The organism is uncultured Thermosynechococcus sp. (assembly GCF_938074695.1).
Lineage (GTDB): Bacteria > Cyanobacteriota > Cyanobacteriia > Thermosynechococcales > Thermosynechococcaceae > Thermosynechococcus.
The window spans coordinates 1-57,671 of record NZ_CALJEM010000007.1; the positions used below are offsets into that span (position 1 = coordinate 1).

Below are 57,671 nucleotides of genomic sequence, written 5' to 3' on the forward strand. Positions count from 1 at the left end.
GGATGTCTGGTTTGTGGTGGGCCTGCCGGTCTATCTCCAAAGTGTCCTCAACTGGTCATTTTATGAAGTGGGGGGCTTTCTCGCCCTGTGGGTCATTGGCTATGGCGGTGTGCAGTCTGCGGCACCGGTCCTGTTGAAATACCTCAACCGCGGTCGGCCTCCCCAAGCAGCCACTATCCAATTTTGGACATTTACGCTGACGATTGTCCCAGCCGTCATTGCCTTGGGCTTGATGAGTGATTGGAATCCCAATGCCGTCATTATTGGCGGTTTGCTCCTGTTTGGGTTGATTTTTGCCATCAATTCGGCAGTGCACTCCTACTTGGTACTGGCCTACACCGACGATGAAAAAGTGGCCTTGAATGTTGGCTTTTACTACATGGCCAACTCCGGCGGGCGACTGGCGGGAACCGTACTCTCCGGCCTCATCTATCAGATTTGGGGCATTGTTGGCTGCCTATGGGCCTCGGTGGTTTTTGTTCTCTGCGCGGGAATTATTTCCCTAAAACTAGAGGATCCGAAACGGCAGCACCCCTACCCCTCCCTTGCTGTGGGGGATGGTGAATAAATGCAACATTTCCGCACCTGAGTGAGAAGGCAATAAAATTAAAGTACAGCCCTTTAAGGGCAAGGAGGGTCAAACATTTTCTTGCTTGCGCAGAGGGCTGTAGGAGAGGTTCCCCAAGGAAGTGCCATTATGATGCTCCCCCAAGAAATCATCGGCCAAAAAGTCTGGTTAGAAGTGGAACCCGAAGAGGCCTACTATCCAGGTGAGAAAATTCGCGTACAGGCAGAAATTAGCCAGCCCACTGCTCCCCCCTGGTATTATGCTCGCTACATTAATCCGCCGCGCTGGTTCCGTACCCCAGGCCAGTGGCTGACCCACCATGAGGCGGAGATGGCCGTGCTCTTGAATCCCGTCCTAGAGGATTTGGAGCTGGAGGAAGAGAACTACGACGGTGATGAGTTGACGAATGGGGATGTGAGCGATCGCTAGGAAAAGCGAGGTGGCGATCGCCCACGGTTAGCTGTTATACTAGTCTTCATCAAGAGTGGTGTAGTGACAGCACCCATGAACCTTCCACGGGGAAGGGTTCAGAATTCTCCTTCCGTTAGGAAGGGGGGAGTGTCCTTTGTTCAGACTGTTTGGGTGTGGTGGGCAATGTCCCGCCTTTTTTATTTCCTATGCAGATACAAATGCTTTTGCCGGTCGTGCAAACTCTGGCGCAGCAGGTTGCCGATCAAGAACGCCTCAACCTAGTTAGTGTGCAGTGGCTGACCCATCAATCGCCACCCATTTTGCGGGTGGAGGTGCGCCATCCTGAGCAGGACACCAGCCTAGAGGATTGTGAACGACTGAGTCGGGCACTGGAGATGGCCTTGGATGGGCTGCCGGAGTTGGAGTTTGCCTACGTTCTGGAGGTGTCGAGTCCGGGTCTATCGGATTACCTGAGTAGCGATCGCGACTTTGATGCCTTTCGCGGGTTTCCGGTGCGCGTCACCACCACTGCCCCCCATCGGGGCAAAACCCTTTGGGAGGGGAACCTGATTTGCCGCGACGCAGAGAATGTCTATCTCAATCGGCGGGGGCGATCGCTGGCAATTCCCCGCTCCCTCATTGCCAGTGTCCAGCTATATAGCCCCGGCGGTGAACCCTAGCCCAGATTGATTTCTATTTCATCTAGTTAGATCGAGGTTGTAACGGACGATGACTCTCTATCGCTTACCCGGCCTACGCGCCATGATCAATGAAATTAGCCAAGAGCGAAACTTACCCAAGCACGCAGTGCATCAAGCTCTCAAAGAAGCCCTACTCAAAGGATACGAACGCTATCGTCGCAGTCTGCGTCCCGATCATGGCCACTTTGAGGAAGATCACTTTGCCAACTTTGAAGTGGAACTCGACACCGAGCAAGAGGGCTTCCGCGTGTTGGCCACCAAAACAATCACAGAAACGGTACAGAACCCAGATCGCGAGATTGCCCTTGCCGATGTGATTCAGGTGGTGCAGGACGCCCGTGTCGGCGATACGGTGCTGTTGGATGTGACCCCTGACCATCAGGAATTTGGCCGCATGGCCGCCATGCAAACCAAGCAAGTGCTGGCGCAGAAACTGCGAGATCAACAGCGTCGCCTTATCCAGGAGGAATTTAAGGACCTCGAAGGTACGGTACTGGTGGGGCGCGTTCTGCGCTTTGAGCGGCGATCGGTGATTATGGCCGTGCGCAGCGACGCCAGCCAGCCAGAAGTGGAGGCCGAACTGCCACAACGGGAACAACTTCCCAACGATAACTACCGCGCCAACTCCACCTTCAAGGTGTATCTCAAGCGCGTCAAAGAGGGGTCGCAACGGGGACCCCAATTGGAGGTTTCCCGCGCCGATGCCGGCTTGGTGGTCTATCTCTTTGCGAATGAAGTGCCCGAAATTGAAGATGAGGTGGTGCGAATTGTTGCCATTGCCCGCGAAGCCAATCCCCCGAATCACAAAGTCGGCCCCCGCACCAAAATTGCCGTGGATACATTAGAGCGGGATGTGGATCCTGTGGGCGCCTGTATTGGGGCACGGGGATCGCGCATTCAAGCGGTGGTGAATGAACTGCGGGGCGAAAAAATAGATGTCATTCGCTGGTCGCCGGATCCCGCCACCTACATTGCCAATTCCCTCAGTCCCGCACCGGTGGAAGAGGTGCGGCTCATTAACCCCGAAGCGCGTATTGCCCATGTCCTTGTGGCACCGGATAAGGTCTCCCAAGCCATTGGCAAAGAAGGCCAAAATGTGCGCTTGGCAACTCGCCTCACGGGTTGGAAAATCGAGGTGCGCGACAGCTCCCAATACAACTACGAAGAGGAGGATCGCTTGGCCATGGCCGCCCTCGAAGAACAGATTGCGAGTTAGTCAAGATGGCTAATCCCCAACGCCGCTGCGTGGCCTGTGGTCGCTTGGCCGATCGCTCGGAGTTCTGGCGCGTGGTGCGCTGCTGGCCAGATCAAAAGGTGCAGTTGGATCAGGGAATGGGGCGATCGGCCTACCTATGTCGTACGGCGGACTGTCTCAAGGTGGCCAAACAAAAAAAGCGCTTGGCGCGATCGCTCCGCTGTCCCATTCCTGAGGAGATTTTTACCACCCTTGCTGCTCGCTTAAATGCCCATCCTGACCATGACTGACTCCCCCATTTGGCAACCCTTTACGCAAATGAAAACGGCGGATGCGCCCCTGAAGGTGGTGCGTGCCCAAGGAGCCATGCTTGAACTCAGTGATGGTCGGCGGATTATTGATGCCATTTCCAGCTGGTGGGTCACGCTCCACGGCCATAGCCATCCTGTTCTGGCGCAAGCCATCTCCGAGCAGGCGCAAACCCTTGAGCATGTCATTTTTGCCGGCTTTACCCATGAGCCGGCGGAGCAGCTCGCCCACCTCTTGTGCGCCCACACCCCCGCGGGGTTGCAACGGGTCTTCTTCTCCGACAATGGCTCCACCGCCGTGGAAGTGGCTCTAAAAATGGCCTACCAGTATTGGCAGCGGCGGGGTCAACCCCAGCGATCGCGCTTTATTGGCTTTGTCGGCGGCTACCATGGCGATACCCTAGGAGCCATGACTGTGGGCCAAAGTTCCCCGTGGTGGCAACCCTTCCAACCCCTGCTTCCCCCCCTAACCCTGTTGCCCTACCCCGCCACCTATCCAGGGGATCCAGAGGCAGCAACCAAGGAGGCACAGGCGATCGCTCAACTGGAGGACACCCTCAAGGCAGACCCAGAGACCTACGCGGCCCTCTTTATTGAACCCTTGGTGCAGGGAGCTGCGGGCATGCGCATGTGCCGTCCCACCTTTTTGCAAGCAATTTCTGAGATCGCCAAGGCCTACGGAGTGTTAGTGGTCTATGACGAGGTGATGACGGGATTTGGTCGTACCGGTGCCCTTTTTGCCTGTGAGAAAGCCGGCACGCAACCGGATCTCCTGTGTTTGTCCAAAGGTTTATCGGGAGGCTGCTTGCCCATTGCCGTGACCTTGGCCACGGAGGAAATTTACCAAGCCTTTTATGATGACGACCCAACGCGCGCCTTTTACCATAGTCATTCCTACACGGGCAACCCCTTGGCCTGTGCAGCAAGTGTGGCTTCGTTCCGGTTGTTGCTTTCAGAGCCAGAGCGCTACCAAAGTTTAGAAACACGCCATTGGCAGTGTCAGCGGCAGTATCTGGCCGATGTCAGCAATCTCAAGCACTTTCGTACCTGTGGCACAATTGCAGCCATGGAATTAGAAACCGAGGCCTCCTACTTTAGTGACCTTGTGCCCCGACTGCGCCGCCGCTTCATTGAATTGGGAGTCCTTCTGCGACCTCTGGGGAATACGCTGTATATTTTGCCCCCCTACTGCATTACCGATGCGGAATTAGCCACGGTCTATCAAGCCATCCGCCAAGTGGCGATCGAGGTGGCTCAGGGGTGCTTTGCCCCTGTCTCGGCTTGAGTGGCCAGGTAGCTCAACAGCCAATTGACAGCAGTGGCACGGCGGGTACGGCGGGGGGTCAGTTCTTTAATTTCATAGCCAGGAAAGCCCAACTGTTCCTTGAGCAGTTGTTTGTGGGCAGGGGGAATCGAGCGCGTCAGTTTGACAATGGCGGGGCGGCTACCCATGAAGTCCGGCGGTTGGGGATAATCTTGCTGCCATTCTGGGGGCACGCGATCGCTCTGCCAAGTTTGAGTGTTGGCGTCATAGCGATAACCCAAGCAGTGCCACAGGAGCTGATTTACCGTGGCATCCTCCAGTTCATCATTAAGAATTTGCCACAGCGTGGTTTCTGTGAGAGGGGGGAGTTGCACATCAGAACTGCTCATTGCCTCGCTTCATCGCTAGCTTTGCTGTTCTCGCGATAACGATTTAATCGTATTGGAATCTTAGTCATCGCTCCATTGCACTGAGTCATTTTTCATTTTTGATCGGAATAGCTGTAAGGGCGAGGCTCCGCTTTCGCCTGATCAGAGGGCATGATCCGCCTCCAGTGGCGACTTAAAGGAGGGGAAACAAGAGTGCGCAGGAGTAACCATAGAGTTTGCAATTCATTGGGGGCTTTCTGCCACTGCCACCGGTTGGGTTCACAAAAAAGTAAGGCGACCAATTGGCGGTATTGAGCGCAGGTTAGGGGATCGAAATAAATCTGTAGGGTCGTTTGATTGGGCATATCCACAATTTGGCCGCTGAGGTCAATGCCTGCCTCCAACAGCCGACAGGTAAGGGAGACACCCATCGCGGAGGGGGGGAGGGGTTGGTGCAGATGAATGATAGCCCCCCCTTCAGAAAGGCGAATGGTCTTGCCCCAAAGGGCAGTGGTTTTGTCCCAAGCAAGATGGAGTTCAACCGTTTGCTGCACATTGAGCCAATCGTAGGGATCGGAACGGGGGCGATCGATGAGGCTATAAAGCGCAAGGGCAAGAATCATGAGATTGTAGAGATTCCAGACCCATGCCAGGAGTAGCCCCTTGGTGTGTAATGCCTGCCAATTCAAGACGGCGGCAACAGCAGAGAGCACAAACAGCACCAAAAGGGGGGCAGCAAGATGCCACTGAACTCGGTAGCGATCGCGATAACTCCCCTTGGGGGTCACCCAGAAGCCCTGACCAAAGGGGCGCCATAACGTGTCAATTACCGTCAAGGTCAAGGGCACACACTGAATCACCGCATAGATATCCGACACCAAGGCAGAGCGACTTTGGCCATTGAGCCAGCGGAACGTACTCACCAGGAGCCAATAATAGGGTACAAAATAGTAGAGCCACTGCCGCAGGGTGGTTTCCAGGGGTACCACCCCCCAAAAAGCGGCAATCAGGGGCAACAGCAGCAACAGTAACCGCAGGGGACTGTGGAACCATTGGGTGATTCCCTCTAGGTGGGCAAGGCGCTGCAGCCAACTGAGATTGGGCACCCGCAGTGGACTTGCTGCAATGAACAATCCTTGGAGGGTACCCCGTGCCCAGCGTTGACGTTGACGAATATGCGCCGCCATTTCCTCCGCACACAGCCCCGCACTGAGACTTTCGTTCAGATAAATGAGCCGATGACCTGCTGCCGTCAATTGAATTCCTGTGTAGTAGTCCTCACTAAGGGATTCGGTGACAAAGCCGCCAATGGCCTCTAGAGCCGATCGCCGCACCACAAAAGAACTGCCGTAGCACAGCGCTGTTTCAATGCCATCCCGCAGGACTTGATAATGGCGGGAGAAGATCTCCACCTCTTGAGGCAGGTAATCCTCGAGGCCAAGGTTGCGGGCAATAGGGTCGGGATTATAAAAGCTCTGGTAGGTTTGTACAAGACCAATGTCAGGCCTTTGGAAAAAGCCCACCGTGCGGGTGAGAAAGTTGCGCGTGGGAACAAAATCAGCATCAAAGATTGCAATCAGTTCACCTTGGGTATGGCCAAGGGCATGGTTGAGGTTGCCCGCTTTGGCGTGGCGATTGTCTGGCCGGCTGAGGTACTCACAGCCTAATTCCAAGGTCAATTCCCGGAGAGCAGGGCGACGGGTATCGTCAAGAACATAAATCCGCTTGTGGGGATAGTCAAGGGCTTGGCAGCCGACAATTGTGCGTCGCAAAATTGTCAGGGGTTCATTGTAGGTGGGAATCAAGATATCCACCCAAGGTTGATAGTGGCCACTTTTGACTGCAAGGGCAGCGGCATCGGCTTCGGGACGACGATTCTTAATGTGCAAAAGCAGGTATAGTTGCAAGCCATAGCCCGCCATCATAAAACTTTCAATGCCCAGCAGGAGTAAACTGAGGGCCGCTTCTAGGGGGGTGCGCAGATTGAGGGTGGCGAGAGACCGCCACAGCAGATAATGCAGCATCAGGGCTATTAAACTGCCCACCACAAGGACACGCGCCCACAGCTGCTGCACCTTCCCCCAGCGCAAAACGACACTGCTGAGGATCACCATCAAGCACAGAGGCCAAAAAATCCACGGTTTGTCTAACTGTTCCACCGCAAGCCAAGGCACGAGGATGGCCATCGCTGAAGCCTCAATCAAGAGTTTAAGAAGATACCGGGCGGCATCCCCCGCCGCTATCAAGATAATGTAACGAAATATAAACTAAGCTTTAGACAAGCACAGGACTTTCAGGGGTTCCTGCCGTAGCGATCGCCCCCAGCGGTATGTCAGGATGAAAATCACCAAATTTTGATGAGCTGATGGAATGCTATGACCGCTTCCCCAGATGGCACAAACTTGCCGCCCTTTGTTTTTCACAACCAATTTCAAGGTTGGATGGAAGTTTATGCACCGGTGCAGCGCTACGAAACTTACCTCAACAATCACCAAGAATGGTTTCATCGCTGTGCCCATCCCATGAAAGCAGAACCGGTGGGTCAGCACGGCTACATTCTCACCATTGGTCGCTACGGTTCCCATGGCTATGAGGTGGAACCCAAGATTGGCCTACACCTGCTGCCCCAAGAGCAAGGAGTCTATCGCATTGAAACGATTCCTGTCCCAGAGCAGCCCTTTTTGAACTATGAGGTGAATTTTCAAGCGGCCATGGCCCTAGTACCGATGCGCGCCAATCCAGACACGGATGAGGAGCTATTGCACCTGAATGTGGTTGACTACACCCGCGTGAATTGGGAGCTGGATTTGCGGGTAACAATGTACTTTCCTCGATTTATCTATCGGCTACCCCACGGTCTAGTGCAAGGCACAGGCAATCGGGTCTTGGCTCAGATTGTCCGTCACGTCTCCTACCGCCTAACGGCAAAGGTTCAAGACGATTTCCACAAAACGATTGGCCTCAATTTGGGCAAACGCTGGCGACGCAAACGATTCCATGCTGAGCGGGTGCGCGTCCTCACCCCAACCCCCGATACGCTTGACGAGCCTGCGCCACCTGCTGCTTGAGCATGATCACATCGCTGCTGAGTTGACTCCCCATCCCAATGGCGATCGCCCCTGCCCTCCAGAGGGGTACCACATCCTCCCAGCCAATACCCCCACAGGGGATGAGGGGAATCTCAGCAAACAGGGGTCGCACTGCCCGCAGATAGCTTGCCCCCCCCACCGCCATAATGGGAAACACCTTGACCGCCACTGCCCCTGCTTGCCACGCGCGGAGAATTTCCGTTGGCGTCAAGGCACCCAAAATAAGCGGACAATTGGCCTCCTGGGCAAGGGGCACCACCTCTGTCGCGGTGTGGGGAGTCACAAGAAATTGCGCCCCCGCGGCGATCGCTTCCTCAGCCATCGCTGGCGTTTTGAGACTAGCAGCTCCTATCGTGCAGTGGGGAGAGTCTCGACGGAGTTGGTGCAACACCCCAGCAGCGTCAGGAGTAGTCCATGTCACCTCTAGGCAGGTGAAGCCCGCTTGGATACACACCTGAGCCTGGGCGATCGCTTGCGCAGGATCGGCCGCCCGCACCACGGCAATCAAGGGCAGACCTTGCAAAAACTCTAACTGCTGCGGCTTGGGCATGGCGTCATAACCATTGGAGGTGGAAGGGCAGTGATAAGATGAAAAGTTTCCCTACCCCTAAACTACGGTATATTGGCAATACCCTTGCGAGTCTCAAATGGGTGATAGCGTCAAAATCCTGAGTGAAAATCGCCAAGCGCGCTTTCAATACGAAATTCTAGAAACCTATGAGTGTGGGCTAGTGCTGCTCGGCACGGAGGTCAAGTCTATCCGTGCTGGCAAGGTGAATTTACGGGATGGTTTTGCCCGCATCCGCAATGGCGAAGCGTGGTTAATGAATGTCCACATTTCGCCCCACGAGAGTACCAACCAATCCTATAACCACGATCCCCTGCGCGATCGCAAGCTTCTTCTCCACAAGCAAGAAATCCGCAAGCTGGTGGGCAAAGTGGAACAAAAGGGACTGACCCTTGTGCCCCTGAAGCTTTACCTCAAAAACGGTCGAGTCAAGGTCTCCATAGGGCTGGCTCGCGGTAAGAAACTCCACGACAAACGCCAAGCCCTCAAGCAGCGGCAAGACAAACGGGAAATGGAGCGGGCAATGAAGCAGCGCTAAGTTTAGCTTTGCGGTTTTGGAAGCGGGCTGGCTTCTGTACTGACGGGCAAGATGGGTGCAGGAGTAGGGCTTGGTGCACCTGCCGTTGCCGCCTCCCAAGAGTCATTGGTGAAATACACATGGCCAAGCACGTTGCCTTCATAGGTGCGCCGCGTTAGCCGCCATGTGGGTTCCAGATGGAACTTGAGGAACTGTCCCTCCTGGAGACCATGGGTACGACCAATAATCATCCGCGGGCCACCGCGATTGCTGCTGCCGACAAGGAGTAGCTCGCCATCTCCTCTTTCAATGCGCAGATTGTACTGCAACCCTAAATCCTGTTGAGCCACCCGAATCGAGTAACCGTTGCTATCGGTGGCACGACCACAAATGCCCGTGAAGTCAAACGTAGTCAACAGCGGATCGATCACCACCGGGTTACTGCCCGATTCGCTCCAGCAGGGACGCGTATCCTTAATTTGCTCTACCACCAGTAGGCGATACCCACCGCGGGCAAGGGGCACAGCCATTACGGCATAGCGGCTTTGATCCACTTCTGTTTGGGTAAACATATTGGCTTGGGCAGGTCGAGGGGCCATTGCTCCCAAACAGGCCACAGTCAGTAGGCTCAGACCGAGTTTTTGCCAGGATTTCATAGGGACACTCCTCAACAGAACTTGGAGGTTTTGACAGCTAAAGGTATGCTACTGTTCCACTACGATCCACGCCGAGGAACTATCAAAATTCTGGGAATTATTTTTCAAATTTTCAAACCTCAGCGGTGAGCAGTTAGATCTAGGCCAATCACTTGGGTATGTTGTCCCCGTGCTTGGGTGACCCCAATGGTATGCTCAGCCGCCTCAATCATGGGTCGCCGCAGACTGACAACGAGAAACTGTGCTTCTTGGCTCTGCTGCTGAATCATTTTGGCCAGGCGCTCAACATTGGCGCCATCGAGAAACATATCCACCTCATCAAAGGCATAGAAAGGGGAGGGGCGATAGCGTTGGAGGGCAAAGATAAAACTTAGCGCTGTTAGGGATTTTTCGCCCCCCGACATTGAGGCCAAGCGTTGCACGGGTTTCCCCTTGGGGTGTGCCACTAGATTCAGACCCCCTGCAAAGGGATCCTCAGGCGTTTCCAGTTGTAAATATCCATCGCCATCGGAAAGGGTGGCAAAAATGGTTTGGAAGTTGGCATTGACGGCCTCAAAAGCTTCACGGAAGGATTGGTGACGAAGAGTTGTGAAGTTCTCAATCCGCAGTAAGATCTCCGTGCGCTCGGCTTCTAGAACGGCAAGCTTCGCCTGGAGTTCCCTAAGCCGCCCTTGGGTCTCCTCAAATTCCTGAATTGCCAGCATATTGACAGGTTCCATGGCCTGGAGCTGTTTTTCTAGGGCTTGGCACTGCTGTTGAATATCGCTGAGGGAAAGGTCAGGAGGCACGTCGGGTAATGGCTGCGGTAAGGGGGGTACCTCAATGGTGCTCAATTCCTGAAGGTGTGCTTGCAGCGTGGTGAGGGTATCGCTGGCTTTTTGGTATTCCCACTCCAGCTGTTGAGAGTCCTTTTGAGACTGCCGCAGTTGGTAGTCTTGGCGATCGCGATCGCTTTTAAGGTGACCGAGACGAGCGTCCAACTCCCTCAGGGCAGTTTGGGTTCTTTGAATTTGTGTGGCCAAGTCCCCCAGGGTTTGCTCGAGGGTCTGCTGCTGGCACAGTGTCTCCTGTTGGGCTTGGCGCAGTTGCCGTATCTCCTGCTCCGTTTGGCGTTGGGCTTGCTTCAGTTGCTCGAGTTGGCGCTGGCGATCGCCCAAGGCTTGATCCACCGCTTGTAGGGCGGCCAGATGGTCAGCGTGGATTTTCTCCTGGGCTTGAATTTGTTCCTGAAGCTGCTGCCACTGCTGATGGCAAGGATTGGCTTCAAGGGCATTCAGGGCAAGGCGTTCTGCGGCAAGTTCTGCTTCCAGTTGAGGAAGACGAGTCTCTAGGTGCGCAAGTTCAGTTTCTGCGGTGGTTAACTCTTGGCTGAGGTGCTGCTGTTGCCGCTTTAGGTCTGCCTGTTGGGCAGTGAGGCGCTGCTGTTGCTGTTGGAGTTGCTCCCATTGCCGCTGGCGATCGCGATGGCTTTGACGGGCCTCGCTCAGGGCTTGGCTCAGTTCATTGACTAGGCGCTGTTTTTGACCACGCTCTTGTAAGAGGCGATCCAGTAAGCGCTCCAACTCCCCAAGGCGATCGCGCAACCGTTCAGCTTCTGCCGACTCTTGGGGGGTAACCCCCTGACCAAAATGCAGCATGGGGGTGCGACTGTGGCTCCCCCCCGTCATTGCCCCTGAAGGTTCCAGTAAGTCCCCGTCTAGGGTTACCATCCGATACTGCCCCAGGTATTGTCGCGCTGCCTCAAGGGTCTCGAACACCAGCGTACTGCCAAACACATAGGCAAAAATTGGCGCATATTGCGGTTCAAAGGTAACGAGATTCAAAGCATAGTCAACACAGCCCGCTAAGGCAATGGGAGGGAGGGGCTTGGGACGTGCCATCTGATTCAGGGGCAAAAATGTTGCTCTGCCGGCCCGTTCCCGTTTGAGGAGGGCGATCGCCGCCGCTGCCACACGGTCATCTACGACAACGATATTCCCTAGGCGTGCGCCAGCTGCAATTTCTAACGCCAGTTGATAGCGGGGTTCCACCTGTCCCAGCTGCGCCACCAATCCCAGCACACCCGGTATCTCAGCACTTAAAACCAGCCGAGCCGCAGAGCTTCCTTGGGTTTCTTGGACGGCCTGTTGCCGCGCTTCCAGTTGATCCAGTTCCCGCTGCTTTTGTCGCTGTTCTCGCTCAAGGCGTTGATAGGTTTCTTCACTTAAGCGCAATTGTTGCTGTGCCCTTGCTAAGTCTTGGGCAAGGGTTTGCACTTGCTGCTCCTGCTGGCGAACTGCTGTCTTGGCTTGAGCAAGGGCATCTTCCAATTCCAGTTGTTGGGTGTTGAGGGCAGTGAGCGCTTGATTGAGTTCCCCCTGGCGCTGGCGCAACTGTTGCGATCGCTCCTGAAGGCGAGAAAGCTCACTACGACTCGGTTCCAGTTCGTGGATCAGGGCATCAATCCGCTGTCGCCGCCGACTGTGCTCCTGAAACCAAGTTTGGGCGGCTGCACTTAACTCCTGAGCTTGCTGCCGCAGGGCGTCGAGGGTGGCTTGGCTGGTGGCAACTGCTTGGACTAGGGGGAGGCGATCGCCCCCTTGCTGTTCTAACTCTGCAGCGAGTTGCTGTTGCTGCAACCGTTGACTGTGGTACTGGGCTTGTCGTTGCCGTAGTTGTTCCCCCAACTGTTCCTGCTGCTGCTGGTAAGCGGTTTGCTGGCGTTGATACTGGCGCTGTTGGGCATAGAGATCGGCTAGCGCTGCTTGCAGGCGGAGGTACTCTTCTTCGCCGAGGACTTTCACCTGCTGATTGAGGTGTTCTAGCCTGACGGCTGCCGCTTCAATCTCTTGAGCCTTTTGCTGTAGTTGTGCTCGGCGTTGGTCTTGTTCTTTTTGCAGCCCTTGAATCTCGGCTTGCAGCCGTGTTTTTTTCTGTTCACGGGCTTGCCATTGGCGCACCAGCCGCCATTGCTCTCGCTCTTGCAGTTCCAATCGTAGAGCTTGATATTTTTCCGCTTGCAGGCGTTCCTTTTGCAGGCGATCGCGCTGTCGAATCAATTCCTGCTCAACAATGCGCAAGCGTTCTTCACGCTCCTTGACCGTATCTAACTTTTCGCGAGCTTGGGCAATCTTGCGGTCAAAATCCGCCACCCCCGCCAACTCGTCAATAATTTCCCGCCGTGCCTTGGCATTCATCGAAATGATATTGGTGACATCCCCCTGCAAAACCACGTTATAGCCTTGGGGATAGATACAAAACGCCTGTAATTGATCGTGCAATTCATTCAGCGTGCAGGGTTGATCATTCACCGCGTAGGTCGAGGTATAGGTGCCCTGCTGGGTTACCCGCAGTCGCCGCGTCACCCGCCATTCCGTTTCGGCATCCAGTGCAAAGGTCACCGTGACTCGTGTTTCGACAACACCATGGCCGCGTCGTGTTTGGCTGTGGTTCACCAAATCGGGCAAGCGTTCGGCTCGCATCCCCTTAGACCCTGCAAGGCCGAGGGCAAAGAGCAACGCATCCAAAAGATTCGACTTCCCTGAGCCATTGGGACCTGAAATGACCGTAAACCCCGGCAGCAGCGGAATTACCGTTGTGCCGCCAAAGGACTTAAAATTTGTGAGTTCTAACTGCTTGATGTACACAATTCAGGACGCTGCTCAACGATATACATCCTAGCTGCAAAGCATAGCTAGGTAATTGCTGAGTACATTGCACATGAACGGTTTGGCCGGCCCTATTTCTCAGGCAGTTATTCCCAGTACCAGTACAGGGATGTCAATATCCGCAACGCCACGATGCTCTAAACTCCAAACACTTGGGAAGACTCCTTCCATTCTTCAGGAATTTGGGAGACTTTCTCCTTTCCTGTAGGCTGATAGATCGGTTTGCCTAGGGGACGATAACGGAGAGTACCATCGTAATATGCCTGAATGCGTTGACGGGCTATCTCCACATAGGTTATTGCTCTTTCGCAACCCATTGCCCGCCGATCATGCATGAGCGCAGCAATCAATGCAGAACCAACCCCCATATAGGGATCGAAGACCCAATCCTCTCTATTGGTCAGTGCCAGAATACAACGTTCAACCAGCTCAATGGGAAACTGGCAAGGGTGGATCGTTTTCTCTGGATGGTTAGACTTGACGTTAGGAATCTCCCAGACCAGCTCTTCCCAGTCTTGGACTAAGATTTCCCATACATCAGAGGGATTTTTTCCCAGCGGGTTTCCCGATGGCTTTCCCTTATTGGGACCTTTGAAATGACGTTTGCCAGGGTATTTGGCTGGAACTCGAACTGCGTCAAGGTTGAAGATGTAATTATCGGATTTCGTGAACCATAAAATAGTCTCGTAACGCCCTGAAAAGCGCCTAGAGGCATGTAATCCATGCCCAAATTTCCAAACAATGCGATTACGCAATTTCATGCCCAGCTCTTTGAAGATCGGATAGTAGAGAATATCAAGGGGGTAAACTTCTCCATCTTCAATAAAATTACCGACTTGCCAGCAAATACTGCCATCCTCTCTCAAGATACGGTGAAGTTGAGCAATCAATTGAGATTGAATTTTTAGATATTGGTCAACTGAAAGCCGATTCTCATAGTCTTTTCCTAGGTTATAGGGGGGCGAAGTTACAACTAGGGTAACCGAATTATCGGGAATCTGTTGCACAAAATCATTAACATCACCACAAAAAATAGTAATACGAGCATCCGGTTTGAAATTTGTTTCGATGGGTGCGATAGATTTGACATTAGATAACAATGGAATTTGATTCAAATTCTACTCCTGCCCTCTATTAGGCCTAGGGATTGATCTCACCTTTGATTTCGCTATGCCCATTATGCCCAAAGGCGATTCCCTTGTTTGCCACGGCAAATCGGTTTAGAATTAAATAAATCATAGTCGTTTCGAGTTTATTTTAGCTATGACACCGCCACGGATTGAAAATGTTGTCATTATTGGGTCTGGCCCGGCGGGCTACACCGCAGCTATCTATGCCGCTCGCGCTAACCTCAAGCCCTTTATGTTTGAAGGCTATCAAATTGGGGGGGTGCCGGGGGGACAACTCATGACCACCACCGAAGTGGAAAACTTTCCCGGCTTTCCTGAAGGCATTCAAGGGCCACAACTGATGGCACGGATGAAGGCGCAAGCAGAGCGCTGGGGCACAGAGATGGTTACCGAAGATGTGATTCAAGTGGACTTTAGTCAACGCCCGTTTCTTGTTCGCTCAGCGGAGCGGCAGGTGTATGCCCACAGCGTGATTATCTGTACTGGGGCAACGGCCAAACGGCTCCATCTTCCCGGCGAGGAGCAGTATTGGACAAAGGGGGTGTCCGCCTGTGCCATTTGTGATGGGGCAATGCCCATTTTCAAAGATGTTGAACTAGCGGTGATTGGCGGTGGTGATACTGCGGCGGAGGAAGCAATCTATCTCACCAAATACGGCTCCCACGTTCATCTCCTTGTTCGCGGTGACAAGATGCGGGCCAGTAAGGCAATGCAGGATCGCGTGTTTGCCAATCCCAAAATTACAGTACACTGGCAAACCGAAGCACGGGAAATCCTGGGCGATGGCAACTTAATGACAGGTCTGCGGATTATCAATAAAGCCACAGAGGAAGAATCCATCCTGCCGGTGCGCGGTCTATTTTACGCCATTGGTCACACACCCAATACCCAACTTTTCAAGGATTTTCTGGAATTGGATAGCGTCGGCTATATTGTCACCCACCACGGGACACAAACGAATGTGGAAGGGGTCTTTGCGGCAGGGGATGTTCAAGATCACGAATATCGGCAGGCGGTCACCGCCGCGGGCAGTGGCTGTATGGCGGCACTAGAGGCCGAGCGTTGGCTTTCGGCGCAGGGTCTAATTCAGGAGTTTCGCCAAGCAGTAACCGAGACCAACCCCCCAGAAACAGCGAAACCCACTGCATCCTCCGAGCAGGCGTTTGATCCCCATGCCATTAAGCATCGGGGTAGCTATGCGTTGCGCAAACTCTTCCACGAGAGCGATCGCCTGCTGTTGGTGAAATATGTCTCCCCCACCTGTGCCCCCTGCCATACCCTCAAGCCCATTTTGGATCGGTTGGTGGAGGAGTTTGACGGCAAGGTGCAATTGATTGAAATTGACATCACTGAAGATAGCGCGATCGCCGAGCAAGCGGGAGTTACCAGTACACCTACAGTTCAGCTCTTCAAAAATAAAGAACTCCTAGAGGAGATTGTCGGGATGAAACCCAAAAGCCACTACCGCGAAACCCTCCAACGCTATCTTGCCTAGGCTCGAGCCACTGAGGGGCATGCTCAGTGAGATCGGACTGCTCACCCTAGCGGGTCTGGCGGCAGGTGTGGTCAATGCCCTTGCCGGTGGGGGAACCCTGCTGAGTTTTCCGGCCTTGGTGGCGATCGGCCTGCCGCCGCTGGTTGCCAATCTCACCAGCACGGTTGCCTTAGTTCCCGGTTACTTGGGAGCTACGGTGGCACAGCGCGAGGAGCTGCGGGGTCAACCATGGCGCCTAGGTTGGCTCTTTATCAGCGCTGTGGCAGGGGGGATGACAGGGGCAATGTTGCTGCTGCACACCAAGGAGGCGGTGTTTAATGCCTTGATTCCCTACTTGCTTTTGCTAGCTGCTGTCCTCTTGGGAGTTCAAGAACAGGTGCGAGCTTGGCTAGGCCGGCGGGTGAATGCCCCTGCGATTTCTGAGGCGGGGGCGATTCCTCTTGTCTTTCTGGCGGCGGTCTATGGCGGCTACTTTGGGGCAGGTGTGAGTGTGATTCTGCTGGCAGTGTTGGGAATTGCCTTCGGCGACAATTTGACCCGCCTCAATGGCTTGAAGCAAGTTTTGGCCTTTGGTGCCAATGCTGCCGCCGCTGCCTTTTTTGTCCTGTCGGGGGAGGTGGTGTGGCCTGTTGCTGTGGGGATGGCGATCGCCACCATTGTTGGCGGTTTTTTGGGGGGGCAATTTGCCCGCGCGGTTAACCCCGTGCTCTTACGCCGCATTGTGGTTCTTTTGGCGGTCGTACTGGCAATCGTTTACTGGTTGCAACAGCGATAAATACCCCGCCGCAGATTGTGAATTCCACAGAGTTGGCTAACAAAGCCCGTGACGAGGATTGAACTCGTGGCCTCACCCTTACCAAGGGTGTGCTCTACCACTGAGCTACACGGGCGAGAATTCCCAGAGCTTTATCATAGCCCATTAAGGGGAGAATTGTACCACTGAGCTGCAAGTTTTTCTTAAAAGTTTCGCCGAGAGAAAATTAAGGTGGCGATCGCCAGGAGCGCCACTGTATAAATTACCCCATAAAAGGCATTGACCCCCAGTTCCAAGGGGGAGGGCAGGATTCCATAGACCGCCGTATTCTTAAAGTCTAGGCGAGATAAATCAGGAAAGATCAGATAGAGCAGCTGCAAGAGTTGGCGCACTCCCTCACTCTCGATTTTTTGACCCAGACGAACTAAATTTTGGCTAAAGTGCCCCATAAAGTAGAGGGCGACTGTTAACAGCGTTGCAATCAGGGAACTGGTAAAACTCCCAAAGAGCAGCGCTGCCGCCGTGAGCAGCGATAGCTGAAGCACAATATAGAAGGAGGTAACGATCAGAGGCCCCGCGGGATAGGCAAACTGATTTAGGCTCATCAAAATAAACAGAATCAGCGTCATCAGTGCCACCAGCACCAGCAGAACCGCCGAGAGACCTAAATGCTTGCCAATAATAAATTCTGCGCGGCTGATGGGCTTGGCCAACATCACTAGGATGGTGCGTTTTTCCACTTCTTTATTGAGGAGACCACCCCCCACAAAGGCGGCAATCATTAGGCCAAAGAGAGAAATTCCCCCCATTCCCACATCGAGGCTGATTTTGTCTTGGGTTCCCGCTGATACCTGCCCCAAAATGAGAATTGCTACGGCAAAGCTGAGGGCAAAGAGCGCCGTGACATAGAGAACCCGTTCCCGCAGGATTTCATTAAAGACATTGCGGCTAATTGTCCAGAGGCGACTCAGCGTTAAGGGCAACATCTCCTGTCCTTCTTGAATTCTTGAATTTACTTTTCTCTCAAAGAATACCCAATTTTGTTGTTGCCCTAGCCTCTTGCTTAGACATTCCTGGTCAGACTTTAGACGGTAGTGGTCAAGCTTTCCCCCAATTCTAGGGCTTCTGGCGCCCACAGGAGGCCCTTAAGCAGCGGTCAAGGACACCGGCGATCCGTATTGCCAAGAAACTCCTAGAGAACCAGAAGGGGAGTAAAATACCTTGGATACTTTTAAGAAATCACCAAGCAATCGCCAAGAACTCGCGATGCTCGTCTTTAGGTCAGCCACTGCCATCCCACTTCCAGAGGACAGTTCTCTCCTCCTTTTTCCCCAGAACTTCAAAGCCAGTGTGTCACAATAGGCGGTGGGGACGCAGTTAGGGAAGTTCAACATTGATCTTTTTGGAGAGGGTGCACCGTGTCCATAAGTTCAAGGGTTGATTCCCACACCGCTGAGTTGGCCATCCTGCGGGTGAGTGGCTTGCGCTGTGCCGGCTGTGTGCGATCGCTAGAAAATCAGTTGAAAGAACAGCCAGGCGTAGATGCTGCGGCAGTGAATCTAGTGACGGGAACCGCCGTTGTCACCTATTCCCCCACCCAGACAACCCCCCTTGCCATTGTTGAGAGCCTAAACAAAGGGCGGTTTCAAGCTACCCTTGCCGAAGCCAATGCCCCCTTAGAACTGCCTGCTTCTCCGGAGGAAGCCTCTTTGCCAAGGCTGGGGATTGCCCTTGTGCTCCTCATTCTCTCCAGTGCCGCCCATGGGATTGATCTGCTGCCGGGTCACTGGCCCATGTTAGAAGCCATGATCTGGCATTGGGGGTTGGCCACCGTTGCCCTTCTCCTGCCGGGGTGGGAGATTCTGCGGGAAGGGATAATAGGCCTGATCCAACGTTGCCCCAATATGAATACGCTGGTGGCGCTGGGGGCTTTGGGGGCTTACCTCACCAGTACGGTGGCGTGGCTGTGGCCGGCCTTGGGCTGGGAGTGTTTCTTTGATGAACCGGTGATGATCCTTGGCTTGATTTTGCTGGGACGCAGTCTTGAGCAGCGGGTTCGTCAACAGGCACAAAAGGACTTGCGATCGCTCCTTGCCCTTCAACCCCCACGGGCACTGTGGCAGCCCAGTTTAGAAAGCACAGACCGCTGGCCCATTCCCGTGCAACAAATTCAGGTGGGAGACTGGCTGTGGGTGGCGGCCGGGGAACCCTTTCCCGCCGATGGCACGATTGTAACGGGAGAAACTTGGGTGGATGAATCCCTTCTTACGGGGGAATCCCTGCCCGTCGCCAAAGGGGTGGGGGACTCTGTCCTTGCAGGCAGTCGCAATGTGGGAGCGGCAGTTACCCTCAGGGTAGAACGCTGTGGCCGTGCCTCATTTTTAGGCCAGATTTTAGACTTGGTGGTGCAGGCGCAAAACCGCAAAGCACCCGTGCAGCAGATGGTGGATGTGGTGGCCGGCTATTTTTGCTATGGGGTGCTGGGGCTGGCAGGAGTAACGCTTGTCTTTTGGGGGGCGATCGCCCCCCATCTCTTTCCGGCACTGACCTATAATACGCCCCTGTTGTCCCTCAAGCTCTCCTTAAGTGTTTTGGTGATTGCCTGCCCCTGTGCCCTTGGCCTTGCCACCCCCATTGCCCTACTGGTGGGCACCAGTCGCGCTGCTGCCAAAGGTTTAATTATTCGCGGTGGCGATGTTCTCGAGCGCGTTCAACAGGTGGACACAATTATTTTTGATAAGACAGGCACGCTGACAACGGGCGAACTGGCAGTGGCCGAGATGAACCTGTACGGCCATGACTCCCCAGAGGAGGTGCTGTATCTACTGGCCAGCCTAGAGCACAAGAGTCACCATCCCCTTGCTGTGGCAATTCAAAAGGCATGGGCGGCCACGGGGCAAAACCGAGAACTCGCAACGGTGACAGAGAGTGAAACCACCCTAGGACTGGGGATCAGCGGTTACATTGAGGGGCAGTACTATCGGGCTGGGCGCCTCGATTGGCTACGCACCCAGGGCGTGGATTGTCCTTCCCTAGAGCTAGAAACCCATGTCGCCCTAGCCTGCGATCGCCGGCTGATGGCGGTAGTGACTTTTCGCGATCGCCTCCGTCCAGAGGCAGTGAGCACCGTCCAAGCTCTGAAAGCCCAGGGCTACGAGATTCACGTACTCACGGGAGACACCGCCAGGGCGACGCAGCAACTCCTAGGCCCTCTTGGCCTACCGCCAACGCACCTCCACACCGACCTGCAGCCGCACCAAAAGCTCGCCCTCATTGAAGGGTGGCAGACCCAGGGCAAAGCCGTGGCCATGGTGGGGGATGGCATGAACGATGCCCCTGCCCTAACGGCCGCCCAAGTGGGAATTAGCCTAGGCACCGGTACCGAGGTGGCCATGGAAGCAGCGGATATTATCCTTACTCGCAATCACCTAGAGGATGTGCTCACCGTGTTGGCCCTCAGCCGTGCCACCTTCCGCAAAATTCAGCAAAATCTTCTCTGGGCCGTCGCCTATAACATCGTTGGTTTACCCCTTGCCGCCGGTGTGGGGTTACCCCTATGGGGACTCAGTCTCACGCCCGGCATTGCTGCAGCTTGTATGGCCACCAGTTCAATTGCCGTTGTCCTCAACTCCCTCAGTCTCCGTCGAGCAAACTAACTCACGAATCTGCTGGGCGTTGGCGGGGGTGAGTCGTTTTTTATGGGGCAGGACAACAACTGCCGGCCCGCGTTTGCATTCTCCCATACAGCCAGTCGCTTTCAGGACAATGGGGAGCCTTTGGGCTGCTAGTTCTTGCCACAATTCCTTGGCGCCCCGGCGACAGCAGGAAGATTTTTGGCAAATGAGTACCCTACAGTTTGACAAATGAGTACCCTACAGAGCCGAGCACTCTTTGCTACTGAGGCTGGGGCTGTTGCTAAAAACTCTAAATGGCTGGCTTTATACTGCTTGCTCTAAATGGCTGGCTTTATACTGCTTGACCCAGCCATCGTACTTATCGCTGATCGTTCCCTCTAGGCGCAAGCGATCGCCCACCTTGGGAGGTTGTGCCAACTCACGCCGCAGCGACTTTTCCAACTTAATCCAGACTCTACCCGTTGCTGTTTTCAGAATCACAACCTTAGGTAGTCCCTTTTTATAGAAGACCTCTTCGACGGTACCCTCAAGGCTAAATACTGGCAACTCCTTAGCGCCCCGACCCATAAACGTAGCACCTTGTTAGCAATATTTCTCAATAGATTAAGGATAGCAGACAAGGGTGGAGCCGGGGGGTCTAAAGCGTGGTCGGCGCCCGCTGCGGCAATAATCCAATAATCAGGTCAACCGGAGAGAATCCGCTCCCACTCGGCCAGTAGATTGTCAATACTCAAGTCCGGCGGGCTAGTGGAGGTGCCATCAGGAGGGCTGCCCACCTCCTCGACACTATTGGGAAAGAGTTCTTCGAGAGTAGGCTGAGTAGCAGAGGGTTCCCCTGAATTGAGATCGGCCACTAAGTAAATTTGGCGAATGTCTGGCGGCAGATACTCCACGATGCGCGCTAACCCCTCTTCTAGTTGTCGGTTGAGTTCCTCAAGGCTGTAGGTTTCCCCTTGCACTTCTAAGTAGGCGCGTACACGTTCAAGACTCCAATGGAATGTCTGCGTCGTCACCAGCACCAAGCGACTCAGGGGACTGAGGTAGGCAAGGCTGGCTTCCAGGTAGCACCAAAGGGGGGGTGGAGCAGCTTGAAGAACATAGGTAATCTGTTCGATGCCGGGGAGTTCCTCTTGGATCAGGGTGGCGGTGCGATTGACAATCCAATTGCGTAGGGAGTGAGCTTCCTCATCACCCACTTTCACCCCCTCAGGGGTAAACTCCACCAGGTCAAGGCTGAAAAATAACCCATGCCACACCTTGGCAAAAAGATAGTCCACCTGCACCGGCGATCGCCCGTGGTGCTGTAGCACACTGTAAACAAGAGGGCCGTAGCGACAGTAGAGGGCAACAAAGTAGCAGCCACGATCGCGCTCCTTTTGAAAGTGTTGCACCAACTCCTCATCGGACCAAGTGAGTAACGGCTGAATCAGGGGATGTTGCCGCTCCGGGATCCTAGGAAAGGAGAGAACCTTGACCATACTCCCTGCCACTGAATTAGACACACTGTCCTACGCCTTCGTCAATTGGCCTATGCAGAATTCATCCTCAGTTCAGCCTTGGGTGCGATCGCGAAACAAAGGCAGGTAGTCGCGGCTCTCTGTCCCCAGCCAGCGGTCCCAAAAGGTGAAATAGAGGCCATAGTTACAGCGAAACTGGCTGTGGTGCAAACTGTGGTGCGTTGCGCCAATTAGCCACTGCCCCAGCCAATGCTCAGCAAAGCCACGGGGATAAATCTCTAAGTTCAAATGGTTAATCACACTGGAGACCGTCATGAGGCTCAATTGAATGACAATCGCATAGGGATGCAGCGGCACAAGTACAATAATCAGTGGCAGAAAAATTGCCTGTAGGAAGGCCTCCCAGGGGTGAAACGAAAAGGCAGTCCAAGGGGAAGGGACAATGCTGTGGTGATGCACGCGATGGATACGACGGTAAATTTTGGGGTGGTGCATCCAGCGATGGAGCCAGTAATAGTAGGTTTCGTGGAGCAGCAGCACAAGACCAATGCTCAAGGGAAAGTAGAGATAGTCCCAGAGGGAATTCAACTCCAGATAAACCGCCGTCCAGCCCCGCTGCCACATCACTGCGGCGATCGCCCCCGCCAGGGCAAAAATAGCCGCTGTCAGCAACGACCAGCCAAACTCCTGCCAAAACTGTCCCCGCTGGTAGGGGCGCAAATTGACCCGCCGCTTCTTGAGAGGCGTCCAGCGTGCCACTGCATATAGGAGCGAAAAAAAGCCCGCCACCAACACAAGGCGGCTAACCACCATTAAAAACATGACCCCAACCATAATGGTAAAGAGGCGGGGGTCACTGAGGTTGTAGGGAATCATGCGAGAAAGTGCTAAGTGCGCCTTCTAAACCCAGCCCAACCAGTGGAGCAAGCCCTCCCCTGTCCAATATTCCCACAGCAAAAGAATTACCAAGCCAACCATTGCAGCACGACCGTTGATCCGCTCCGCAAACGTATTAAAGCCGTACTTGGGGGTTTCCAGTTTTGGGGTGCGGCTTGGCTCTGTGGGCGTAGCCATAGATTACTCCTGTTCCTCTTCGTTCTCTTCTTCGGCTTCAGGGAAGTAGAAGCCGCGGGCACGTTCCGTCAAAATAGACTTGCCAATCGAGAGGGCGCGTTGAGCTTGGAGGGCAGCTTGGCGCTTCCAGACCGCACGGCGCATACTGCGCTTAGACTTCGAGGTTTTCTTCTTGGGGCAGGCCATGGTAATCCCTAGGACTAACTTTCGCAACCTATCAGTGTATCCCAAACTCTCCTCTAGGGCAACTGCTGATTTCCTCTGGGGACGGCAATGTTCCTCTTTTTGCACAAAAACTATCACAGAGGGACACCACCCTTGTAATATCAGTTAAGGGAATACTGAACCACCCCATTAGGGGATGTCCACTTCTACGAGCAAAGGGAATCGTCAGCTATGAGCAGGAAGCCAGACCGTGTGGTTCTCATCGGCGTTGCTGGAGACTCCGGCTGTGGTAAATCAACGTTTTTGCGCCGACTGGCCGATCTGTTTGGCGAAGAATTTATGACTGTGATTTGTTTGGATGACTATCACAGTCTGGATCGCAAGCAGCGGAAAGAAATGGGGATTACGGCTCTTGATCCCCGCGCCAACAACTTTGATTTGATGTATGAGCAGATCAAGGCTCTTAAAAATGGCGAATCAATCATGAAACCCATCTATAACCACGAAACGGGGACAATTGATCCGCCAGAGAAAGTTGATCCCAACCATCTGATTGTGATTGAAGGGCTGCATCCCCTCTATGATGAGCGGGTGCGATCGCTCATTGACTTCAGTGTGTATCTCGACATCAGTGATGATGTAAAAATTGCTTGGAAAATCAAGCGAGACATGGCCGAGCGGGGTCATAGTTACGAAGATGTGATTGCCTCTATCAATGCCCGCCGCCCCGACTTCATCGCCTATGTCGATCCCCAAAAGCAGTACGCCGACATTGTGCTGCAAATTCTGCCGACCCAGTTGGTCAAAGAGGAGAAGGTCGGCAACATCCTACGGGTACGAATGCTGCAGCGGGAAGGCGTCCCCGGCTTTGAGCCGGTCTATCTCTTTGATGAAGGCTCGACAATTACTTGGATTCCCTGCGGTCGTAAGCTCACCTGCTCATACCCAGGCATTCGCCTCAGCTACGGACCTGATGAATACTATGGCCATCCTGTTTCGGTGTTAGAAGTGGACGGTCGCTTTGAAAAACTCGATGAACTGATCTATATCGAGAGTCACCTCAGCAACACCTCCACCAAGCACTATGGCGAAGTGACAGAACTGTTGCTGAAGCACCGTGATTATCCGGGTTCTGATAATGGTTCGGGGCTGTTCCAAGTGCTGACAGGGCTGAAAATGCGCGCCATCTATGAGCGCTTGACCTCGCGGGATGCGGCCACGGTCACCAACCGCTAGTTTGGCTTGCCACATTGAGGGCACTGATGCAACTGCACCGGCGATCGCTATGGTCATTGTTTTTGGTCTTCATCCTCTGCTGGTTGGTTCTAACCTGTGGCCAGCCTGCCTTTGCTGCCGATAGCGATGACCTGATCTTTGTCCCCCGCCAAGCCCAGAGTGTCCTCAAGCTCAATCAACGTCCCGGTAGCGATCTCCTGCGTTTTTTTTGGGAGCGTTTTTGGACATCGCAACTTGCTCATTGGGGCTGGTCGTGGTCTGAAATAAACGCCTGGGTGGGAGAGGGAGTGACTGTTGCTCAGTTGCCCTGCCCTGAGGTCTGCCAAACTCCCCGACAGTTGTGGATTCTGCCCCTGAAGCGTCCCGAAGCAGCAACGGCTTTTTTGGAAACCTACTGGCAGGCATATCCCTTTGAGGCGCAAGTCTATCAAAATATTTCCCTCCAAGTGGGCAAGGACTTAGTAACAGCACGGCTAGGCGATCGCCTGCTCCTCGCTTCGGATGTGGAGACCATGATCGCGAGCTTAGGGTCGGCTGTGACCGAAGATGGCAATCTGGCGGGTTTGGCCTTTTATCAACAGGCTCGCCCTCAACTAGAGGCTCAATCTACGGCTCTCTACTACGCCAACCTGCAATCCCTAAGTCTTGAGAATCGGGACTTGGCACCCACCTATGATCGCCTGCTGGTTGCCATGAAGGCACAAAACAAGGAGCTGCATTTGCAAGCACTTTTGCACCGCATCGGTGACCCGACACTGATCTCTGCTCCCCTTGACCTCGAGTTCCTGCGTGCCCAAGAACCGATGCCGACGCTGGTGATTGCGGGTTCCCACTTGCCAGAGGGCTATAGCCAACTCACCGAGGCTTTGGCGGATTACCGCTTTGGCAAAACTCCCCAAGGGGATGATATTGCGAGCCGGCTGCTGCGGGATTTAACAGCAGATATACCAGTGGATTTGACGACACAAATCTTCCCTTTGGCTAGGGATCGCTTTAGTCTTACCCTTTGGCACCAAGCTGATGAGCAGTGGCAATGGGCGTGGCAGACGCGCAATACCCCAGAAACGCCAACCCTGCTGCGGCAACTGGAGGATCTTGCCCGTGCCAATGGCTATGAGGTCAACCGCTTGGTGTTGAATCAAGAAGCCGTAACCGCTTGGGTGAAATTAGTGCTTGCCCCCCAGACAAGTGAAGGCGTGGTGTCCGACGTGGCAGCGGCCTATAAGCAACAGGGCGATCGCCTACTCCTTGCCTCCTCTCTCTCGGTCTTGTCCCCTGGCCGGAATAAAAATAAAAAGGGGGCTTGGCTACCGCAAAGTCTCCTGAGACAGCAGCAAGGGGTTCATGGGCTGGTCTATGCCCATTGGCCACAGCTATTTGCCCCCCTGAGCCAACGCTGGCCTTTACTACAGTACCTCAATGGCGTCAGTGGGGGCGGGTTGGAACGTCTGCAAAGTATTACCTTAGTGAACTATGGGGTTCGCGATCGCCTGCAACACCTGGAACTGATTCTGAGTAGCAAAAAAGACTAGAAATACATTACAAACATTAACGAATCCTTAACAACGCTGTTATCAATTGTTGTATTTTGCTGCATCAGGATTCGGTAAAGTAGGGAGTATTATGCTTGCAGACTGGGGTAGATATGACATCAGTCCTCGATGTGACCAATCGCGATCGCTTGATTGAAAGTGAAAGCTTAGCAGCCCGTACCTTACAAGAACGTTTGCGACTGGTGGAAGAGGTCTTGGTGGATGTCTTAACAGCAGAATCCGGTCAAGAATTAGTTGATCTATTGCGGCGCTTGGGTGCCCTTTCTTCACCCGAAGGCCATGCCCTCCATCCTCCAGAGGGAGAACTGTTGAAGGTCATTGAATCCCTCGAGCTAAATCAAGCAATTCGTGCTGCCCGTGCTTTTAACCTCTACTTTCAAATTATCAACATTGTTGAGCAGCACTACGAACAACAATACAATCGCGAACGGGCGGCGCAAGAGCGACGACGACCCCGCAGTGTCATGAGCGAACCCATTTCCGGTGTAAGTGGTGAAGGATTTCCCTTGTCCTATACGGCTGCTAATGCAACGGGTGTGCGCAGTGGTCTGAGTGAGCGCCTAGAGCATAGTCTCTATGAAGCCATTCCCGCCACCCAGCAGTATGGTTCTTTTGCGTGGCTCTTCCCTCGGCTGCACATGCTGAATGTGCCACCGCGCCATATTCAACAACTGCTGGATCAACTGGACATTAAGCTGGTTTTCACGGCGCACCCGACGGAGATTGTGCGGCAAACGATTCGCGATAAACAGCGCCGGGTTGCCCGCCTATTGGAGCAACTCGATGTGCTCGAGGGGGCTTCTCCTCACCTGACGGACTGGAACGCCCAAACCCTGCGGGCACAACTAATGGAAGAAATTCGCCTCTGGTGGCGCACCGATGAACTGCATCAATTTAAGCCCGAGGTGCTCGATGAGGTGGAATACACCCTTCACTACTTCAAAGAGGTGATTTTTGCTGTTATTCCCAAGCTCTATCGCCGCCTTGAGCAATCGCTGCATGAAACATTTCCTTACTTGCAGCCACCCCGTCACAATTTCTGTCGCTTTGGCTCTTGGGTGGGGGGCGATCGCGATGGCAATCCCTATGTCAAACCAGAAGTTACGTGGCAAACGGCCTGCTATCAGCGCAATTTAGTTCTAGAGGAGTACATTAAGTCCGTTGAGCGGTTAATCAACCTGCTGAGCTTGTCCCTGCACTGGTGCGATGTGCTCCCGGATTTGCTGGATTCCCTTGAGCAGGATCAACGGCAACTGCCCAGCATCTATGATCAGTATGCGGTGCGCTATCGGCAGGAACCCTATCGCCTCAAACTTACCTATGTGCTCAAACGACTGCAAAATACCCGCGATCGCAACCGGGCACTGCAAACCTACTGCATTCGCCGCAATGAGGCGGAAGAGCTAAACAATGGGCAGTTTTACCGCCATGGTCAGGAATTCTTGGCAGAACTTCTGCTCATTCAGCGGAACCTGAAAGAAACAGGACTCACCTGCCGTGAACTGGATGATTTGATTTGCCAAGTGGAGGTCTTTGGCTTTAATTTGGCTGCCCTCGATATTCGGCAGGAAAGCACCTGTCACGCTGAAGCTCTCAATGAAATTACCGCCTATTTGGGGATTCTCCCCTGTCCCTATACGGAACTCTCGGAAACCGAGCGCACGCGCTGGCTCCTCAGTGAACTTTCGACCCGTCGCCCCTTGATTCCGGGGGAACTCCCCTTTAGCGATCGCACCAATGAAATCATTGAAACATTCCGCATGGTGCGGCAACTGCAACAGGAATTTGGCACGGATCTGTGCAATACCTATATCATCAGCATGAGCCATGAGGTCAGTGATCTGTTGGAAGTGCTCCTGTTTGCCAAGGAGGCCGGGCTTTTTGATCCCGCCACAGGGACCAGTACCCTGCAGGCAATTCCCCTCTTTGAAACGGTGGAGGATCTCAAGCATGCCCCAGCGGTGCTGACGCAACTCTTTTCTCTGCCCTTTTGCCGCAGCTACTTGGGCAGCCACAGCACCCCCTTTCTCCAAGAGGTGATGTTGGGGTATTCCGATAGCAATAAGGATTCGGGCTTCCTGAGTAGCAACTGGGAAATTTATAAGGCACAACAACGGCTGCAAAAAATTGCCGAAAGTTTTGGCTTCCAACTGCGGATTTTTCACGGTCGAGGGGGGTCGGTAGGACGTGGCGGTGGCCCTGCCTACGAGGCAATTTTGGCGCAGCCAGAGCAAACGATTAAAGGACGCATCAAGATTACGGAACAGGGAGAGGTGCTGGCCTCTAAATACTCGTTGCCGGAATTGGCCCTCTTTAACTTAGAAACGGTGGCCACAGCGGTGATTCAAGCCAGTTTGCTGCGCAGTAGCATTGACGAAATTGAGCCTTGGCACGAGATTATGGAGGAACTGGCTACGCGATCGCGCCGGTGCTATCGCCATCTCATCTATGAGCAGCCAGAATTCATTGAATTCTTTAACGAAGTCACCCCAATCCAAGAAATTAGCCAACTGCAAATTAGCTCACGGCCAACGCGGCGGGAGGGCAAGAAAACCCTTGAGAGTCTGCGGGCAATTCCTTGGGTCTTTAGCTGGACGCAAACTCGCTTTCTGCTGCCGGCTTGGTACGGGGTGGGCACTGCTCTGAAGGAATTTCTTGAGGAAAAACCCGCTGAGCATCTATCTTTGTTGCGCTACTTCTACTACAAGTGGCCCTTCTTTCGCATGGTGATCTCCAAGGTTGAGATGACCCTCGCCAAGGTGGATCTGGAAATTGCTCGCTACTACGTCCAGGAACTCAGCCAACCCCAAAACCGTGAAGCCTTCTTTCGTCTTTATGACCAGATTGCTCAAGAATATCGCCTGACAACAGAGCTAGTACTTACAATTACCGGACATCAACGGCTATTGGACGGCGATCCAGCACTTCAGCGATCGGTGCAACTGCGCAACCGCACTATTGTTCCCTTGGGTTTCCTGCAGGTCTCTCTCCTGAAACGGCTGCGTCAGCACAACAGCCAAACCACCTCTGGCGCAATTCTCCGCTCCCGCTATGGTCGGGGTGAGTTGCTGCGGGGCGCCCTTTTAACCATCAACGGGATAGCAGCCGGCATGCGCAACACGGGCTAGGAATTCCTAGGCAAGGGGGTTCTTGCTTACTCCCCATGTATTCTGTAGGTCGGCCGGTATCCCCATCAATCACAAGGCTGCCCACATAGTCGGCATTGCTATAGGCCTTGGCAATTTGCTCGGTGATCTGCCGCATATCCGCAGCAGAGACAACGCCATTGTCGGTGGCCTTGTAAAATTGCACGGTGACCCGAATGGGGAAGCGGGGATCCCGCTCGATGGGCAGACCGTCAATCTCGGTAAAGGGGCCTTCCACCTCGCCATGGCTAATCACCGCAGCCTCCACATTAGAGCGAGCGGCGGTGGACATCCCTTCCATCAATTTTGATTCTGGTACCGAGAAAATTGGCATTGGCAGGCGTGGCCGGGGTGCTTGCTTTAGGGGCACTTGAATGAGCATTACCATATTCATCCCTGCGGCTTCCGCTTGGGCGGAGGTCATTTCACCTTGGCCGCTGCTGACGCCAAAGTCGCGGGCACGCTGTCCCACGAGGCTCGCCCGTTCGCCATTTTTGTTGAAAAACAGTCGCTGCCCCCATGTTTGCCCCGCTTCAAAGGCATCCCGCTGGTTGTCAATGACGGTGGCACTGGTGCCTTGGCGGGTGACGAGAATCGCCAACACCGCTGGATTTTTTGCGTAGCTCTGGTAGTTAAAAAGGACGGGGTTGAAGGTGGCCTGCCCTTGGGGCGGAATGGGTAGAAAACAGGCTTGGGCACTCACGAGGACATGGCTATCGCGATCGGCCAAAAGGGAGCGACGATTCCCTGCCCAGGATCGCGGGTTGTGGAGATAGTTGCGAAAGTTGCCGAGAAATTCCCTAAGGTTCACCCGTTGCAGGGGTTTCCCCTTTTCATTCCCCACAAGGATAAAGAAGCGCTCAAGGGGAATATCCGCTGTGCGATCCGTAAAGTTCGGAAAGCGAATTACCGGCATCAGACTCAGTTCATACCCCTTGGTGCGTGGGTTGTACTGCTGGATTTGAATGGTCATGTCACTGATATTGGGGCCTACGGCAGAATTGTGGTAACGGGCGGTGTCTTCCCATGTAATGTCAAGGATATTTAAGCCATACTGTTGAGCCAGTCGCTGTGCCTCCGGATTGTGGATCATACTGCGGGTGCGCTCAATCACTTGGCGATAGCGATCGTAGTCGGCCACAGAAACGCGCGATGGGGGTTCGGGTTTACGGGGTGGCATGGGAGTTGATTCAATCCCCCAAGTGGGTTGACCTTGGGCAGAGGACATAAAACTTTCTCCTAGGGAGAGCACCTTCCCCGCTAAAACGGTACCGAGAGCCAGTAAACCGATGAGGCCAAGGGAGAGCTGGAGGGGCACAGCCATAGAATCGTTCTGAATTCTACCCTCTAGCCTAGTCAAGGGGACTGCAAATCCGGCCACGGTTTCACTTTTTGCAACAGAGTTTTAGGATCAAAAAGCATCCTTACCCGCAAGTTGCCTGTGTTATCCGCTGCTGAAATTCGCGATCGCGCCACCCACCTCAAATCAACGCTGCCTCCCCATGTCCGCCTGATTGCTGTGAGCAAGTTTGTGCCGGCGGCTGCCATCCGTGCTGCCTACGAAGCGGGCCTTCGGGATTTTGGGGAAAGCCGCGTACAGGAAGCTGCCAAGAAACGGGCTGAATTGGCAGACCTGCCAGACATCACGTGGCATCTGATTGGCCACCTGCAAACGAATAAAGTACGGCAGGCGCTGCAACTTTTTGACTGGATTCACTCCGTTGATCGCTGGCAATTAGCGGAGCGCATAAACGCCGTTCTCAGGGAAACGGGTACCCCCAGTCCTCGCTGTCTGTTGCAAGTAAAACTTCGCCCCGATCCCCAAAAGTACGGCTGGGAAAAATCAGAACTCGAAGCTGCTCTGCCCCAACTGGATGCCCTCTCCCATCTGCGCTGCTATGGTCTGATGACGATTTTGCCCCTAGGGCTGTCCCCTAACGAACAATTGCAGGTGTTTCAAGAATTGCGAGCTTGGGGAGAAACCCTCAGTACCCAACCATGGCAACATCTCCGGTGGCAGGAGTATTCCATGGGCATGACCCAAGACTATCCCCTTGCGGTGCAGGCCGGAGCAACGATGGTACGCATTGGCACCGCTATTTTTGGCGATCGCTTGCCGCCATTTCCTTCAACTCAGCCGAATTCTCCAGAGGAGAGTAGGGTTACCCTTCGTTGAGCAGCGGCAATACCCTTGGGGCTGTCACCTGTGGGGGGCTAGGAGGCCGGCCGCTCCTGCTGGCGTTGCAGAACCTCACTGAGCGCTAGCCAATCCTCTAAGCTCAGGGCTTCGGCACGGCTATTGGCATCCCGCCCCAACTGGAGAAGCGCTTGGCGCACCTGCTGCGGTGGCACCAGAGACTGCAGGGCATTGGCAAGCATCTTGCGGCGGGTGGCAAAGCCCTGTTTAAGAAGAATTTCCAGCCACTGGGGCGATCGCACCCTTGGGAGTACGGCGCGGGGCCACAAACGGATAACTGCCGACTCCACCTTGGGGGGCGGCTGAAAGGCGCGGGGGGGTACCGCACACACCTTCTCGCAAGTGGCCAAAAATTGCACCCGTACCGAGAGGGCGCCGTAGGCTTTGCTACCGGGAGCCGCCATCAGGCGATCGCCAATCTCTTTTTGCACGAGTAGAATTAACCGCTCAAAGGGGGGGCGTCGCGGTTGGGCAATACTGCCGAGCAGATGCCCCAGCAATGGCCCTGTGATGTTGTAGGGGATATTGGCCACCACTTTGTTACATCCCAAGGGCGTTAAGTCCAGCCGCAGAATATCCCCCTCAATCAACTGAAACCGCTCACCCCTAAACTGCTGCCGCAGCCGTGGGCAGAGATCCCGATCCAGTTCGACGGCAACCACTTCAGCCCCGCTGGCGAGGAGGGGACGAGTGAGGGCGCCCCGACCCGGACCAATTTCAAGCACGCGATCGCTCGCCTGCAGCTCAGCCGCTGCAATGATTTGGGCTAAAACCGATTCACTGCGCAGCCAATGCTGGCCAAAGCGTTTGCGGGCACGACTCACCTAGCGCGGCCCCAAGCCCACCGTGGGCGCATACACCGCCTGATCTCCCAATTCCGCTTCAATGCGCAGCAGGCGATTGTACTTGGCCACCCGCTCACTGCGACAGAGGGAACCCGTCTTAATTTGACCTGCACGAGTCGCCACCGCCAGATCCGCAATCGTCGTATCCTCTGTTTCCCCAGAACGGTGGCTAATGACCGAGCGGTAGCCCTTGCGCGTGGCCAGATCAATGGTTTGCAGCGTTTCGGTTAAGGAACCAATCTGGTTCAGTTTAATCAAGATGGCATTGGCCACGCCATTGTCAATCCCCCGCCGCAAGCGCTTGGGATTGGTGACAAACAGGTCATCCCCCACCAGTTGAATGCGTCCGCCAAGGGTCTGCGTCAGGAGTGCCCAGTTCTCCCAGTCCTCCTCCTGCAATCCGTCCTCAATGGAGACAATGGGATAGTTGCTCACCAAGTTTTCGTAGTAGCGGATTAGCTCCGCAGCCGTGCGGCTGGTCTTCTCAAACACATATTTGCCATCTTCATAAAATTCATTGGCAGCCACATCGAGGGCAAGGGCAATATCGGTGCCGGGGGCGTAGCCGGCCGTTTCAATAGCCTGCAGCAGAATATCCAAGGCCGCTTGGTTAGAGTCCAAATTGGGAGCAAAGCCCCCTTCATCCCCCACGCCAGTCAGTAAGCCTTTGTCCGCCAGTACCTTACTCAAAGCTGCGAAGACTTCTGCCCCCCAGCGCAGCCCCTCCCGAAAACTGGGAGCACCAATGGGCATGATCATGAATTCCTGAAAGTCAATGTTGTTGGCTGCATGGGCGCCGCCATTAATGACATTCATCATCGGCACAGGGAGCACATTGGCTAGCGGCCCCCCCAAGTAGCGGTAGAGGGGTAAACCGAGATATTCGGCTGCCGCTTTGGCCGTCGCTAAGGAGACTGCAAGAATGGCATTGGCACCAAGGTTGGATTTGTTCTCACTGCCATCGAGTTCTAACAAACATTGGTCAATGAAGGCTTGATCAAGGGCATTGAGATCCACGAGGGCGCTGAGAATTGTTGTTTCAATGTTTTCAACCGCGGTGAGTACCCCCTTGCCACCGTAGCGCTTCGGATCGCCGTCCCGCAGTTCATGGGCTTCAAAACTTCCCGTTGAGGCACCACTGGGAACTTGGGCAAGTCCGACAATGCCGCAATCTAGTTCGACTTCTGCTTCAACGGTGGGACGCCCCCGCGAGTCGAGAATTTCGCGGGCACGAATCGTTGCGATCGCCGTATCCATCTTGTGTATCCTCAATATGCAGCTTGATTGTACGATAGATACCTTGCCAAACATCAAGAGTTTGAGGTTAACGGAAGGGGGAGCCACAACCTGTTCAAGACCTGTTTTTGACAAAGCTTGCTGGAGTGGACAGGGGGGTAGGCGGCTTAGGGAGGGCAGCCAACTCTTGGCGGCTAAGGGGACGAACGGCGCGCGGGGCAAGATTACCTAGGTGAATCGGGCCAATCGCAATCCGGTGTAGGGAAAGGACGGGGTACCCAAGTTGTGCAGCCACACGGCGAATTTGGCGGTTGCGGCCTTCATGCAGAATGATTTCCAAGAGGGAGCGATCGCCCTCACTGCGCAGGAGCTTAACCACTGCGGGTAACGTCACCCTCCCCTCCAAGAGAACCCCCTCTCGCCACTGTTGGAGCACCCTTGCTGGCGGCTGTCCCTGTACCCAGACGCGGTAGGTTTTCGGGATGTGATGGCGGGGATGACTGAGATAGTAGGTGAACGCCCCATCGTTTGTGAGCAGTAGGGCACCACTGGAGTCGGCATCGAGGCGACCCACAGGGTGAAGCCCCCCTACCCCTCGATAGGCAGGAGGTAATAAATCCAGAACGGTAGGGCGACCTTGGGGATCGTGACAGGTACAGAGAACCCCCTTGGGTTTATGGAGGAGCAGATAGAGCCGTTGGGGAGGGCGGGGTGGGTTCAGGAGCTGTCCTCTGTATTCAATGCGATCGCGCATTGGATCGACTTTGTCCCCCAACTGTGCCCGCTGACCGTTCACAAGGATCTGACCCCTGCGGATCAGTATTTCGGCGTGGCGGCGTGAGGCCACTCCCCAATGGGCAAGGACTTTTTGGAGCCGCTCCGTGGTCATAGGCACCTCTGGAGTTCGGCGGCACTCCCGCAGCTTCTCGTTCTAACTTCTTTTTTGCCTAAGGGCGGCCTAGGAGTTGTCATTCTTTAGCAAACTTGATACAAAAGAATTGTCCAATTCTTGCCCAATCATCAATCATCTGACGTGAGGAGTTTTATGAAATCTCTTTACAAGCTTGCTGCCCTAGGCTTAATTTTAGTTGGTTTCTCCACAACACTGGTTGCCTGCGGGGGGGGCGGAGGTAACACCGAGAATCCAGCACCAACAGAATCGCCGGCAGAATCACCGACTCCCCAAACACCGGGACAGTAATTCCTTTTAGCTTCTACTGAGATTGTCTATTTTAAGCTATTTTAAGGGATCAAGTGGGGGATGACTTTGAGAGTCATCCTCTTTCTCTTTCAAAACAACTCTCAGGTGGGAGAGTATTCTATTGCAGGGAGCTTTCCAACTGGTACTGTTCCCAAAGGGATTGATAGAGTCCTTCTGCTGTCAGCAGTTCGTTGTGAGTTCCCTGCTCAACAATCTGCCCCTTGTCCATGACGAGAATGCGATCGCAGGTGGCTGCTGCGGAAAGTTGATGGGAGATAAAGAGAATCGTGCGAGGTCGCTGTTGTTGCCGCAGGGCTTGCAGGATGTGGCTCGCCGTTTGGTTATCCACACTGGCAAGGGCGTCATCTAAAACTAAGATCGGTGCATCCACCAGTAGGGCACGGGCTAAAGCCGTGCGTTGTCGCTGTCCGCCAGAGAGGGTAATCCCCCGCTCGCCCACCAAGGTTTCGTACTGCTGGGGAAAGTTGAGAATTTCGTTGTGAATCTGGGCTTGGCTAGCGGCAGCAATGACCTTTAACTCCGTAGCATCGGGTTCGCCGTAGCGAATGTTGTCTTTGATCGTGGTACTAAAGAGAAAGCTTTCTTGGGGCACGTAGGCGATCGCCCCCCGCAGATCGGCAAGGCGCAGCCGCGTAATGTCAATGCCATCCAAGAAAATCTGATTAGGGGCAATCTCCAATAGTCGAGGCAGCGCACTGGCCAAGGTGGATTTGCCGCAGCCAATGGGACCCACGATCGCCACCATTTCGCCGGGGTGAATTTCAAAACTGAGGTGGTCGAGGGCGGGGGTGGAGCAATTGGGATAGGTAAAGGTCAAGTCTTGACAACGCAGGTGTCCCTGAACGCGATCGCGGGGGAGAGCCAGGGCATCGGGAGCATCAATGATACGGGGTTCGACACTTAAAATCGCCTCAATGCGGTCAACGCTGACCTCTCCCTGCTGGTAGGCGGTAATCGTAAATCCCAACAATGCCGTCGGGAAAATCAGCCGCTCAATATACAGCAACAGGGCAATGAAATCGCCCACCTGAATTGTGTGTGCAGCAATCATCCGACTGCCAAACCAGAGGAGAATCAGCAAACTCAAGCTGACCATGCCTCCTAGGAGGGGAAAGAGAATGCTGCGGGTTTTGGCCAAGACCAGATTGTTCCTGAGCAGCTCTTGGTTCAATTGGTCAAATTGGCGCTTTTCATTGGTTTCTTGCCCATAAATTTTAATGAGTGCAATGCCGCTCATGTCCTCTTGGATGAGTTCACTCAGCTCGGCAAGGCTTTGTTGCACATCCAGTTGCTCTGCCCGCAGGCGATCGCTAAAGGTTTGGACAATAAAGAGAACCGCCGGATAGACGGCGATCGCCCCCAAGCTCAACCCCGGATGAATTGCCAGCATGACCGGCAGCGTCATCCCGTAGGCAAACACTGTGTTCGCTGCACTCAAAAGGGCAAAGCCCACCAGACGGCGAATATTATCCACATCACTGGTGGCACGGCTAATCAAATCCCCAGGGGTATTCTCCGCAAAGTAACTGGGTTCAAGTCGCAACAGATGCTCAAAGAGCCGTTGCTTGAGGTCAAATTCCACCAGTCGTCCGGCGCCAAAGATCCACAGGCGCGAAGCCATGCGAATCAGCCACATCAAAGAGGCGAGGCCGATCAGCAGCAGGGCATAGAACACCAGCCGTCGAAAGTCAAACTTAGCCTGCAATTCATCAACGGCAGTGCCAATCAGCAGCGGCAGATAGGTTCCGAGGAGGTTGACAATGAAAAGCGCCGCAATGCCCCCCCAAATCTTTAGCTGATGAGGACGCAGATAGGCCAGCAGGCGACGCAAACGGCCAGAGCGGCCAGTTTTAGGAAGAGTAACCATATCCTCAACCTAACAGATATTGCCCCCCTAGGGGGTAGCACTTTCGAGAAACTGGTTGAGGTCTTCCACTAAACGATTTAGCTCTGCCTCGGCGGTTAAGCGAATGCGGTCATCGCGCACCGTCAAGAGAACTTTAGCGGCATAGGGATTTGGCCAAATATTGGGATTACAAAAGACTTCAAGAAAGACTTTGCCCACGTACTGATATTCCATGGCGGCTTGGGGGGCAGGGGGTTACCGCTGACTTTGGCATGGGCGATCGCCCGCATGAATCTCTTGCCGTAGCGCCTCTGCCGCTTCTGGGGAACAGCAAAAACTCACCGAGGCTTCTACATAAATTCGCCCGCCCCCGTTACTCGCTCATCGGCTCTGGCTAAACACACCGTTGCCATTATAGAAGGCATCTGATCAATCATCCCCTTGGGGAAGATCTGCGCTGTGCTCCACCAGATATGTATAGCGCAGTAGTTCAAAACTCTGTTCACCGTAGCGATCGCTAATGTGCTCACAGCAGCACTGAATGGCAAACTCATCCAGTTCTTCCGGTAGGACGCCGTACAAGTCCTCAAAAACCTCCGGCGTCACGCGACAAAAGCGGGGGCGAGTCTCATAGATACGACAACGGCGGCTGAGGGGTTCAAAGTGAATACACCAGCCATCGGCACCAATGAGGGATTGGTAGAGGGCAAATTCCTCTGCATTGAGAATGCTCGGCACCTCGGAGCGATCGCTCAACTCAAGGTAACAACAAGCACCACACCCCTGCATACACTGCCATTTTTTCATGCTTTTAAGATCATGCAATGGTTTCTGCAGGCATTGATGCCTCGACGGACACTTCCTCTAGCCAAATTTGATCACTGCGGGGATCAACACGACTGACCCGCACCAGCACACATTCTCCCAAGTTGGCTTGCCGTTGAAAGCGCATGGCCAGCTCGATTCCCAAATCTTCTAGAAGGATCAACCCCAGCCCCTCCTCAGGCCGCAACCAACGCAGCAAAATTCCCCGCCACACTTCCTCACGATGCCGCCGCAGGTACTCCAAACACCAATAGCGGTTGGTTTGCCGCTCCACTAAAGAAGATTCCTGAACCGAGGAGAGCAGCCCCAAGAGAGTTTCATTGAGTTGTTCGGATGTTAGGGGCGGCGGTTCCCCGCGCAGGTGGGCTTTAATCTGACGGTGTGCCAATAGATCTGTGTAGCGGCGAATCGGGGAGGTCACTTGGCAGTAGGCATCAAGGCCAAGGCTGGCATGGGGACTCGGTTGAGTAGTCATCTCACTGCGGGGCATACAGCGGCGAATGGCACAGTCACGAACAATGCCAGCAGGCAGTTGCAGCAATTCCTCCTCTGGGGGCAGTTCCGGTGGGGATTGACTGCGAAAGGGCAGTGGGATTCCCTCACGGGCACCAAAATGGGCGGCCACTTCGCCGGCCAGAATCATCATTTCCGCCACGAGTTGGCGGGCAGGGGAGTCATGGAGGGGTGAAATTTCCACCTTTTCACCGCTGACCTTAATGTTAGGTTCAGGCAGACTAATGCGAATAGCGCCCCGTTGCTGTCGCCACTCACTCCGCCGCAGTCCCCATTGGGCGATCGCCAGCAACTCCGCTTCGCCGCTGACCCCCTGCTCCAAAATCATGTCCACATCGTCATAGCTGAGGCGATAGGTGGGGCGAATCCAACTGGGGCAAATTTCGTAGTCCAAGACCTCGCCGCTGTCGGCTAAGAGAATACCAAAGCTGAGGGCACAACAGGTTTGCCCTGCCACCAAGCTCATCGGACCTGTGGCCAGCTCCGTGGGAAACATGGGAATCATTCCCGTCGGCAGATAGACGGTTGTGGCGCGGCGGCGAGCCTCCTGATCTAAGACGTCATCCACCATCACCCAGCGGCTGGGATCGGCAATGTGAATCCACAGCTTTTGGCGATCGCCCACGATTTCGAGGCTAAGGCCATCGTCAATTTCTTGGGTACTCTCGTCGTCAATCGTATAGACCTTGAGATGGGTAAGATCGCGCCGCAAGGGAGCGTCAATGTCGGTCGGGGGTGAGGTGAGGCGTTCTTGAGCCACAGCAAGTACCTTGGCGGGAAATTCAACGTCAATTTGACTACGGCGCAGAAATAGATTTTCGTGCTCTGACCAGAGGCCCAGATCCACCAGCAGTTGAAAGGCTCCCAAGGGTTGGGTAGGTCGCTTCAATTCACTGAGCAGGTCAATGGCCGCCTGGTGTTGGGCACTGGGTTCAATGGCTATAGCATAGCGTTCTAACTGCTCAAGGCGCTTGCGATCGCTGGCTGACCATGCCACCGTTTCCCCCTTGAGCGCTTGGGTCAAATGTTCACGGAAGCTCACTTCCTCCGCCAAGCGTTGGGCTTCCCGCTCGCTTTGATGTTTGAGTTCGGCCACCTGGGCAGCCGGTCGAGGCTCGTAGGTTTCTCCCTTGAGCTTGAAATAGAAGCGATCTTCACTCAGAAGATAGTGGGCAGCGTAGCAGGCCACCGCCGATCGCTCCGCAAAAAGCAGCTCCGCGAGATCTGCTGGGGTAATGGCGCGGTTTTCCTCACGGAGAATTTCCCATGCCACCTCTAAGCTGTCGGGGTCTAGGAGCGGCTGCACTTGTTGCCAAAAGGCGGGGATCTCCTGGGGACGAAACCGCTCCTCGGGTACCGTAAAGGTCAGTTGGCGCGGATGAACGGTGTGGGCTTGCAAATGTTGATCAATGGCAATCCAATGCTTTTTACCTTCGGGGCGATCAATAACCGCCAAGCGACGCTGGTTATTAACCCGAAATTCAATGAGGGTGCCTTTCTCCACGGCTGCCGTGCTGTACCATAATCCGATAATTATAAAGTTTATTGCCTCTTACCGAGCAGCAGGGGATAACCACAGTAGCGCTCCAACAGGACAATGGCGACAATGTCATCAATGGGACGAGGGGGGAGGCGCAAACCCTTGGGAATCAGCCGCTGCCAACCTTGGGGCGGAAAGAATTGCCAATAGCGATCGCGCGCCTCTAGGGTGCTATTGCGCTCATCCACGGCAATAACCTCTACTGCTAAAACCTCTTGAAGTTGGCGCTGCCATTGCCGTGAGGTGGTTTGATTGCCCACAATCACCTGTTCAAATGGATAAACTGCATGCCACTCTTGGACACGGGCGATCGCGCGATCGCCGGCCACCACTTCATAACACACCACTTCTTGACCGCGGGCAAGGGCTAAACCACACTTGTCCCGCCCCGGATCGAATCCCAACAAATACCTAGTGCGACCCATTTCCGTCATTTGCTAGAGTGGAGAAGTTATCAAACTGGGAGCGATCGCCCTGTGAGCCTACCCGCTGCGACCATCCGTCGTCTGTTGAATGTACCGCAAGTTTCTACCGTTTGGCTGGGTGGCGGACGCAGTCTCGACAGGATTAACGACACGGTCTTTGGCGCCGCTTGGCTCGATCCCCAAGATCAGGCGATACGCAGCATGGAGCTAAGTCAACTGCCACCCACTCCAGAACAACTGACACGGCTGTTGGTGCAGGCAATTGAACACCCCCGTCATCTTGCCTGTGAACCCTGCCGTCCCCACACGATTATCGTTGATGACCGCGAGCTGCAATTTTTCCTGCGTGGCGTCGTTGCCCCCCTCGACATTCAGGTGGAGTATCAAGCCCAGATTCCCCTCCTTGACGAATTTTTTGAATTCATCACTGCCAAGGCAACAGACGAGGCCGAGGATGTAGAGCTACTCCCTCGAGAATACATTCCTCTCTACAAGCAAAAGGTCAAAGAATTGGCGCAACTGGACATCTGGCAGTGTCTAGACAGTGTTATCCCCCTTAAGCTCCACTGTGAGGCTTGGGACTCCCCCACCCTCTTTGCAGTACTGGTTAACCCCCAAGGAACCAACCATGACTTTGGTCTGATGCTCTACCGCGGCGAAGAGGCTCTGCGCAACTTTTGGCAGCAGATTGATCAAGAGTATCCCTATATTGACGAAGACGACGATGAACACCTAGAAGAAACCGTTCTGCGCAATAATTGTCTTTTCTTGAATTTTACTCAAGTAAATGCAGAGGATTTGGACAGCGATCTATTTTTTTTCCTCAACGGGAAACTTTACGCCATTGACCCCGGCGCTATCCATCCTTTAGAGGGGATGCGCCCCTTCTATGCCCCCGAAGAAGCGGAAATGGTCTATGTGGCGATCGAGGCTCTGATCAAATTCTGGAAGAAGACAAAAAAGCAGTTCGCAAAGGGAGAGTACCCTGAACTTAATTTAAGGCTTAAGATTCCTTCGCCCTGCCATTTTGCCCTTAGCTATCAGGTGCAAGTGGCAACGGTGCCACAGATAAGGTCAACCATTGATGATAATACTGAGGAGAGCGACTTAAAATTCCGCATCCCCATTGATACGGAAGCTATTCCCGAGGAAGCCTATCTCCTCTTTAAGTTGTTTGCCCCTGAAGAGCTACAGGAATTACCAGCAGTCGTCTCCTACTATCAACGGGGGGAGATTCCAGAGGGATTTCAAGGTTATCCCGTGTTGACGATTCAAACTAAAAAAACAGCAGCGGAGGTACTTGCCGCCAAAATTGCTGAGGAGGGCGGCATTCACCATCTAACCGTCTTTCCCCTCTCGGGAGCTGAGCAAGTAGTCATGCTCCTTGCCCAAACCAATGCCAATCATCTGTGGCTTTTAGATACCTTTGACCCCGAAAGTGGCTTACTGCTCCTTGACTGGATCAAGGAGGTCAATGCACTTGAAGGCGCCTGTGGTCTTGCTGTGGCCTATGGCATAACGGGCAAAACGCGGATGCAGCCGACCCTCAAGCAAATTGTGGGACTCTTTGAAACGTCCCTTATCTTTAGTTTTGTGGACACCCAACGTCCGCCAACCCCTCAGCCTATTGAGATTGCCAAACGCTAGGCAACTGTGCATTCTTTACGGATTCTACTGCTTCAGGCACGGGGAGGAATTGGCCGAATCTATTCGCTTTAGCGACTTGGCTGCCGAGCAATTTACAGTGGTGAATGCTCCGCTTATGACGCTTTGCGCGCAACAGCCCGTCCCGCTCCCCACGCTAATCAATTGACCCGCCGCTTTGTTGAAGTAGTGCTGGGCCACTCCGCCAATCGTGTTTGAATCTCTGCCAGTTGCTCCTCTAGGGTGGTGGTTTGCAGCCAATAGATCCCTGCTTCTGCTCGAAACCAGGTGCGCTGCCGTTTGGCAAACTGTTGGGTGTGCTGCACGGTGAGGGCAATGGCTTCTGCGAGCGTGACTTCCCCCCGCAGGTATTGGCGCATTTCCCGATAGCCAAGGGTATCTAAAAGGGGGAGGTCATCACCGTATTGCGCTTGTAGCTGACGAATTTCCTCTAGCCAGCCCATGGCTAGCATCTGGTGGGTGCGCTCCTCAATTCGTGCCCGCTGCTGTTGGCGATCGCCCCCCGTTAGGGCAAAGTACCAAATGGGATAGGAAGGCGGTTTGCGCTGCTGCTGCTGGCTCAGGGGCACCCCCGTCACGTAATAGACTTCCAAAGCGCGCAGGGTACGCACTTGATCGTGGGCATGGATGCGTTGCGCCGCCACGGGATCCACCTGCTGGAGCCGCTGATAGCATTCCCGCTGACCCAGGGCCATCAACTGTGCCCGCAACTGCGGCTGGGGGGGGACTTGGGGAATGGTCAGCCCTTGGGTAATACTGCGGATATACAATCCCGTGCCTCCCACCAAGAGGGGCGTGATGCCTTGGGCATGGTAATGGGCAATGAGGGCTTGGGCTTTGGCTTGGTAAAGAGCTAGAGTGAGAGTATCGCGGGGGTCACAAATATCAATCAGGTGGTGCTGCACTTGGCGCTGCTGCTCTGGGGTGGGCTTGGCGGTGCCAATGTCAAAGCCGCGATAGACTTGGCGGGAGTCGGCACTCAAAATCACGCTCTTCAACTGCTGGGCAAGGGCGATCGCCAGTGCCGTTTTGCCTGTGGCCGTTGCCCCTCCGATTACTATTAACCCTACATCCCCCACTCAAATACAGCCTGAAAATTTCCTAGAATCGCCTATAACCCTTATGTGTTAAAATTTAGGTCAGATTTGACATTTGGGCAAGCAAAAACGCATTTGCCTCGATTCTATAGCAGTTAGGGAGTTGCCATGACCGCCGAGTATTCCTCTGCCCAGTTGCGGGTGCTCAAAGGCCTTGAACCCGTGCGGACACGACCGGGGATGTACATCGGCAGCACTGGCCCTAAAGGACTCCACCACTTGGTCTATGAAGTCGTGGACAACTCCGTTGATGAAGCCTTGGCAGGATACTGCTCCACCATTCTAGTTCAGATCAATGCCGATGGCTCTGTGACTGTCACCGATAATGGCCGCGGCATTCCTACGGATATTCACCCCGATACAGGAGTTTCGGGGGTTGAGACGGTAATGACGGTGCTCCATGCGGGGGGTAAATTTGGCGATGGCGGCTACAAAGTCTCAGGGGGGTTGCACGGAGTGGGAGTCTCTGTGGTCAACGCCCTTTCTGAGTGGCTAGAGGTGACGGTATGGCGCAATGGTTTTGCCCACTATCAGCGCTATGAGCGGGGGGTGCCTGTCACACCGCTGGAAAAAAGACCCGATCGCGAGGAACGGCGCGGCACGTCAGTGACCTTCTTTCCCGATCGCCAGATTTTTACAGAAACAATTGAATTTGATGCCAAAGTGCTGATGACTCGGCTGCGGGAACTGGCCTATCTCAATGCTGGGATTCACATTAACTTTCAGGATTTGCGCGTCACCCCTCCTCTGAGGGAAACCTTCTGCTACGAAGGCGGCATTCGCGAATATGTCCGCTATATGGTGCAGGAAAAGGAGCCTCTCCACCCAGAGATTATCTACATTCAGGGGGAAAAAAACGAGGTGCAAGTGGAAGTGGCTCTACAGTGGTGTGCCGATGCCTACAGTGAAAACCTCCTCGGCTTTGCCAACAATATCCGCACCATTGATGGCGGCACCCACATGGAGGGGCTAAAGGCGGTGCTGACACGGACGCTCAATGCCCTTGGCCGCAAGCGGAACAAACTGAAGGAAAACGATCCCAACCTTGCGGGAGAAAATATTCGGGAGGGGCTGACGGCGATTATCTCTGTGAAGGTGCCCAACCCGGAATTTGAAGGACAAACAAAGACAAAACTGGGCAACACAGAAGTACGCGGCATTGTGGATGCCGTTGTGGGTGAAGCCCTAACCGAATACCTCGACTTTCACCCAACGGTTACCGACGCCATTTTGGAAAAAGCCATCCAAGCTTTTAATGCGGCGGAAGCAGCACGACGGGCACGGGAAATGGTACGGCGCAAGTCGGTGCTAGAGTCTTCAACGCTGCCCGGCAAATTGGCCGATTGTAGCTCGCGGGATCCGGCAGAATCGGAGATTTTCATTGTGGAGGGGGATTCTGCAGGGGGGAGTGCCAAACAGGGGCGCGATCGCCGCTTTCAAGCAATTTTGCCGTTGCGGGGGAAAATCCTCAACATTGAGAAAACCGACGACGCCAAAATCTATAAAAATAATGAGGTGCAGTCCTTAATTACCGCCTTGGGTTTAGGCGTAAAGGGGGAGGAGTTTGACCCTGCCAAGCTGCGTTACCACAAGGTCATTCTCATGACGGACGCGGACGTGGATGGTTCCCACATTCGCACCTTGTTACTCACCTTTTTTTATCGCTATCAGCAGGAATTAATCAACCAAGGCTTTGTCTATATTGCCTGCCCCCCTCTATACAAAGTGGAACGCGGGCGACAGCACTTCTATTGCTATAGCGATCGCGAGTTACAACAGCAAATTGCGTCGTTCCCCGAAAATGCCAACTACACCATTCAACGCTTTAAGGGCTTAGGGGAAATGATGCCGGAGCAGTTGTGGGAAACCACCATGAACCCAGAGACGCGTATTCTCAAACGGGTGGAAATCGAAGATGCGGCTGAGGCCGATCGCATTTTCACAATCCTCATGGGCGATCGCGTAGCACCGCGCCGCGAATTCATCGAGACCTACGGCCCACAGTTGGCACTAGAAAACCTGGATATCTAAAGCCAGACCCTAGAGGAGATGTGCTATAGTAACTCTAGTTTGGCTGCGACGTTGGTGACTGCCAATATTGTTTTGTGATCTACAACTGCAAAACATTTGGGAATCAACACTGTGGGCGGCAGTAAACTGGTCTTGGAGCCAGAAACTTCTAAGTCTGCAGTTAGGATTCCCCCCTAGTCTTTACTAGGTCATAAACTGAGGTAAAACGGCGTCGCGGTCGAACTTTTCCTAACCATGAACTATCGTTACATTCTCCTATACAAGCCCTATCGGGTACTGTGTCAGTTTCAAGATCAAGAAGGGCGAGCCACCCTCAAAGATTATGTCCCTATTCCCGATGTTTATCCCGCTGGCCGCCTAGACTATGACAGTGAAGGTCTGGTGCTTCTTACGGATGATGGCCGGTTACAGCACCGCTTGACAGATCCCCGCTATGGCCATCCACGTACCTACTGGGTTCAGGTGGAAGGGGAACCCACGCCAGCAGCCCTGCAACAACTGACGGAAGGAGTAGTCATTCAAGGCTACCGCACGCGGCCGGCAATTGCTGAGATTCTCAATCCAGAGCCGTCCTTACCGCCGCGAAATCCCCCAATTCGTTACCGCCGTCATATTCCTACCCAGTGGCTCAGCTTGACCCTGCGGGAAGGCCGTAATCGTCAAGTTCGGCGCATGACAGCAGCGGTAGGATTCCCCACACTGCGCTTGGTACGGGTGGCGATCGCCAACTTGCAACTGGGTGACCTCGCCCCCGGCCAGTGGCGGGAACTCTCTCCCCAAGAGCGGCAAATGCTTTGGCAGCTGTGTGGTTGACGGTCACCAAGCCCTGCCTAAGGGTACGGCCTTTTTGTAAACTGACTTCCTGACTCTTGATTTGTCGGTCAAGATTTTGTTCTATAATCAAAAATTATAAGGATTGATAATCAAGTTTTTGGAAAAACTAAAATGCTGGAATGGATTCTCAGATCAAACTTGAAGATTCAAATCAAGAATGCTTCAGATTGGATCATTTATAATGATATTTTTGTAGATGGGGAGTATGATCCGGCAATTTATCCACTAATGCTAAATCTGAGCGAACATAATCAGCTCCAAGTATTGGATATAGGCGCTAATGTTGGATTTTTTACAATTAGGGTCTTTGATCTTTTAATACGAAACGGATTTACTCCTGATCAAGTTTTTATTAATCTCTTTGAAGCAAGTCCAAGGATTTGTCAAGATCTGAGTGAAAGATTGATAGATATTAATAATCTGGGTAACTTTATACAAATTCACAATGGTTTAGTTGGACAGCGAGAAGGATCCGCTAAATTTAGCGAATTAGAATTTACTGGCATGAGCGGCATCTATACGGGATCAGAAAATGCAAACACCCAAGAAATTAATTTTATTGATGTTGAAAATATTCTCGACGGTGACACAAGAATTTCCCTTCTAAAGTGTGATATTGAAGGTTCAGAGTTAATGTTTCTAGAAAACTATCCATCGTTAATGAAACGTGTTGATAGTGCTGTATTTGAGCTTCATCCAAATTATTGCGATATTAGCAAATGCATGGATTTGATACGTGAATCCGGTTTATCTAACTATGAAATTTTACGTGAACTAAGCTATTTATCAGTAATTTATTTCTGGCGATAAAATTAATTAATTAAACAGTTTCTACACCTTACTATTTTTGCCCAATCAACAACTTTCAACCCATTGAATTCTGCACAGGCCAGCAATTAGACGATGTTCTTTGAGATAAATCGCCTACTTAAATCTCCTTTCTGCTCCATTCTCTTTTCAAATGCTTTCTTCTAAGTGCCTCGGCTTAGGCCGTGCTAGACTTAAGTTATATTTCTTAACTTTAGTGCTTCTGTCAACTTCTCCTATGGGACAGCCGTTTTTTAGTAAAGTTGGTCGTCCGTGGCTAATTGGGGGAGCGATCGCCATCGGTGTGGGAAGCTTTGTACTGAGTCTCAACCACTGGCAGCAACAACAACGCGCCAATGAGGAGCGAGCGATTCAAGCTGCTTTAGCCAAGCCAGTGAGCGATCGCATTACGGCTTTGGGTCGCTTGGAACCCGAAGGGGAAGTGGTGACCGTCAGTGCTCCCTCAATGACCGAGCGGTTGGGGCAGCTCCTAGTGCGCGAGGGCGATCGCGTGGTTGCTGGTCAACCCCTTGCCTATTTAGACACTTATCCAGAGCGCAAAGCAGAGCGAGACTTAGCAGCAACTCAATTGCAGGAAGCCCGCCTACGCTATGACGCTGAAACTCGCCTAGCCCTTGCTCAAATTAGTGAAGCAGAGCGCCGGCGCGATCGCGCCAATGAACCCGCCATTGCGGCTATTCAAGCTCAACAGGCCACAATTCAGCGCATCCAAGCGGAACTGGAGATCGCCAATCGCGAGTATCAGCGGTTTGCCCAACTCTTTGCCGATGGGGTAATTTCTCAACAGGATTTAGATGACCGGATCGTTCGCGTGCGGAGCTTACAGGAGGAATTGCGCAACGCCCAAGCCAACCTCGTTCGTTTGCAGGAGGAGCGCCGCACAGAACTCGCCACTGCAAATGCTCAAGTGGACGCTGCCCAAGCAAATCTTGGACGAGTGCAAGCCCAAGTGCAACTCCTTTCAGCAGAACGCAATCTGCAACTAGCGGAAGCCCGTCTGGAGCGCACTATCATTCGCGCTCCCCGCAATGGTCGCGTGCTGCGGATTCACACTAAAGCAGGGGAGACCATCAATGAACGGGGCATTCTCGAACTCGGCAATACCGACCAAATGTATGCCGTTGCTGAAGTGTATGAGACCGATGTGCCCCGTGTCCATGTGGGTCAGCGGGCTGAAATTCGCAGCAGTGTCCTGAGTACACCGCTTACCGGGCGCGTTACGCGCGTGGGACTCCTAGTCGCCAAAAACGATGTCACCGATACCGACCCTGCCGCTAAAACCGATGCGCGGGTTGTGGAGGTCAGAATTCGCCTAGATAACAGCGAGCCAGTGGCGGGTCTGACCAATATGCAGGTGGAAGTGGCGATTGATCCCCGCTGAGGTACACCGATGATTTTTGCGATTCCCTTGGCTTGGTTGCAACTCATTCGGGAGCGGATTCGCCTCCTAGTGGCGATTGCCGGCATTGCCTTTGCCGTGGTGCTAATGCTCATGCAGTTTGGCTTTCGCGATGCCCTTTTTAAGGCGGCAGTGCGCTTCCACGAGAGCCTCAACACCGATATTGTTCTCATTAGTCCCCAATCCACGGCACTGATTGCCATGCGCAGCTTCCCGCGACGGCGACTCTACCAAGCAGCGGGTTTTGAAGGAGTGGAGTCCGTTTCTCCCCTCTACCTCAATTTTGGTCTGTGGCGCAATCCCATTAACAAAAGTACCCGCCAACTAATGGTGATTGGCGTGGATCCGATGGCGGTATCCATTTCAGTGTCCGATACCCCCCACTGGCAGGATGCTATTAAACTAGCGGATCATGTCCTTTTTGATGCCCAATCCCGCGCTGAGTTTGGCCCAATTCCAGAGCTATACCGCCAAGGGAAAGAGGTGACAACCGAAGTTTCTGGCCGCAAAATCACCGTAGCAGGCCTATTTCGCATGGGCGCTAACTTTGGCGCCGATGGTAATTTACTCACGAGTGACTTGAACTTTTTGCGTCTCTTTCCTGAACGCAATCCCGGTTTAATTGATGTGGGTCTGGTGCGGGTGCAGCCGGGGGTCAATACCAAGGCACTGGCACGGCGAATGAAGGCTGCTCTAGGCAATGATGTCCTAGTCATGACCCGTGAGGAGTTTGCTGAGTTTGAACGCAGCTACTGGGAAAAGAGTACCTCCATTGGCTTTATTTTCTCCCTCGGCGCCTTGATGGGTTTTATTGTTGGCTCTGTGATTGTTTATCAAATTCTCTACACCGATGTCACGGATCACTTGGCGGAGTATGCCACCCTCAAAGCGATGGGCTATCGCGACGTATTCTTCTATGGTGTAGTGATGCAGGAATCGTTGATTCTTTCCTGTATGGGCTATATTCCGGGATTCATTGTGTCGTTTCTACTGTATATCCTCATTGCCAATGCCACCTCGCTGCCGGTTTGGATGACGGTGGAGCGAGCAAGTTTGGTCTTTACCCTCACGGTGCTGATGTGTACGCTTTCGGGGGCGATCGCCATGCGGCGGATTCAACAAGCCGATCCTGCGGACATTTTCTAGGATGGTGCTATGGAGCCGGTGATCCAAATTCAAGGCCTCAATCACTACTTTGGTCAAGGGCAACTGCGTAAGCAAATTCTCTTTAATTTACACGCTCGCATTGAAGCGGGTGAGATTGTAATCATGACGGGGCCTTCAGGATCAGGGAAAACGACACTTTTAACCTTGATTGGTGCTTTGCGATCAGCTCAAGAGGGCAGTCTGCGGGTGCTTGGTCAGGAGCTACGCAACGCCACTAAAGAGCAGCAGATTCAAATCCGTCGTCAAACGGGCTACATCTTTCAAGGTCATAATCTGCTCCATGCCTTAACCGCTCGCCAAAATGTGCAGATGGCACTGGATTTGCAACCCCACCTGAGTCAACAGGAAGTCCGAGAACGGGTGGAAGCAATGCTCTGTGCCGTTGGCCTTGGAGAGCGCCTTGATTACTATCCCCATGAACTGTCGGGGGGACAAAAGCAACGAGTGGCGATCGCCCGCGCCCTAGTAGGACACCCAAAAATTGTACTTGCCGATGAACCCACGGCTGCCCTTGATAAAAAATCTGGTCGCGATGTGGTGGAAATTATGCGTGCCCTCGCCCGCGAACAGGGCTGTACCATCCTAATTGTGACGCACGACAACCGCATTCTCGATGTCGCCGATCGCATTATTCACATGGAAGATGGCCGTCTCTCGGAAACCACAATTGGCGTTTCTGCCTAACTTAGAATAGGAACAGCCGGCGCAGTATGAATCCGTTGAGGATATTTGCAGCTCCGCAGCAGACGCTACCGAGTTTAGACAGGGGCGATCGCCTCAGTCGCAAGGTCTTTGGGCGCCCCTATGCCCAATGTTTCTATATCAACTGAACTCATTGACGCAATCGTGTAGATGGCCTCCCCTGTGCAGGTAACGTCCCGCAGCCGTCCCCAGAGTCTCGTCATGGGCTGGTTGATGACCTTTGAAGCGGCAACGGCAAACGCCATGGTGCTCGATAATGCCACAGGGTGCTTAAAGGTTTATTGTCACTGTGGCGTTCAGGAATACTTGGTCTGAGTGGTACCGCACAAGTGGCCGATGACCACGGCATTTTTCGCAGTGTTTACTTCTACCCCTCGTGCAAGAAGCCTTGCAAACAGGATTGAAGTCGCGATCGCCCAAATAACGGTTCTGTGCTATGGTCATAGATAGCGGCTTGCAAGCGCAGCAGTGGCACTTGTCAACTCTTCTCATTTCCAACAGCTTCATCATGCCAGAAGTCTCCGGCGGCAGTCCTTGCCGTGAGCGGAGCTTTTGGTGTGCTTGACAAAGCGATGCCTCCTCGCTTAAGATGCAAGATCCGCGTTTTAGCGATACCCTCTAGAGGATATACATGGCTAGTAATCAGATTTACACGCCACCCGCCTTTACCTTGCCAGACCTTGTCGAGATTCAGCGGGCCAGTTTCCGATGGTTTCTTGAAGAAGGCCTCATTGAAGAGCTAGAGAGTTTTTCCCCAATTACGGATTATACCGGCAAAATTGAGTTGCACTTTTTGGCCAAGGACTACAGACTCAAGGAGCCGAAGTATAGCGTTGATGAGGCCAAGCGGCGGGATGCCACCTATTCGATGCAGATGTATGTCCCGACTCGCCTCATTAACAAAGAAAATGGCAATATCATTGACCAAGATGTCTTCATCGGCGATCTGCCCTTGATGACAGACCGTGGCACGTTTATCATTAACGGTGCCGAGCGTGTCATTGTCAACCAAATTGTCCGCAGTCCCGGTGTTTACTACAAATCAGAAACCGACAAAAATGGTCGCCGCACCTACAATGCCAGTCTCATCCCCAACCGAGGTGCTTGGTTAAAGTTTGAAACAGACAAAAACGATCTGCTCTGGGTACGCATTGACAAAACCCGCAAGCTCTCAGCACATGTCCTTCTCAAAGCCTTAGGTCTCACTGATAGCGAAATCCTAGAGCGGTTGCGTCACCCGGAGTACTACCAAAAAACCGTTGAAAAAGAAGGCAAATTCTCCGAAGAAGATGCCCTTATTGAGCTGTACAAAAAACTGCGCCCAGGGGAGCCACCCACAGTTTCAGGGGGACAACAGCTTCTGGAGTCGCGCTTCTTTGATCCCAAGCGCTATGACCTTGGTCGGGTTGGCCGCTACAAGCTCAACCGCAAGCTGCAATTGAATATTCCCGATACGGTGCGCATCCTCACCCCAGAGGACATTCTGGCGGCCATTGATTATCTGATTAACCTACAGTTTGATCTGGGAACGGTGGATGACATTGACCACTTGGGCAACCGCCGCGTTCGCTCGGTGGGTGAATTGCTGCAAAACCAAGTGCGCGTTGGCCTCAATCGCCTGGAGCGCATTATTCGCGAGCGGATGACGGTGTCGGACACCGATTCTTTAACCCCCACTTCGCTAGTGAATCCGAAGCCCTTGGTGGCGGCCATTAAGGAATTCTTTGGCTCCAGCCAGCTTTCCCAGTTTATGGATCAAACCAACCCCCTTGCGGAACTCACCCATAAACGGCGCTTGAGTGCCCTTGGCCCCGGTGGGCTTACCCGTGAACGGGCAGGTTTTGCAGTGCGGGATATTCACCCTAGCCACTATGGCCGCATTTGTCCCATTGAAACCCCTGAAGGTCCCAATGCTGGGCTGATTGGTTCCTTGGCTACCCATGCCCGTGTCAATGAGTATGGCTTTATTGAGACGCCCTTTTATCCCGTGAAGGATGGCCGCGTTCTCAAAGATCAGCCGCCTGTTTATATGACCGCTGACGAAGAGGACGACAAACGGGTGGCACCAGGGGATGTGCCCACTGATGAGAACGGCTACATCTTGGGGGATGTGGTACCTGTGCGCTATCGCCAAGATTTCACCACCACCACCCCCGATCAAGTGGACTACGTGGCGGTTTCACCAGTGCAGATTATCTCCGTGGCCACCTCCTTAATTCCCTTCCTAGAGCACGATGATGCCAACCGTGCCCTCATGGGATCTAACATGCAACGGCAGGCGGTGCCATTGTTGCGTCCCCAGCGTCCTTTGGTGGGTACGGGTCTAGAAGCTCAGGCAGCACGGGACTCCGGGATGGTAGTCCTCAGTCAGACCAATGGCGTTGTCACCTATGTGGATGCCAACCAAATTCGCATTAAGACCGATCATGGCCCTGAGATTACCTACACGCTGCAAAAGTACGAGCGTTCCAACCAAGATACCTGCTTGAATCAACGCCCCATTGTCTTTGTGGGCGATCGCGTCCAAGCGGGACAAGTGATTGCCGATGGCTCCGCCACCGAGGGGGGAGAACTCGCCCTTGGCCAAAACATCCTTGTGGCCTACATGCCGTGGGAAGGCTACAACTACGAAGACGCCATCCTCATCAGCGAACGGCTGGTGCAAGAGGATGTCTATACCTCCATTCACATTGAGAAGTATGAAATCGAGGCACGACAAACCAAACTCGGACCTGAGGAGATTACCCGCGAAGTGCCCAACGTCTCGGAAGATGCCCTGCGGCAATTGGATGAAAACGGCATTATCCGCATCGGTGCCTATGTAGAGGCAGGGGATATTCTCGTCGGGAAAGTCACTCCCAAAGGGGAATCGGATCAGCCCCCCGAAGAAAAACTGCTGCGGGCCATCTTTGGTGAAAAAGCACGGGATGTGCGGGATAACTCGCTGCGGGTGCCCAATGGTGAAAAAGGTCGCGTGGTGGATGTGCGCGTCTTTACCCGTGAGCAGGGGGATGAGCTGCCGCCTGGCGCCAATATGGTGGTGCGCGTCTATGTGGCGCAGAAGCGCAAAATCCAAGTGGGGGATAAAATGGCCGGTCGCCACGGCAACAAAGGGATTATTTCCCGAATTCTCCCTGTGGAGGATATGCCCTTCCTGCCCGATGGCCGTCCTGTAGATATTGTCCTCAATCCTTTGGGGGTACCCTCGCGGATGAATGTGGGGCAAGTTTATGAGTGCTTGTTGGGCTGGGCTGGCGAATGCTTGGGTCGCCGCTTCAAAATTACTCCCTTTGATGAAATGCATGGCAAGGAGAAATCCCGCGAAACCGTCCATGCCAAGCTGAAAGAAGCCAAAGAAGTCACGGGTCAAGATTGGGTCTTTAATGAGAACGACCCAGGCAAAATGGTGGTCTATGATGGCCGCACCGGTGAACCCTTTGACCGCCCAGTAACGGTGGGGATAGCCTATATGCTGAAGCTCGTGCACTTGGTGGACGATAAAATCCATGCCCGCTCCACGGGTCCTTACTCCTTGGTGACTCAACAGCCCCTCGGTGGTAAAGCGCAGCAAGGGGGTCAGCGGTTTGGCGAAATGGAGGTGTGGGCACTGGAGGCCTATGGTGCTGCCTATACCCTCCAAGAGTTGCTAACGGTCAAGTCCGATGATATGCAAGGACGCAATGAAGCCCTCAATGCCATTGTCAAGGGTCAATCCATTCCCCGACCGGGCACGCCGGAATCCTTTAAGGTGCTGATGCGGGAGCTGCAATCCCTGTGCTTGGATATTTCCGTGCGCAAGGCCAGTATTCCCAGCTTTGATGACGATGGGGAAACAAAACCTGATCCCGAGGTGGATTTGATGGTGGATGCCACTCCTCGCCGCACGCCGCCCCGGCCCACCATTGACTACAGTGCCCTTGATGACGCAGACGATAAAGAAGGGGCAACAACCTTCTAGACACGCGGCACCTATTCAGCTTGTTGGGGGCGATCGCCCCCTCGAACCATTCATTGCCAAAGGATTTGTGAGTTTATGCCCAGAATCGAGCAACGCTTTGATTATGTAAAAGTGTCTCTCGCGTCACCGGAGCGCATCATCCAATGGGGTCAGCGCACGCTCCCCAACGGTCAAGTAGTGGGCGAGGTCACTAAGCCAGAAACCATCAACTACCGTACGCTCAAGCCGGAGATGGATGGCCTCTTCTGCGAGCGGATTTTTGGTCCCGCCAAGGATTGGGAATGTCACTGCGGTAAGTATAAGCGGGTGCGCCATCGTGGCATTGTCTGCGAACGCTGTGGCGTTGAGGTCACCGAATCGCGGGTGCGGCGGCATCGCATGGGCTACATCAAATTGGCCGCCCCTGTCACCCATGTGTGGTACCTGAAAGGGATTCCCAGCTACATGGCTATCCTACTGGATATGCCACTGCGGGATGTGGAGCAGATTGTCTATTTCAACTCCTATGTGGTGCTCAATCCCGGCAATCACCCTGCCCTCAGCTACAAGCAGCTCCTGAGCGAAGATCAGTGGCAGGAAATCGAAGAAGAGATCTACAGCGAGGACTCGGAGCTAGAGGGCATCGAAGTGGGCATTGGGGCGGAAGCTATTCAACGCCTGCTTCAGGATTTGGATTTGCAAGCGGAGGCCGACCAGCTGCGGCAAGAAATCCTCAACGCCAAGGGGCAAAAACGCGCCAAGCTGATCAAACGGCTGCGGGTTATTGATAACTTTATTGCCACTGGCGCAAAGCCGGAATGGATGGTGTTGACGGTGATTCCCGTTCTTCCACCGGATCTACGGCCAATGGTGCAACTGGATGGGGGACGCTTTGCCACCTCTGACCTCAATGACTTGTACCGCCGTGTCATTAACCGCAACAATCGCCTTGCCCGTCTCCAAGAAATCCTTGCGCCAGAAATTATTGTCCGCAATGAGAAGCGGATGTTGCAGGAGGCGGTGGATGCCCTGATTGATAATGGTCGTCGCGGGCGCACGGTGGTGGGTGCCAATAACCGTCCCCTCAAGTCCCTTTCGGACATTATTGAGGGCAAACAGGGGCGCTTCCGCCAAAACCTCCTGGGGAAACGGGTGGACTACTCGGGTCGTTCGGTAATTGTGGTGGGGCCAAAGCTGCAAATGCACCAATGCGGCTTGCCTCGGGAAATGGCCATTGAACTCTTCCAGCCCTTTGTGATTCACCGCCTGATTCGTCAGCAAATTGTCAACAACATTAAGGCGGCGAAGCGGCTGATTCAGCGGAATGACCCCCAAGTTTGGGATGTGCTGGAGCAGGTGATTGAGGGTCATCCCGTGTTGCTCAACCGCGCGCCGACACTCCACCGTTTGGGGATTCAGGCCTTTGAGCCAATTCTGGTGGAGGGGCGAGCCATTCAACTGCACCCCTTGGTGTGTCCTGCCTTCAACGCAGACTTTGACGGCGACCAAATGGCAGTGCACGTGCCCCTTTCAATTGAGGCACAGGCGGAGGCGCGGATGCTAATGTTGGCCTCGAACAATATCCTGTCGCCGGCCACAGGCAAGCCAATTATTACCCCTAGCCAAGATATGGTTTTGGGCTGCTATTACTTGACCGCAGAAAATCCGAAGCTGCCCGACTATGGCGATCGCTACTATGCCAACCTCCAAGACGTGGTCATGGCCTACGAACAGGGACACTTACCCCTCCATGCCTTTGTCTGGGTGCGCTACGACGGTGAGGTGGACGATGGCGACACCGGTGAACCCCAGATTACGACCTATGAAGATGGCTGCCGTTTGCTGGAGTACCCCCTGCGGCGGGTCAAGGAGGATGCCAACGGCCAAGTGATTTCCCAATACATCCGCACCACCCCCGGCCGCATCATCTACAACCAAACGATTCAAGAAGCCCTAGCCAGTTAATTTGGGAGACCCCAACACCATGAGTGAGAAAAAGCCTGTTTTCTTTAACCGCACTATTGACAAAAAAGGTTTGCGGGACCTGATTGCTTGGTCGTTCAGCAACTTTGGCACCGCCCGCACAGCGGAAATGGCGGATAAAGTCAAAGACCTTGGCTTTCGCTATGCCACCCGCGCCGGCGTTTCCATCAGTGTGGATGACCTGCTCGTTCCGCCGAAAAAACAAGAACTCCTTGAAGCGGCAGAAAAAGAAATTAAAACCGCCCAAGAGCGCTACTCGCGGGGGGAAATTACGGAGGTCGAACGCTTCCAGAAGGTGATTGACACGTGGAACACCACCAATGAAGAGCTAAAAAACGAAGTGGTGCGCCATTTCCAAAACACCGATGTTCTCAACTCCGTCTATATGATGGCTTTTTCCGGCGCACGGGGGAATCTCTCGCAGGTGCGTCAGTTGGTGGGAATGCGCGGGTTGATGGCCAATCCCCAAGGGGAAATCATTGACCTGCCGATTAAAACCAACTTCCGCGAAGGGCTGACGGTAACAGAGTACATCATCTCCTCCTACGGTGCCCGCAAGGGGTTGGTGGATACGGCACTGCGGACAGCGGACTCCGGTTACCTGACCCGTCGCCTAGTGGATGTGGCTCAAGATGTGATTATCCGCGAAGAGGATTGTGAAACGCAGCGGGGGATTACCCTCCGCAGTATGACGGTGGGAGACAAGGTACTGTCTCTGGAGGATCGGCTTTTGGGGCGGGTGGTACTTAATGATGTTCGCCATCCGCAGACGGGCGAAGTGCTGGTGGCCAAAAATCAAGCCATCTCCGCCGATCTCGCCAAAAAAATCGTCAATGCGGGTATCGAAGAAGTGGTGGTGCGATCGCCCCTCACCTGCGAGGCCACTGGCTCGGTTTGTCGTCTCTGCTACGGCTGGAGTCTTGCCCATGCCAAATTGGTGGATATGGGAGAAGCCGTAGGAATTATTGCGGCTCAATCCATTGGCGAACCCGGTACGCAGCTGACGATGCGCACGTTCCACACAGGAGGTGTGTTTACGGGGGAAGTGGCTCGCCAAGAACGCGCGCCCTTTGCCGGCACTGTGGAGTACAGCAAGAAATTACGGGTACGCCCCCACCGCACCCGCCACGGGGATGAGGCCTTTATTGTCGAAAGTGCCGGCAAGCTGGTGGTTAAAAACCCTCAGCAAACCCAAGAGTTTGATCTTCCCCAAGGGTCAATTGTACTGGTGGAAGATGGGGAAGCCGTTGAAGCAGGTCAACTTTTGGTAGAGGTGGCTCAAGCCAGCCGCAGTGTCCGCAAGGCGGTAGAAAAGGTGACCAAGGATGTGGCCTCCGATTTGGCGGGTCAAGTGAAGTTTGTTAACCTTGAGGTCGAGGAAAAGCGCGATCGCCAAGGCACAACCACGCGCATTGCCCCCAAAGGTGGCTTGATTTGGGTACTCTCCGGCGAAGTCTATAATCTGCCCCCCGGTGCTGAGCCCGTTGTTAAAAATGGCGATCGCATCGAAGCCGGTGCCGTCCTGGCAGAAACCACAGTGAAAACAGAACATGGGGGCGTCGTGCGTCTTCCAGAGCAACAGGACAGTAAGGGGGGGCGCGAGGTGGAAATCATTACCGCCTCTGTAATGCTCGATAAAGCCAAGGTGCTCAAAGAAACGCAGCAAGGCCGCGAGCACTACATTATTGAAACTCCCACTGGCCAGCGTTTTTCCCTGAAAGCGGCTCCCGGTACAAAAGTGGCCAATGGTCAAGTGGTGGCCGAACTGATTGACGATCGCTACCACACCACCACCGGCGGTATTCTCAAGTACGCCGACATCGAAGTGGCCAAAAAGGGCAAAGCTAAACAGGGTTACGAAGTCCTCAAGGGGGGAACGCTCCTGTGGATTCCCGAAGAAACCCATGAGGTGAACAAGGATATTTCCCTGCTGATGGTGGAGGACAACCAATACGTCGAGGCGGGCACTGAGGTTGTCAAGGACATCTTCTGCCAAAACAGCGGTGTCGTCGAAGTTATCCAGAAAAACGATATTCTACGGGAAATTATCATCAAGCCCGGTGAACTTCACCTTGTGGACGATCCGGAGGCCGCACGACTAAAACATGGCACCTTAGCGCGTCCCGGTGAAGAGGTACTCCCCGGCCTTGTGGTCGAAGCCCTCTCGCAAGTGGATTATCTGGAAGACACACCGGAAGGGCCGGCAATTCTGCTGCGCCCCGTCCAAGAATTTAGCGTTCCCGATGAGCCATCGGTCCCCAGCCAAGATTCCAGTGATAGCTCAGGGCAATCCATTCGCCTGCGAGCTGTACAGCGGTTGCCTTACAAACACGATGAGCGGGTCAAATCTGTAGATGGGGTTGATCTGCTGCGGACACAATTAGTCCTTGAAATTGGCAGCGAAGCGCCCCAACTGGCCGCCGACATTGAAATTGTGAAGGA

General features: G+C 53.8%; 48 protein-coding genes, 1 tRNA gene and 1 other RNA gene (1 of these 50 running past the window's edge). 27 read left to right on the plus strand and 23 right to left on the minus strand.

Annotated elements, in window-relative coordinates:
- The 6 genes from Q0683_RS01100 to bioA form a co-directional block, all read left to right on the plus strand.
- A partial coding sequence (locus tag Q0683_RS01100) for an MFS transporter (RefSeq protein ID WP_298975825.1) occupies nt 1-568 on the plus strand: 568 nt, incomplete at its 5' end.
- Nucleotides 569-697: 129 nt separating this feature from the next.
- Nucleotides 698-997, plus strand: coding sequence for a hypothetical protein (locus tag Q0683_RS01105; protein ID WP_298613746.1), 300 nt, complete (start codon nt 698-700; stop codon nt 995-997).
- A gap of 200 nt (nt 998-1,197) precedes the next feature.
- A complete protein-coding gene (rimP, locus tag Q0683_RS01110) occupies nt 1,198-1,659 on the plus strand; it encodes a ribosome maturation factor RimP (RefSeq protein ID WP_298613745.1) in 462 nt (153 codons plus the stop codon).
- Nucleotides 1,660-1,708: 49 nt separating this feature from the next.
- Complete coding sequence (gene nusA, locus Q0683_RS01115) at nt 1,709-2,896, plus strand: transcription termination factor NusA (RefSeq protein ID WP_298613743.1); 1,188 nt, start codon at nt 1,709-1,711, stop codon at nt 2,894-2,896.
- A gap of 5 nt (nt 2,897-2,901) precedes the next feature.
- Nucleotides 2,902-3,165, plus strand: coding sequence for a YlxR family protein (locus tag Q0683_RS01120; RefSeq protein ID WP_298975829.1), 264 nt, complete (start codon nt 2,902-2,904; stop codon nt 3,163-3,165).
- Entirely contained in the window at nt 3,143-4,468 is a 1,326-nt protein-coding gene (gene bioA, locus Q0683_RS01125) for an adenosylmethionine--8-amino-7-oxononanoate transaminase (RefSeq protein ID WP_298975831.1), read from the plus strand. Before Q0683_RS01120 ends, bioA begins: the two co-directional genes overlap by 23 nt.
- On the opposite strand, the gene Q0683_RS01130 is transcribed toward bioA, so the two are convergent.
- Nucleotides 4,438-4,836, minus strand: coding sequence for a DUF1823 family protein (locus Q0683_RS01130; protein ID WP_298617679.1), 399 nt, complete (start codon nt 4,834-4,836; stop codon nt 4,438-4,440). The two genes, bioA and Q0683_RS01130, sit on opposite strands and share 31 nt — an antisense overlap.
- Before the next feature lie 92 nt (nt 4,837-4,928).
- The gene (locus Q0683_RS01135) at nt 4,929-7,001 is read right to left on the minus strand and encodes a glycosyltransferase (protein WP_298617677.1); all 2,073 of its coding nucleotides are present in this window, start codon (nt 6,999-7,001) and stop codon (nt 4,929-4,931) included.
- A 189-nt stretch (nt 7,002-7,190) separates the two neighbouring features.
- Between Q0683_RS01135 and Q0683_RS01140 the strand changes: the two genes are divergently transcribed.
- Complete coding sequence (locus Q0683_RS01140) at nt 7,191-7,883, plus strand: DUF1997 domain-containing protein (protein WP_298617674.1); 693 nt, start codon at nt 7,191-7,193, stop codon at nt 7,881-7,883.
- Here Q0683_RS01140 and Q0683_RS01145 read toward each other — a convergent pair.
- On the minus strand, nt 7,834-8,454 hold the full coding sequence (locus Q0683_RS01145; RefSeq protein WP_298975835.1) for a bifunctional 4-hydroxy-2-oxoglutarate aldolase/2-dehydro-3-deoxy-phosphogluconate aldolase: 621 nt from the start codon (nt 8,452-8,454) through the stop codon (nt 7,834-7,836). The genes Q0683_RS01140 and Q0683_RS01145 overlap by 50 nt on opposite strands.
- Nucleotides 8,455-8,551: 97 nt before the next feature.
- On the opposite strand from Q0683_RS01145, the gene smpB reads away from it, so the two are divergent.
- The gene (smpB, locus tag Q0683_RS01150; RefSeq protein ID WP_298617669.1) at nt 8,552-9,010 is read left to right on the plus strand and encodes an SsrA-binding protein SmpB; all 459 of its coding nucleotides are present in this window, start codon (nt 8,552-8,554) and stop codon (nt 9,008-9,010) included.
- Nucleotides 9,011-9,012: 2 nt separating this feature from the next.
- On the opposite strand, the gene Q0683_RS01155 is transcribed toward smpB, so the two are convergent.
- The 3 genes from Q0683_RS01155 to Q0683_RS01165 form a co-directional block, all read right to left on the minus strand.
- The gene (locus Q0683_RS01155) at nt 9,013-9,645 is read right to left on the minus strand and encodes a DUF3747 domain-containing protein (protein WP_298617666.1); all 633 of its coding nucleotides are present in this window, start codon (nt 9,643-9,645) and stop codon (nt 9,013-9,015) included.
- 119 nt (nt 9,646-9,764) lie between these two features.
- The gene (smc, locus tag Q0683_RS01160) at nt 9,765-13,271 is read right to left on the minus strand and encodes a chromosome segregation protein SMC (RefSeq protein ID WP_298975837.1); all 3,507 of its coding nucleotides are present in this window, start codon (nt 13,269-13,271) and stop codon (nt 9,765-9,767) included.
- A 158-nt stretch (nt 13,272-13,429) separates the two neighbouring features.
- Complete coding sequence (locus tag Q0683_RS01165; protein ID WP_298617660.1) at nt 13,430-14,407, minus strand: site-specific DNA-methyltransferase; 978 nt, start codon at nt 14,405-14,407, stop codon at nt 13,430-13,432.
- 148 nt (nt 14,408-14,555) lie between these two features.
- Between Q0683_RS01165 and trxB the strand changes: the two genes are divergently transcribed.
- Together trxB and Q0683_RS01175 are read left to right on the plus strand one after the other, a co-directional pair.
- A complete protein-coding gene (gene trxB / locus Q0683_RS01170; RefSeq protein ID WP_298975840.1) occupies nt 14,556-15,917 on the plus strand; it encodes a thioredoxin-disulfide reductase in 1,362 nt (453 codons plus the stop codon).
- A 19-nt stretch (nt 15,918-15,936) separates the two neighbouring features.
- Complete coding sequence (locus Q0683_RS01175; RefSeq protein ID WP_298975843.1) at nt 15,937-16,692, plus strand: sulfite exporter TauE/SafE family protein; 756 nt, start codon at nt 15,937-15,939, stop codon at nt 16,690-16,692.
- A 43-nt stretch (nt 16,693-16,735) separates the two neighbouring features.
- On the opposite strand, the gene Q0683_RS01180 is transcribed toward Q0683_RS01175, so the two are convergent.
- Both Q0683_RS01180 and Q0683_RS01185 read right to left on the minus strand, forming a co-directional pair.
- Nucleotides 16,736-16,807, minus strand: a tRNA-Thr gene (locus Q0683_RS01180).
- A 67-nt stretch (nt 16,808-16,874) separates the two neighbouring features.
- A complete protein-coding gene (locus Q0683_RS01185) occupies nt 16,875-17,657 on the minus strand; it encodes an ABC transporter permease (RefSeq protein ID WP_298617652.1) in 783 nt (260 codons plus the stop codon).
- 432 nt (nt 17,658-18,089) lie between these two features.
- Between Q0683_RS01185 and Q0683_RS01190 the strand changes: the two genes are divergently transcribed.
- On the plus strand, nt 18,090-20,327 hold the full coding sequence (locus Q0683_RS01190) for a cation-translocating P-type ATPase (RefSeq protein ID WP_298975847.1): 2,238 nt from the start codon (nt 18,090-18,092) through the stop codon (nt 20,325-20,327).
- A 282-nt stretch (nt 20,328-20,609) separates the two neighbouring features.
- Here the strand turns inward: Q0683_RS01190 and Q0683_RS01195 are convergent, their stop codons facing one another.
- The 5 genes from Q0683_RS01195 to Q0683_RS01215 form a co-directional block, all read right to left on the minus strand.
- Nucleotides 20,610-20,873, minus strand: coding sequence for an OB-fold nucleic acid binding domain-containing protein (locus Q0683_RS01195; RefSeq protein WP_298975850.1), 264 nt, complete (start codon nt 20,871-20,873; stop codon nt 20,610-20,612).
- Between the two features lie 116 nt (nt 20,874-20,989).
- On the minus strand, nt 20,990-21,808 hold the full coding sequence (locus Q0683_RS01200; protein ID WP_298975853.1) for a hypothetical protein: 819 nt from the start codon (nt 21,806-21,808) through the stop codon (nt 20,990-20,992).
- Between the two features lie 48 nt (nt 21,809-21,856).
- On the minus strand, nt 21,857-22,639 hold the full coding sequence (crtG, locus tag Q0683_RS01205; RefSeq protein ID WP_298975855.1) for a 2,2'-beta-hydroxylase CrtG: 783 nt from the start codon (nt 22,637-22,639) through the stop codon (nt 21,857-21,859).
- Between the two features lie 24 nt (nt 22,640-22,663).
- Nucleotides 22,664-22,837 carry a hypothetical protein gene (locus Q0683_RS01210; protein WP_298615529.1) on the minus strand — a complete coding sequence of 58 codons (174 nt, stop codon included), beginning with the start codon at nt 22,835-22,837 and terminating at the stop codon, nt 22,664-22,666.
- 3 nt (nt 22,838-22,840) lie between these two features.
- Nucleotides 22,841-23,023, minus strand: a complete 183-nt coding sequence (locus tag Q0683_RS01215; RefSeq protein ID WP_298615527.1) for a 50S ribosomal protein L32 — start codon at nt 23,021-23,023, stop codon at nt 22,841-22,843.
- Between the two features lie 210 nt (nt 23,024-23,233).
- Here Q0683_RS01215 and Q0683_RS01220 point away from each other — a divergent pair, with 210 nt between their 5' ends.
- The 3 genes from Q0683_RS01220 (at nt 23,234) to ppc (ending at nt 28,919) form a co-directional block, all read left to right on the plus strand.
- A complete protein-coding gene (locus Q0683_RS01220) occupies nt 23,234-24,238 on the plus strand; it encodes a phosphoribulokinase (protein ID WP_298615525.1) in 1,005 nt (334 codons plus the stop codon).
- Between the two features lie 26 nt (nt 24,239-24,264).
- A complete protein-coding gene (locus Q0683_RS01225) occupies nt 24,265-25,770 on the plus strand; it encodes a DUF3352 domain-containing protein (protein WP_298975858.1) in 1,506 nt (501 codons plus the stop codon).
- A 113-nt stretch (nt 25,771-25,883) separates the two neighbouring features.
- Nucleotides 25,884-28,919, plus strand: a complete 3,036-nt coding sequence (ppc, locus tag Q0683_RS01230; protein WP_298615521.1) for a phosphoenolpyruvate carboxylase — start codon at nt 25,884-25,886, stop codon at nt 28,917-28,919.
- On the opposite strand, the gene Q0683_RS01235 is transcribed toward ppc, so the two are convergent.
- Nucleotides 28,882-30,261 carry a hypothetical protein gene (locus tag Q0683_RS01235; protein ID WP_298975860.1) on the minus strand — a complete coding sequence of 460 codons (1,380 nt, stop codon included), beginning with the start codon at nt 30,259-30,261 and terminating at the stop codon, nt 28,882-28,884. The two genes, ppc and Q0683_RS01235, sit on opposite strands and share 38 nt — an antisense overlap.
- Nucleotides 30,262-30,378: 117 nt before the next feature.
- Here Q0683_RS01235 and Q0683_RS01240 point away from each other — a divergent pair, with 117 nt between their 5' ends.
- A complete protein-coding gene (locus Q0683_RS01240) occupies nt 30,379-31,113 on the plus strand; it encodes a YggS family pyridoxal phosphate-dependent enzyme (protein ID WP_298615515.1) in 735 nt (244 codons plus the stop codon).
- A gap of 38 nt (nt 31,114-31,151) precedes the next feature.
- Here Q0683_RS01240 and rsmA read toward each other — a convergent pair whose 3' ends face one another.
- The 8 genes from rsmA to Q0683_RS01280 all read right to left on the minus strand — a co-directional run bounded on the left by rsmA (nt 31,152) and on the right by Q0683_RS01280 (nt 39,595).
- Nucleotides 31,152-31,958, minus strand: a complete 807-nt coding sequence (gene rsmA / locus Q0683_RS01245; RefSeq protein ID WP_298615513.1) for a 16S rRNA (adenine(1518)-N(6)/adenine(1519)-N(6))-dimethyltransferase RsmA — start codon at nt 31,956-31,958, stop codon at nt 31,152-31,154.
- The gene (eno, locus tag Q0683_RS01250) at nt 31,959-33,236 is read right to left on the minus strand and encodes a phosphopyruvate hydratase (protein WP_298615510.1); all 1,278 of its coding nucleotides are present in this window, start codon (nt 33,234-33,236) and stop codon (nt 31,959-31,961) included.
- Between the two features lie 94 nt (nt 33,237-33,330).
- A complete protein-coding gene (locus Q0683_RS01255; protein ID WP_298615508.1) occupies nt 33,331-34,104 on the minus strand; it encodes a pseudouridine synthase in 774 nt (257 codons plus the stop codon).
- Between the two features lie 430 nt (nt 34,105-34,534).
- Entirely contained in the window at nt 34,535-36,304 is a 1,770-nt protein-coding gene (locus Q0683_RS01260) for an ABC transporter ATP-binding protein (protein ID WP_298615506.1), read from the minus strand.
- Between the two features lie 27 nt (nt 36,305-36,331).
- Complete coding sequence (locus Q0683_RS10990; RefSeq protein WP_366142712.1) at nt 36,332-36,517, minus strand: hypothetical protein; 186 nt, start codon at nt 36,515-36,517, stop codon at nt 36,332-36,334.
- Between the two features lie 195 nt (nt 36,518-36,712).
- Nucleotides 36,713-37,090 (minus strand): YkgJ family cysteine cluster protein, encoded by a 378-nt coding sequence (locus tag Q0683_RS01270; RefSeq protein WP_298615503.1) that lies wholly within the window; start codon nt 37,088-37,090, stop codon nt 36,713-36,715.
- Nucleotides 37,091-37,100: 10 nt separating this feature from the next.
- Entirely contained in the window at nt 37,101-39,125 is a 2,025-nt protein-coding gene (locus tag Q0683_RS01275; protein WP_298615501.1) for a ribonuclease catalytic domain-containing protein, read from the minus strand.
- A 38-nt stretch (nt 39,126-39,163) separates the two neighbouring features.
- A complete protein-coding gene (locus Q0683_RS01280; RefSeq protein WP_298615499.1) occupies nt 39,164-39,595 on the minus strand; it encodes a pre-16S rRNA-processing nuclease YqgF in 432 nt (143 codons plus the stop codon).
- Nucleotides 39,596-39,637: 42 nt separating this feature from the next.
- Here Q0683_RS01280 and Q0683_RS01285 point away from each other — a divergent pair, with 42 nt between their 5' ends.
- On the plus strand, nt 39,638-41,233 hold the full coding sequence (locus Q0683_RS01285; RefSeq protein WP_298975865.1) for a DUF6930 domain-containing protein: 1,596 nt from the start codon (nt 39,638-39,640) through the stop codon (nt 41,231-41,233).
- 158 nt (nt 41,234-41,391) lie between these two features.
- On the opposite strand, the gene miaA is transcribed toward Q0683_RS01285, so the two are convergent.
- The gene (gene miaA / locus Q0683_RS01290) at nt 41,392-42,330 is read right to left on the minus strand and encodes a tRNA (adenosine(37)-N6)-dimethylallyltransferase MiaA (protein WP_298975867.1); all 939 of its coding nucleotides are present in this window, start codon (nt 42,328-42,330) and stop codon (nt 41,392-41,394) included.
- Between the two features lie 126 nt (nt 42,331-42,456).
- Between miaA and gyrB the strand changes: the two genes are divergently transcribed.
- From gyrB to Q0683_RS01345, 11 genes are all read left to right on the plus strand, one after another.
- Entirely contained in the window at nt 42,457-44,379 is a 1,923-nt protein-coding gene (gyrB, locus tag Q0683_RS01295) for a DNA topoisomerase (ATP-hydrolyzing) subunit B (RefSeq protein ID WP_298975869.1), read from the plus strand.
- 37 nt (nt 44,380-44,416) lie between these two features.
- Nucleotides 44,417-44,603, plus strand: a non-coding RNA gene (gene ssrS, locus Q0683_RS01300) — 6S RNA.
- A 10-nt stretch (nt 44,604-44,613) separates the two neighbouring features.
- Nucleotides 44,614-45,192, plus strand: a complete 579-nt coding sequence (locus tag Q0683_RS01305; RefSeq protein WP_298613909.1) for a pseudouridine synthase — start codon at nt 44,614-44,616, stop codon at nt 45,190-45,192.
- 132 nt (nt 45,193-45,324) lie between these two features.
- On the plus strand, nt 45,325-46,023 hold the full coding sequence (locus Q0683_RS01310) for an FkbM family methyltransferase (protein WP_298613911.1): 699 nt from the start codon (nt 45,325-45,327) through the stop codon (nt 46,021-46,023).
- Nucleotides 46,024-46,258: 235 nt separating this feature from the next.
- Nucleotides 46,259-47,422 carry an ABC exporter membrane fusion protein gene (locus Q0683_RS01315; RefSeq protein ID WP_298613913.1) on the plus strand — a complete coding sequence of 388 codons (1,164 nt, stop codon included), beginning with the start codon at nt 46,259-46,261 and terminating at the stop codon, nt 47,420-47,422.
- A 9-nt stretch (nt 47,423-47,431) separates the two neighbouring features.
- Entirely contained in the window at nt 47,432-48,586 is a 1,155-nt protein-coding gene (gene devC, locus Q0683_RS01320) for an ABC transporter permease DevC (RefSeq protein ID WP_298613915.1), read from the plus strand.
- A gap of 9 nt (nt 48,587-48,595) precedes the next feature.
- On the plus strand, nt 48,596-49,291 hold the full coding sequence (locus Q0683_RS01325) for a DevA family ABC transporter ATP-binding protein (RefSeq protein WP_298613917.1): 696 nt from the start codon (nt 48,596-48,598) through the stop codon (nt 49,289-49,291).
- 168 nt (nt 49,292-49,459) lie between these two features.
- Nucleotides 49,460-49,624, plus strand: a complete 165-nt coding sequence (locus Q0683_RS01330; protein WP_298975872.1) for a hypothetical protein — start codon at nt 49,460-49,462, stop codon at nt 49,622-49,624.
- 316 nt (nt 49,625-49,940) lie between these two features.
- The gene (gene rpoB / locus Q0683_RS01335; RefSeq protein WP_298975874.1) at nt 49,941-53,267 is read left to right on the plus strand and encodes a DNA-directed RNA polymerase subunit beta; all 3,327 of its coding nucleotides are present in this window, start codon (nt 49,941-49,943) and stop codon (nt 53,265-53,267) included.
- A 75-nt stretch (nt 53,268-53,342) separates the two neighbouring features.
- Nucleotides 53,343-55,211 carry a DNA-directed RNA polymerase subunit gamma gene (locus tag Q0683_RS01340; RefSeq protein WP_298616969.1) on the plus strand — a complete coding sequence of 623 codons (1,869 nt, stop codon included), beginning with the start codon at nt 53,343-53,345 and terminating at the stop codon, nt 55,209-55,211.
- Between the two features lie 19 nt (nt 55,212-55,230).
- On the plus strand, nt 55,231-57,671 hold the 5' portion of the coding sequence (locus Q0683_RS01345; protein ID WP_298975876.1) for a DNA-directed RNA polymerase subunit beta''. It continues 1,534 nt past the right edge of the window; the window shows 2,441 of its 3,975 coding nt (coding positions 1-2,441); the start codon lies at nt 55,231-55,233; its stop codon lies off the right edge, out of view.

Bases quoted from the DNA above. Each gene is read 5' to 3' on its own strand.
- Q0683_RS01330 (WP_298975872.1), top strand. From the start codon at position 49,460: ATGGCCTCCCCTGTGCAGGTAACGTCCCGCAGCCGTCCCCAGAGTCTC.
- nusA (WP_298613743.1), top strand. From the start codon at position 1,709: ATGACTCTCTATCGCTTACCCGGCCTACGCGCCATGATCAATGAAATT.
- Q0683_RS10990 (WP_366142712.1), bottom strand. From the start codon at position 36,517: ATGGAATATCAGTACGTGGGCAAAGTCTTTCTTGAAGTCTTTTGTAAT.
- Q0683_RS01220 (WP_298615525.1), top strand. From the start codon at position 23,234: ATGAGCAGGAAGCCAGACCGTGTGGTTCTCATCGGCGTTGCTGGAGAC.
- Q0683_RS01195 (WP_298975850.1), bottom strand. From the start codon at position 20,873: ATGGGTCGGGGCGCTAAGGAGTTGCCAGTATTTAGCCTTGAGGGTACC.
- eno (WP_298615510.1), bottom strand. From the start codon at position 33,236: ATGGATACGGCGATCGCAACGATTCGTGCCCGCGAAATTCTCGACTCG.
- bioA (WP_298975831.1), top strand. From the start codon at position 3,143: ATGCCCATCCTGACCATGACTGACTCCCCCATTTGGCAACCCTTTACG.
- Q0683_RS01145 (WP_298975835.1), bottom strand. From the start codon at position 8,454: ATGCCCAAGCCGCAGCAGTTAGAGTTTTTGCAAGGTCTGCCCTTGATT.
- Q0683_RS01315 (WP_298613913.1), top strand. From the start codon at position 46,259: ATGGGACAGCCGTTTTTTAGTAAAGTTGGTCGTCCGTGGCTAATTGGG.
- trxB (WP_298975840.1), top strand. From the start codon at position 14,556: ATGACACCGCCACGGATTGAAAATGTTGTCATTATTGGGTCTGGCCCG.
- gyrB (WP_298975869.1), top strand. From the start codon at position 42,457: ATGACCGCCGAGTATTCCTCTGCCCAGTTGCGGGTGCTCAAAGGCCTT.
- Q0683_RS01225 (WP_298975858.1), top strand. From the start codon at position 24,265: ATGCAACTGCACCGGCGATCGCTATGGTCATTGTTTTTGGTCTTCATC.
- devC (WP_298613915.1), top strand. From the start codon at position 47,432: ATGATTTTTGCGATTCCCTTGGCTTGGTTGCAACTCATTCGGGAGCGG.
- Q0683_RS01105 (WP_298613746.1), top strand. From the start codon at position 698: ATGATGCTCCCCCAAGAAATCATCGGCCAAAAAGTCTGGTTAGAAGTG.
- rpoB (WP_298975874.1), top strand. From the start codon at position 49,941: ATGGCTAGTAATCAGATTTACACGCCACCCGCCTTTACCTTGCCAGAC.
- Q0683_RS01270 (WP_298615503.1), bottom strand. From the start codon at position 37,090: ATGAAAAAATGGCAGTGTATGCAGGGGTGTGGTGCTTGTTGTTACCTT.
- Q0683_RS01325 (WP_298613917.1), top strand. From the start codon at position 48,596: ATGGAGCCGGTGATCCAAATTCAAGGCCTCAATCACTACTTTGGTCAA.
- crtG (WP_298975855.1), bottom strand. From the start codon at position 22,639: ATGATTCCCTACAACCTCAGTGACCCCCGCCTCTTTACCATTATGGTT.
- Q0683_RS01185 (WP_298617652.1), bottom strand. From the start codon at position 17,657: ATGTTGCCCTTAACGCTGAGTCGCCTCTGGACAATTAGCCGCAATGTC.
- Q0683_RS01155 (WP_298617666.1), bottom strand. From the start codon at position 9,645: ATGAAATCCTGGCAAAAACTCGGTCTGAGCCTACTGACTGTGGCCTGT.
- Q0683_RS01175 (WP_298975843.1), top strand. From the start codon at position 15,937: ATGCTCAGTGAGATCGGACTGCTCACCCTAGCGGGTCTGGCGGCAGGT.
- Q0683_RS01340 (WP_298616969.1), top strand. From the start codon at position 53,343: ATGCCCAGAATCGAGCAACGCTTTGATTATGTAAAAGTGTCTCTCGCG.
- Q0683_RS01210 (WP_298615529.1), bottom strand. From the start codon at position 22,837: ATGGCTACGCCCACAGAGCCAAGCCGCACCCCAAAACTGGAAACCCCC.
- Q0683_RS01120 (WP_298975829.1), top strand. From the start codon at position 2,902: ATGGCTAATCCCCAACGCCGCTGCGTGGCCTGTGGTCGCTTGGCCGAT.
- smpB (WP_298617669.1), top strand. From the start codon at position 8,552: ATGGGTGATAGCGTCAAAATCCTGAGTGAAAATCGCCAAGCGCGCTTT.
- Q0683_RS01130 (WP_298617679.1), bottom strand. From the start codon at position 4,836: ATGAGCAGTTCTGATGTGCAACTCCCCCCTCTCACAGAAACCACGCTG.
- Q0683_RS01235 (WP_298975860.1), bottom strand. From the start codon at position 30,261: ATGGCTGTGCCCCTCCAGCTCTCCCTTGGCCTCATCGGTTTACTGGCT.
- Q0683_RS01305 (WP_298613909.1), top strand. From the start codon at position 44,614: ATGAACTATCGTTACATTCTCCTATACAAGCCCTATCGGGTACTGTGT.
- Q0683_RS01280 (WP_298615499.1), bottom strand. From the start codon at position 39,595: ATGACGGAAATGGGTCGCACTAGGTATTTGTTGGGATTCGATCCGGGG.
- Q0683_RS01255 (WP_298615508.1), bottom strand. From the start codon at position 34,104: ATGACCACGGAGCGGCTCCAAAAAGTCCTTGCCCATTGGGGAGTGGCC.
- Q0683_RS01140 (WP_298617674.1), top strand. From the start codon at position 7,191: ATGACCGCTTCCCCAGATGGCACAAACTTGCCGCCCTTTGTTTTTCAC.
- Q0683_RS01135 (WP_298617677.1), bottom strand. From the start codon at position 7,001: ATGGCCATCCTCGTGCCTTGGCTTGCGGTGGAACAGTTAGACAAACCG.
- Q0683_RS01310 (WP_298613911.1), top strand. From the start codon at position 45,325: ATGCTGGAATGGATTCTCAGATCAAACTTGAAGATTCAAATCAAGAAT.
- Q0683_RS01260 (WP_298615506.1), bottom strand. From the start codon at position 36,304: ATGGTTACTCTTCCTAAAACTGGCCGCTCTGGCCGTTTGCGTCGCCTG.
- ppc (WP_298615521.1), top strand. From the start codon at position 25,884: ATGACATCAGTCCTCGATGTGACCAATCGCGATCGCTTGATTGAAAGT.
- Q0683_RS01215 (WP_298615527.1), bottom strand. From the start codon at position 23,023: ATGGCCTGCCCCAAGAAGAAAACCTCGAAGTCTAAGCGCAGTATGCGC.
- rimP (WP_298613745.1), top strand. From the start codon at position 1,198: ATGCTTTTGCCGGTCGTGCAAACTCTGGCGCAGCAGGTTGCCGATCAA.